Origin of the sequence: Actinokineospora cianjurensis (assembly GCF_003663795.1) — a bacterium.
Classification (GTDB): Bacteria; Actinomycetota; Actinomycetes; order Mycobacteriales; family Pseudonocardiaceae; genus Actinokineospora; species Actinokineospora terrae.
In genome coordinates this window covers 920,495-978,165 of record NZ_RCDD01000002.1, presented here as the reverse complement: position 1 = coordinate 978,165, position 57,671 = coordinate 920,495, and the positions used below count along the sequence as shown (strand labels likewise).

The window sequence follows — 57,671 nt, the reverse complement described above, 5'->3', positions numbered from 1 at the left end:
CTGGCGGTGCCGTCGTTGTTGGTGCTGGTCCTGGTGGCGGGGATCGCGCCGCGCGGGTACGGGACGGTCGTCGTGGTGGTGGCCGTGGTGACGGTGCCCGACGTCGTGCGGGTGGTGCGGGCGGCGGCGTTGGAGGTGGCCAGCCGACCCGCGGTGGAGGCGATGCGGCTCCAGGGCGAGACCCGGCGGCGGCTGGCGTTCGGCTACGTGGTGCCCGCGGTCGCGCCCACACTGGTCGCCGACCTCGGGGTCCGGATCACCACCTCCCTCTACCTCGTCGCCTCGGCCAGCTTCCTCGGCGTCGGAGTGGCCCCGGACGCGGCGGACTGGGCGGTGATGGTGGACCGCAACCAGGCGGGTCTCTTCCTCGTCCCCGCCGCCGTCGTGGTCCCGGCACTGCTGATCATCGCCTGGTCGGTGGGCGTGAACCTCGTGTTCGACCGCGCGGTGCGGCGGTGAGGCTCGTGCGGACGACCCGCTGCCGGACGGCGAGCGGAGGGCGATCCAGCCAGGTCGTCGCTGGTCCTGGGTGTCCTGATTGGCGCGAGTCCGTGGTGGCTTCGTTCTCCCCACCGTGTGCCCAGTCGGGTGAGTCTCGCCTGCGTGCGGGGACGGATGCCAGGTCGGCTCTGTCCACAACGGCCGAGTTGTCCACAGATCGGCGCGACGCGGGTTGGTGGCAACCGTGGGTCGATAGACTGGCTTCGGGGACGCCCCCCGGGAATGGGTGGGGGCTGGGGTCGTTTCGGGGTGGGCCTCCGGAAACGTGCGGGTCGGTGGCGGTCGGTGGTGCGTGTGCGGGGGTGGGGCGGTGAGTGGGTTGGTGGTCGAGGTGGTGGGGCTTCGGGTCGAGGTGGGGCGGGCACTGGTGGACGGGGTGTCGTTCGGGGTGGGTGCGGGGGAGGTGGTGGCGATCGTGGGGGCTTCGGGGAGTGGGAAGACGACTGCGGGATTGGCGTTGTTGGGGGAGTTCCCCGTGGGGGCGGCGGTGTCCGGGGACGTGCGGGTGCGGGGGCGAGTGGGGTACGTGCCGCAGCACCCGGGGGCAGTGTTGAACCCCGTGCGACGGGTGGGGGCGGTGTTGCGGGAGTTGGCGACCGGCGCCGAGGTCGAGCGGGCGGTGGAGGCGGCTCGGTTCCCGCGAGCGCTGCTCGATCGGTACCCGCACCAGCTCTCCGGCGGTCAGCAGCAGCGGCTGGTGCTGGCGCAGGCCCTGCTGGGCGATCCCGCGGTCGTGGTGGCCGATGAGCCGACCACCGGGCTCGACCGGGAGACGCGGGACGAGGTGGTGGCGGAGTTCGCGAGCATCGTTGCGCGTGGGGTGGCGTTGGTGGTGCTCAGCCACGACATGGAGGTTGTACGGGCGCTGGCGGACCACGTTGTCGTGTTGCGGGCCGGGAAAGTCATCGAGTCCGGGCCTGCCGCGGAGTTGCTGACCGCGCCTCGGCATCCCTATACGCGTGCACTGCTGGTTGAGCCGTTGCGTGCGGCCGCGAACGAGGCGATCAGCACCGAGCGGCTGCGCATCGAAGGGCTCACCGCCAAGCACGGGCGCAACGTTGTTCTCCAGGACATCGATCTGCGCGTGTCGGCGGGGGAGTGCGTTGCCGTGATGGGGCCGTCCGGCAGTGGCAAGACGACCCTGGCCCGGTGCGTCGTTGGTCTGCACCCACCGAGTGCGGGCACCGTCGCGCTCGACGGTCGACCCCTTGCCCGCACCCTCAGGTCCCGGTCACGACAAGACCTCGCCGCCGTCCAGTACGTCTTCCAGGACGCCAGGGCCTCGTTCGACCACCGCCGACCCGTGCTCGACCAGGTCGCCCGCACCGCCGCACGACTTCGCGACATGTCCACAGCGGACAGCGAGAGCGCCGCCCTGGCCGCGTTGGCCGAGGTCCGGCTCGCCGAGGACACCGCCCGCCGAAGACCCACCACCCTCTCCGGTGGCGAACTCCACCGCGCCGCCCTCGCCCGCGCGCTCCTCGCCCGACCGCGGGTCCTGGTCTGCGACGAGATCACCACCGGCCTCGACGCCGTCACCCGCACGGGCGTCCTGCGCCTGCTCGCCGCGCTCCGCGCCGCCCACGGCCTCACCCTGGTCCTGATCACCCACGACCACGCCGTCGCCGACCACCTCGCCGACCGCGTCCTGACCCTCCACAACGGACTGGTCCACAACGGACACTCAAGGATCGGGAACCCATGACCTACACCATCCGAGCCGCCACCCCCGCCGACGTCCCCGGCGCGCGCTCGGTCATGCTCGACACCCTCTACCGGGACCTGGGGTACGGCTACAACCCCCGCTGGCACGACGACGTCGTCGACCCGGAAACCGTGTACCTGCGCGACCCCAGGCACGCGCTGTTCGTCGCCACCCTGGACGACGAGGTGGTGGCCACGACAGGTGTCCGGGCCGTCCTCCCGCAGAGCCCGCCGCACCCGCAGTGGCTGGTCGACCGCTACCCACAAGGCCGCACCGCGCAACTGTTCCGCGTCTACGTGCGCGGCGAACACCGGCGACACGGCCTGGCGCGCAAGTTGGTGGCGGAGGCGACCCGGTTCGTGGCCGCGGAAGGCGGCTACGACGTCCTCTACCTCCACACCGACGCCCGCGTCCCCAGCGCCGCGCCGTTCTGGCGGTCAGTGGCCAAGGAAGTCCACGACGGCGGCAACGGTGACCCGGCGACCTTCCAGACCGTGCACTTCGAGATCCCGTTCTAGAAATGCCCGAGGGGCGGACGCGAGATCGCGTCCGCCCCTCGGGTTCTGGCAACTAGCCGCGTGCGCCGATGATGAGCTTCTGGAGGTCGGCGCGGGTGATGTCGTTCGCCGCGATGGACGCCTTGCGCTGCGCCGCACCAGCGGGAACCGGCTGCGGGAGCGGTTCGCACTGGGCGTCGGAGCGGCGGCCCGCGACCCGGGCGGGGAGCTTGCCCGTGGCGAGGTAGTCGGCGATCTTGTCGTCGACGCACGCGATCCCGTTGAGGGAACCGGAGTGCGTGGTGCCGCCGACGCCCTCGACGAGGACGGACTTCGGGAACCGCGAGCGCAGTTCCAGGCTGCCCTCGTACGGGGTCGCCGCGTCGAGGGTCTCGTTGAGCAGCAGGATCGGCGGGGCCTTCGAGCCGTCGACCTTGACCGGCGTGCCGACCTTGCCGCCCCAGTTCAGGCAGGGGGCGTTGAACCAGGCGTTGCCCCACGTCTCGAACGGCGCGCGCAGGTGGGTGATCCAGTTGTCGATCTGCCACCTGGTCCACGAGGTGGGCCACTGCACGTCGGTGCACTGCGTGGCCAGGTACATCGCGAAACCGTTGTCGGTGCCGGGACCCTGGCCGTTGGACGCGTCGTAGAGCGCCTTCAGACCGGCGGAGTCTCCGCCGTTGACCCACGCGGAGAACGCGTTCGCCACGTCCTCCCAGCCGAACACGTAGTACCCGGCCTGCAGGAAGATGTCGGTCCACTCGTCCGGGCCGATGATGCCGCCAGCGGGCTTGCTGATGAACCTCAGCTGCTCGCGGTAGAACAGCGCCTCGACGTCGCGGCCCTTCTTGCCCAGGTGGTACACCGCGTCGTTCTTGGCGATCCAGTCGAAGTAGACCTTGATGTTGCGGTCGAACGCGACGTCCTGGTCCAGGTTGGCCTGGTACCAGACCTTGCGCGCGTCGACGTTGCCGTCGAGGACCATCCGCCGGACCCGCTCCGGGTACAGGGTCGCGTAGACCTGGCCCAGGTAGGTGCCGTAGGAGAAGCCGTAGTAGTTGATCTTCTCCTGCTTGAGCGCCTTGCGCAGGACGTCGACGTCGTTGACCGTGTCGGTGGTCTTGACGTTGTCCAGCAGCTCGCCGCCCGCGGTGTCGCACGCCTTCGCGTAGTTCTTGGACCTGGTCAGCCAGGTCTGCTCGAGCTTCTGCGTCACCGGCACGTAGTAGGGCCGATTGTAGGCGAAGTAGGTGCCGTCGCAGGTCAGCGCGGGCTGGCTGGAGCCGACGCCGCGCGGGTCGAAGCCGATCCAGTCGTAGAACTCGCCCGCGCCGTTGGGCACGTACTCACCGAGCACCGACAGGGTCAGGCCGGAGCCGCCGGGGCCGCCGGGGTTGGTGATCATGACGCCCTGGTACTGCTCCGCAGGCGCCTTGGCCGCGATCCGGGAGACCGCGATCTTGATCTTCGTGCCCTGCGGCTTGCTGTAGTTCAGCGGCACCTCGAGGAAGCCGCACTGCGCGCCGCGCCTGGCGAGGCCCGGGCTGGCGCAGGTGCCCCACGCGATCGGCGCGGGGTCGTAGGCGACCTGGTTGGGTGCGGGCTTGGCCTGTGGGGCCGCGGAGACCACCGGCGCGAGCACCGCCCCGCCCACCACGAAACCTGCCGCGGCGAGCACCGCCACGATTTTCTTCACATTGCCCCTTTTCTCATGCTCCGTCCGCACCCGGGTTGTGGTTCGCGGACCGCCCGATGCTGCCCCAGCGGCGTCCGGTTGGGAATAGCCGAACACCGATTTTTGCTAACGCGAAACCATGGTCGATCGACAATACCGGTCGCCGCGGGGGGAAACGGACTATCCACATCGGACCAAGACCGCCGTCGTGGCCCGAATGCCCCGGTCCGGCCGACCGGGGCCCGCGCGCACCACGCACGCAAGGCAATCGCGAAACCGGCACGACCACCGCGACAACCGTGGGTACCGCACCGGGTGGAGATCGGAATGCGCGTGGGCCAGCGGCTCGACCCGAGCCGGAGATCGGCGGGAACGCCGACGGGGGTGGGCCGGAAAGGCCCACCCCCGTCGCGCGGTGCGTCCGATCAGCCGCGCAGTGTCGCGCCGTGCCGCTCGGTGGCCGCCGCGACCGCCGCGTCCCGCGCCGCCGTCGCCTCCTCCACCGTCAGCGTGCGGTCGGTCGCGCGCAGGCGCAGCGAGTAGGCCAGCGACCGCTTGCCCTCACCCACCTGGCTGCCGCTGAACACGTCGAACAGGCTCAGCTCCTCCAGCAGCTCACCACCGCCGCCGCGCAGCGTCTCGGTCAGCTCCGCCGCCGGGACCTCGTCGTCGACGACCAGCGCGACGTCGAGCAGCACCGGCGGGTACGGCGACACGACCGGCACCACCTTGCGCTCGCGCACCGGCAGCAGGTCGAGGTCGAGTTCCATTGCGCAGGTCCGCTTCGGCAGCCCGAGCGCCTCGACGACCTTCGGGTGCAGCTCGCCCGCGTGCCCCACCGGGAACCCGCCGACGCTCAACCGCGCGCACCGACCGGGGTGCCACGGCGCGAGCGCGTCGGCACTCACCGCCAGCTCCACCCCCGCGGCCTCGGCGACCACGCGAGCGGCCTGCACGGCGTCGGCCCACGAGGCGGCCTCACCGGCACCCCACCAGCCGACCCGCTGGTGGTTGCCCGCCAGCACGACGGCGACGTGGGTCGGCTGCGCGGGCAGTGCGGCGGCCAACTGGGCGAACTGCTCGTCGCTCGGCCGCCCCGCCACCGGCACGTCCGGCATCGGCGCGGCGTCCGCGCGCGGCAGCACGACCTGTCCGATGTGGAACAGCGCCACGTCCTTCGCGCCCCGGGAGACGTTGCGCGCCAGCGTGTCGAGCAGACCGGGCAGCAGCGTCGTGGCCAGCTGGTCGCGGTCGGACTCCAGCGGGTTGCGCACCGCGACCGTGCGGCGGCGCACGTCGTCGGCGTCGAGCCCGAACGCGTCCCACACCTTCGGCGAGACGAACGGGAACGGCAGCACCTCGACGTAGCCCTGCTCGGCCAGCGTCCGCGAGATGTGCCTGCGGCGGCGCTGGGCCAGGGTCAGGCCGTGGCCGGCGGGCGCGGTCGGCAGCACCGACGGGATGGTCTCGTAGCCCTGCAACCGCAGGACCTCCTCGACCAGGTCGGCGGGCTGCGTCAGGTCCGCGCGCCAGCTCGGCGGGTACGCGGTGACCTCCGGCGTGCCGTCCTCGGCGGCACCGACCTCGACCCGGCAGCCGATCTGCTGCAGTCTGGCCGCGGTCACGCCCCGCGCGTAGCGGGTACCGGCGACCCGGTCCGGCAGGTCCATCGCCATGACCACCGGCTCGGCGGCGTGCGGGGTGCCCTCGTCGGTGCGGCCGGGCTGGATGCTGCCCTCGCCGTACTGGCGCAGCAGCCGCGCGGCCCGCTCCAGCGCGACCGGCGGCAGCGCCGGGTCGACGACCCGCTCGTAGCGCCGCGACGCCTCACTGGGCAGCTTGTGCCTGCGCACCGCCCGCGCGATCGACGGCGGGTCCCAGACGGCCGCCTCCAGCAGGATGTCGGTGCTGTCGTCGCGCACCTCGGTGCTCGCGCCGCCCATCACCCCGGCCAGCGACACCGGGCCGGACTCGTCGCTGATGACGATGTCGTCCGGGTCCAGGGTCCGCTCGACCCCGTCGAGGGTCACCAGCTTCTCGCCGGCCACCGCGTGCCGCACGGTCAGCCCGCCGCGCAGCCGCGAGGTGTCGAACGCGTGCATCGGCTGGCCCAGCTCCAGCATCACGAAGTTGGTGATGTCGACCGCCAGCGAGATCGACCGGATCCCGGCGAGCATCAGCGTGCGGCGGATGTGCCACGGCGTCGGCGCGGTCGGGTCCACACCGGTCACCCGGCGCACCGCGAACCGCGAGCACGCGCCCTCGGCGGCCAGGTCCACCGCGATCGCCCGGTTCTCCGCCGCGGGCACGTCGATGGCAGCCGGGTCCGCGAAGCCCAGGTCGAGCGCGCAGGCCAGTTCCCTGGCCAGGCCGCGCATCGACAGGCAGTAGCCGCGGTCGGCGGTCGGCGCCAGCTCGATGACCGTGTCGGTGAGCCCGAGCAGCTCGATCGCGTCGTCACCCGGCGCCACGTCGTCGTCGACGGGCAGCACCAGGATGCCGGAGTGGTCGTCGCCCAGGCCCAGTTCGTCGGCCGCGCAGATCATGCCGCGGCTGACCCTGCCGTAGGTCTTGCGCTCGCTGATCGCGAAGTCGCCCGGCAGCACCGCGCCGGGCAGCGCGACGACGACCACGTCGCCCTCGACGAAGTTGGTGGCACCGCAGACGACCTGGGTGGTCAGCGGCTGCTCGCCGTCCTCCTCGGGTTCGCCGATCTCCACGGTGCAGTACCGGATCGGCTTCTTGAACTCGGTGAGCTCCTCGATCTGGGCGACCCGACCGACCACCACCGGACCGGTGACCGGGCCGAGCGGCAGGACGTCCTCGACCTCGATGCCGACCCGGATGAACGCCTCGGCGATCTCGGTCGCGCCGATGTCGCGGTGGTCCTCGGTGAGTTCGAGCTGCTGGATGAGCCAGCTGACGGGGATCCGCACTACGCCTCCGTGCCGAAGGGAAGGGTGAACCGGACGTCGCCCTCGACCATGTCGCGCATGTCCGGGATGCCGTCGCGGAACTGCAGGGTGCGCTCGATGCCCATGCCGAAGGCGAAGCCGGAGTAGACGTCCGGGTCGACGCCGCAGGCGCGCAGGACGTTCGGGTTCACCATCCCGCAGCCGCCCCACTCGACCCAGCCGGGGCCGCCCTTCTTGGCGGTGAACCACACGTCGAGCTCGGCGGAGGGCTCGGTGAACGGGAAGAACGACGGTCGCAGCCGCACGTGCGCCTCGTCGCCGAAGATGGCCCTGGCGAAGGCGTCCAGCGTGCCCTTGAGGTGGGCCATGGTCAGGCCCTTGTCCACCGCGAGGCCCTCGACCTGGTGGAAGACCGGGGTGTGGGTGGTGTCGAGCTCGTCGGTGCGGAAGGTCCGACCCGGGCACACCACGTACACCGGCAGTTCGCGGTCCACCAGCGAGCGGATCTGCACCGGCGAGGTGTGCGTGCGCAGCACCAGCCCGGAGTCCCGCGCACCGGCGTAGAACGTGTCCTGCATGGTGCGCGCCGGGTGGTCCTTCTTGAAGTTCAGCGCGTCGAAGTTGAACCACTCGCCCTCGAGCTCGGGGCCCTCGGCGATCTCGTAGCCCATGCCGACGAACACGTCGCCGATGCGCTCCGAGAGCGTGGTGATCGGGTGCCGGGCGCCGCGCGGCCGCCGGTCCCACGGGAGGGTGACGTCGACGCCCTCCTCGCGCAGCACCCGCTCGTCGCGTTCCACCTTCAGGCGGGCGAGGCGGTCCTCGTAGGCGGTCTTCACCAGCGCCTGGGCCTCGTTGACCCGCTTGCCCGCCTCCGAGCGCGCCTGCGGGGGCAGCGCGCCGATCTCCCGGCGGGCCTGCAGCAGCGGCGAGCGGTCCCCGAGGTGGGCTGGCTTCACCGAGGCGAGCGCGTCGAGGTCGGCCGCGGAGCCGAACTCCTCGCGGGCCTTCTCCACGGCGGCCTGGAGGACGTCGGGCGAGAGCGCCGCGACCTCCTTGGGGTCGTACGGGTCGTTGGCTCCGGACATGGTTTCTGGACAGCTCCCCGGGGGTCCTCGTGCGGACGGCTGCGCACCCGGCGGGGCGGGTGAGCTGCCTCGATCCTAGGTGATCGCCCTCGGGGTCCGACACCGAGTTGGCGCAGCGCCGCCCGGTGGGGTTGCCCCGGGTAGCGGTACGGGTTCGCGCGGCCGGGTGAAGGCCGGGCCGATGTCATAGGACGCCTGTACTGTGACCTGGGCCGGTCGGTTGCCCAGCCCCTGCCCGCCCTGCCCGTCCGCCCGAGTCCCTACCCCGCAGAGGTCCACCTTGGCCCAGACATTCGGTGTCAACCTTCGCGGTGTCATCGACCTGCTCAGTCACCACCTCTACAGCAGCCCGCGGGTCTACGTGCGCGAGCTGCTGCAGAACGCGGTGGACGCGGTCACCGCGCGGGGGCTGCTCGAGCCGGGGGCGCCGCGCCGGATCACCCTGGAGTGCCCCGAGCACACCGGCGACGGGACGCTGCGGGTGACCGACACCGGCATCGGGTTGGCCGAGGACGAGGTGCACGCGCTGCTGTCCACCCTCGGCGGGACGTCCAAACGCGACGAACTGGGCTTCGCCAGGCGCGACTTCCTCGGCCAGTTCGGCGTCGGGCTGCTCTCGTGCTTCCTGGTCGCCGACGAGGTGCGGCTGGTCAGCCGGTCGGCCAAGGGTGGCCCCGCGGTGCGCTGGACCGGGCGCAACGACGGCACCTACACCGTGCAGGTCGACGACTCCGCGCGCGCCGAGGTCGGCACCACGTTGACGCTGCTGCCCAGGCGGGACTGCGACCACTGGGCCGAGTACGCCACGGTCGCGCCGCTGGCCGCCGAGTTCGGGTCGCTGCTTCCTTACGAGGTGCGCGTCGTGGGCGCCACCGACACCGCGGTGGTCACATCGGGTGGATTCCCGTGGACCCGGGTCGACGGGGAGACCAGCGCCGAGCACCGCGACCGGATGGCCGGGTACTGCAAGGCCGTCTTCGGGTTCGAGCCGTTCGACGCGTTGCCGCTAGAGGTCGGCGCCGCCGGACTCACCGGGGTCGCGTTCGTCCTACCAGAGGGCGCGCACCCCGGAGCTCGACAGGCCCACCGGGTCTACCTGAAGCGGATGCTCGTCGGCACCTCGGTGGAGGGCCTGCTGCCGGACTGGGCCTACTTCGTGCGGTGCGTCGTGGACACTTCCGCGCTCCGCCCGACCGCGAGCCGCGAGGCGCTCTACGAGGACGAGACGCTGCTGGCCGTGCGCGACGCCCTCGGCGGCCGGGTGCGCGACTGGCTGGTGCGGCTCGCGGCCACCGAGCCGGAACGGGCGGGCGCGCTGCTGGCCGCGCACCACATGGGCATCAAGTCCCTCGCCCTGGTCGACGACGAGCTCCTCGGGCTGGCCGAGCGGTGGCTGCCGTACGAGACCACCCGGGGCGCCATGCCGCTGCGCCAGTTCCGCCGCAGCCACCCGACCGTGCTCTACACCCCCGACGTCGACGAGTTCCGCCAGCTCGCCCCGGTCGCGGCCGCCCAGGACATCGGGCTGGTCAACGCCGGGTACGCCTACGACACCGACCTGCTGCGCCGCATCGCCGACCGCGACGGCCCCGACACCGCGCGCCGGGTCGACCCCAGGGAACTGCTGGCCGCGCTCGGCCGCCCCGACGCCGCCACCGAGGCCGCGCTTGCCGACACGGTCCGGGTGGCCACCGCGGTCCTGCACGACCACGACTGCGAGCCGACGCTGCGCGAGTTCGACCCGGTGTCGTTGCCCGCGCTGCTCATCGCCGACGCCGACGGGGAACGCAGACAGGACGCCGAGGACGCCCGCGCCGACGCCGACCCGCTGTGGCAGGACCTGCTCGGGCACCTGGTCGACGCCGGGTCCGGCGCCGCGCAGCGGCTGGTGCTCAACACCCGCAACCCGCTGGTGGCCCGGCTCGCCGAGGTCGCCGACACCGCGCTGCTGGAGTCGGCGGTGCGCGCGCTCTACGTCAACGCCCTGCTGCAGTCGCACCGCCCGCTGCGCCCCAAGGACACCGCCGCGCTCACCGGGTCGTTCCTCGACCTGCTCGACCGCGCCATCGGACACTGACCCGGAGGATCGACGTGCCCGAGCCCGACCCGCGTGAGCGCCTGGCCAGGCAGCTGCACGAGTCCGACGACCTGCCAGCCGGGGCGGCCAAGTGCGAGGCGCTGGAACGGGTCGCGCGCTCCGCCGACGCCGCCGGACTCCCCGACCTCGGCGTCGCCGCGCGGCTCGTGCTGGTCAACGCCTACCGCGAGATCCGCCGCTACGACCTGATGCTCACGCCGTTCGCGTGGCTGCGCGCGACCGAGGCGCGGCACCCGGAGGCGTTCGACGAGTGGGCGGTGCACCAGTTCACCTGGATGCACAAGTGGCTCGCCACCGGCCTGCTCGGCGACCCCCGGTTCACCCTGGCGCAGGTCACCGCCCTGGTCGACCAGCTCGAACAGCGCTACCGGCTGCACGGCTACTCGCTGCACCCGGTGCACGACAAGCGCCGCGCCCTGGCCCACCACGTGGGCGACACCGGCGCCGCCGACGCCCACTTCACCGCGTGGCGCGGCGCCGAGCCCGACGACATGAGCGACTGCCCGGCGTGCGTCGTGGACAGCCAGGTCGGCTACTTCGTGTCCCGCGAGCGGTTCACCGAGGCGATCGCGGTGGCCAGGCCGGTGCTCGACGAGCCGTCGGACTGCGCGGAGCAGCCGCACGGGGTGCTCGCCTCGCTCATCGAGGCGTACCTGGCCACCGGCAGGCTCGACGACGCGGCGCGGGCGCACCTGGTGTCGTACCGGGTGGTGCGGGGGACACCGCAGGGCCGCTCCGCGCTGCACGCGCACCTGCGGTTCTGCGCGATCACCGCCAACGCCGCGCGGGGACTGGAGATCCTCGTCGACAACCTCGACGTCCTCACCGACCCGCCCAGCCCGAAGGTGCTGCAGGAGTTCGCCGCGGCGGCCGCGCTGGTGCTGAGCCGGGTGCCGGACCGGGCGGAGCGGGTGTTCGCCGTCGGCGAGGTCGAGCTCGACGGCGAGGCGCTGCGGGTGTTCTGCGCCGAGGAGGCGTTGGCGACCGCGGCGGCGTTCGACCGGCGCAACGGGACGGACGCGGTGAGCAGGCGGGTCCGCGCGACGCTGGACCTGGCCGACGTGGGGCCGGTGCTGGTCGCGGTGCCGGGGGCGTCGTTCGGCGAGCAGGTCGGGTCGTTCAGCGGCGAGCTCGACACCGGTGTGGTCGTCGAGTCCGGTGTGCCCGGTGATGCTGGAGCGCTCAGTGACGCCGGAGTGGTTGCTGGTTCTGGAGTGCTCGATGATGCCGGTGTGCTCGGTGATGCTGGGGCGCTCGGTGATGCCGGAGTGCTCGGTGGTGCCGGGGTGCTCGGTGATTCGGGGGTGCTCGTTGCCGGGGTGCTGTCCGGCGCCGAGGTGGACCGGGTCGCGGCGGCCGAGGCGGCGTGCGCGGCGATCGAGGCCGGGCAGGTGCTCACCGGGGTCCAGCAACTGGCCGGGGTGCGGTCGGTGGCCGGGCTGCCGGACCGGCTCGCCGCGCGGGTGACCGCGCACCGGCTGCGGTTCCAGCGCGTCGACGACCCCGTGGCGTCGGCGGAGCGGTTGATGGCGTGCCAGGGGCGGTTGGTGGAGGTCGGGGAACTGGTCCTCGCCGCCCGGCTGCACCAGGTGCTCGCCGGGTTCTGGCAGGCGGCGGGGCAGACCGCGCGCGCTCGTGACCACGCGCTGCTGGCCATCGCCGAGGGCACGACCCTGGGGGACCCGCTGGCGGTGGTCTACGGGCACCTCGCGTTGGTGGACTTGGATTTGACGGCGGGTGCGGCCTCGCTGGACACGGCGGAGGAAGTGGCGACCGCCGACGCGCCGGAACTGCTCGGCGCGGTGCGGGACGTCCGGGCCGAGGTGCTGGCCGCGCGCGGTGACGAGGAGGGGGCGCTGGCCGTCGTGGCCGGGCTGCTCGACGAGGACCGCGCCTGGCCCGAGCTGACCACGCTGCGGCTGGTGGAGCACCGGGCGCGGCTGCTGGCGGACATGGGCCGGTTCGAGGAGTCCGCCGGGTGGTTCGAGAAGCTGGTGGCCCGGTGCCGGACCAGCCCGGGGCCGTGGCTCGCGGACTCGCTGATGCAGTACGCCATCCTCATCGACCACGCAGGCCTGGCCGCCGACAACCTGCCGATCCTGCTGGAGACAGCGTCGGCCGCCCGCGCGTACCTGCCGCCGGTGGGCACCGCGCAGGCGTGCCTGCACCTGTCCGCCGGATACCTGGCCACCGGCCGCGCCCTCGAAGCGGCCGAGACCCTCGAAGAAGCCCTCCGCCTCACCCCACCCACCGCGACCGACCTCCTCGGCAAGATCCACTACCGCCTCGCCATGGCCTGCCGCGACCTCGGCGAACACACCTCAGCCGAAACCCACCTCACCGCCGTCATCAACGCGGGCCCCACCGACGACGCCCTCCTCGGCCACCTCCTGCACCAGTTGGGCGACGTCCGCATGCACCTCGGCGCCCTCCCCGAAGCCGCCACCGCCTTCGAACACTCCGCCGCCCACTGGCGCGTCGTCGACAACCCGATCGCCGCCAGCGAGTCGTTGGTGCGCTTGGCCCACGCGCGGGGGATGGGGGACCTGACGGTGGGACTGTCCTATTTGGATGAGGCGGAGTCGTTGGCCGCCTCCACCGAGGACGGGCTGGATCAACTGGCGGAGACGATCGGGTTCCGTGCGGCTTTGCTTGCGCACCATGAGCATTATGACCAGGCTCTCACTGCCAATGCCGCTGCGGAGGAACTGGCGGTCCGGTTGGGCAATCCTGACTGGCAGGCGTTCCTCGCTGGTCGGGCTGCGCATCTGCACTTGGACATCGGCAATCACGGGACGGCGGAGGCTGAGGCTCGGCGTGCTGCTGCATTGTTGGGGGATACGCCTAATCCGCAGACGTTGGGGGTGGTGCTGGGGACTTTGGCGCGGACGTTGGAGGAACAGGGGAAACCAGTGGACTCCGACCCCCTGGTCAAGTCCCTGACGACCCAACTGGACTGATCGCCCCGGCCTTCCGTGATCGTCGGACCTCTACAACGTTGGCCCTCACCCGGCCTTCACAGACGTTGGCCCAACGTGCCCCTCACAGGCGTTGGCCCCAGCCCGGCCTTCACGATCGTTGGTCCCCACGCGCCCCTCTACAACGTTGGTCCTAACCTGGCCTTCACGATCGTTGGCCCCTACGCGCCCCTCTACGACGTTGGCCGACAACCGCTCCTCGGATTCGCTGGTGCCAGGCTGGCTCGATGGGGTGGACTTGTTTTGTGTGGGGTGGCGGCGTCCGTAAGCTCGCTGCGCGGGGGAGGGCCGTCTCTTCAGGCCCCGCCTTTGTGCTCTTCCCAGGAGGTCGTAGGGGCCCCGCGCAAAACAAGTTCGCCCCATCGAGCAAAGCTCGTAAATCGCGTGCTGGCCAATGCCGTAGGCGAGGCGGTTTCGTCGACGCCGCAGGCGAGAACGGGATCAGCTGGGGGAGGGCCAGCTTGGCACCAGCGCCTCCGAGGAGCGGTGTTCGGCCAACGCCTGAGAGGGGCATGTTGGAGCAAACGCCTAAGAGGGGCGCGTGGGGGCCAACGCCTGTGAGGGCCGGGTGAGGACCAATGCTTGTGGGGGGGGGGCGCGTTTGGGCCAACGTTGTTGTCTTCCTTCAAGAGATGTGTTTCAGAGCCTCTCGCCTGGAGAGCCCCGACATGCCTGGGTGGTCATCCACAAAGGTCCGTACCCACTCGGCATCCACCCGCGCATACTGCCGCAACGCCCACCCGATCCCCTTGCGCAGAAAGAAATCCGCATCATCCACATTGGCCTCCACCGCATACGTCAGCAGCGAAAGATCCGTCTCCCCCTTCGCCCCAAGCTGGCAGATCACCGACACCCGGCGCTTCCAACGGTCCGCATCGGTCGCCCACTCACGGATCACCGGTGTCACGACAGGTCGGTGGGCCATCAGGAGCGGACCCACGTGGTGGCTGGCGAGTTCGTCCACATAGTCCCACCACGCGCCCGTGATGATGAAGTCCTCATACAAAGGGAGCAGGTCGGGTTCCTGCCAGCGGGCGTAGCGGCGGAGGAGGTCGAGGGCTACGTAGCGCTCCTCGCGGTAGTCGGCCTCGTGCCAGAGGCGGCGGACGGTGTCCAGCCATTCGGCGCGGGAGGTGAGGGCGGGGAGTTGGCGGACGAGGGTGTCCCTGGCGGGTTTGGGGACGCCGTGGAAGGGCATGTCGGACTTCATGTAGCGCTGCATGTCCGGTGCGCGGGTCGGGTCCGCGGCCGCGGCGAGGCGGGAGCGGGCGAGGGCTGCCATGTCCACAAGGGAACGTTACCGCCGGGTGGGGTGCCCCGGTCACGGGGCACCCCACCCGCGCTCACTCGCCGAGCGGGTTGAGCAGGTCCGCCTTGCCCTCGAAGGCGAACAGCAGCAGGTCGGTCATCCGGAACGTCGACGCGTCCGGGCCCAGGGTCGGTCGCCACCACGGTTCGCGGACCGTCGAGTGCCTGCTGCCCTCGATGGCGCGGTGGAAGACCTCCGCGACGATCCGGCCGCCGACCTGGCCGAGGCGGCCGTCGTTGAGCTCGGCCTCGCGCAGGACGTAGAACCACAGCGGCGTGCTCGCGGCGACCGAGGCGCGTTGCTCGGCGCTCAGGCCCGCGAGGGAGGCGCCGCCGTTGCCGGTCAGGATCTGGTCCCCGCTCAGCGGTGTGACGCCGAACAGCGCCGCCATCTGCTGGCCGGACGCGAGGCGGACCATGTCGGCGCGGGTCAGGTTGCGGAACGCGAGGTTGCGGTGGATGTCCGGGAAAGTGCTGCCCCGACCACCGAACGTGCCCGCGGGCAACTGCGCCAGCGGGTCGACCAGCACCGTGTCGATCCGCTTCGCCACGTTGGCCGTTCCCGCGGGCGGCGCGAGGTCCGGGCGCCCGGACTCGGTGAAGTCGTACAGCCGTCGGAAATCCGCGATCCAGTTGGTCGGCAACCGGTCCACCTCGCCGAAGTCCGGGTCGTCCAACTCGGGCAGCCCGCCGCCGGTGAAGTTGCCGCTGACCCCGCTGAAGGTGAACAGCAGCAACAGCGTCCCGAGCGGACCGGGGCCGCCGGTGGTGAACACCCGGTTCCACTCGTAGGCGTCGCGCACCATGCTGTGGCCCATCCGGTACGCCGCGACGGCGAACTCGACCGGCATCGTCGGCTGCCTGCCGTGCCCGCGCGCCTCGAAGAACCGGCGGCCGTTGGTGAACACGTCGGCCACCACCGCCGGGTCGACGACCCTGGGCAGGAAGTCGGTGCGCAGCATCCACTGGTAGTGCTTGACGACCTGCTCGCGCGCCGCCTCGAACAGCCTGCGCTCGTGGATCCCGGTGAGCGCCAGGTGTTCCACGACCCGGTTGTGGAACCGGATGAACGCCAGGTGGGTCTGCGCGACCACCAGGTTCTCGTCGTTGCGCAGGTCCGGGATCAGCGGCGCGCGCCGGTCGGCCGCCGTGCCCGCGGTGCCGCCCGCCCTGGGCAGGTCGAAGCCCTCCAGGTCGACCCGCACCCGGTCGTCCGGGAACCCGGTCGCCGAGGACGTGCCGACCTTGAGCCGGACCCCGTCCTCGGCGTAGAACCGCCGGTCGAGGCGGTCGTGCGGCCCCCGCCCGTAGACGGAGTCCAGGTCAAGCGCGGGCGAGCGGCCCTGCACCAGGTCGTCCACGGTGACCTCGGACCCCAACTGGGTCGCGGTCCGGTCGAGCGTCAGGTCGTGGTCGACGAACTGACCGAGGTAGGTGAACCCGGCCGGGATCGTGCCGTCCGGTTGCCCGGCCGAGACGTCGGTGATCGCGGCGGCCAGCGCGGCGCGCGTCGACTCGTCGGTCCGCTTCCCCCTCGGGCCGAGCCGGGAGAACCGGAACCGGCGCAACTCCTCCTCCGCCGACGCGGCCCGGGTGACCGGGCCGTCACCCCCCGCGTCCGCTGATCCCTCGCCCAGAATGCCCTCGCCGACGACGAAGAAACTGTCGCGGGCATGACGGTGTGCCATTGGTGAACCCCCACAAGTCCGGCCGGGAGCCACGCGTCGGCGCCCGGGGAAAAGGGGCGGACGTGGCCGCCGTACCGAGTTCCCTCCCCAGAGAACCGGCGTGCCAACGACTTCCCCTCCCGGCCAGGCTACCGGAAAAGGGGATGGCGTCACGTCGGGAATCCGCTGATGGCCTTTTTCCGCAGATGTGCGGAAACCGGGGCGGCTAGGCGGGGAATCAGCCGGTGGTGTCCGCACGGCCGGTCGGCGGCTTGCGGGTGGCGAGGTCGACGCCGATGTCCACCAGGTCGGTCCGGTCCAGTGTGGACACCTCGGTGAGGTCGAACCAGGCCGCCATGTCGGTCGAGCCGTTCTCCTCGTAGCGCAGCTCCCCGCCCAGCACGCTGGCCGCGTAGACCACCCGCAGCCCGTGCCAGTCGGTCGCCTTGCCCGCCTTGGTCAGCGCCCGCCGCACCCCGGTGCGCTCGCGGAACTCCCGGTGCACCGAGTCGATGCCCAGCAGCGCGTCCACCCGCACCGCGTACCCGGTCTCCTCGGCGACCTCCCGCACCGCGGCGTCCAGCGGGTCCTCGCCGTGGTCGATGCCGCCGCCGGGCAGCGTCCACTTCTTCTCCGTGCGACCCACCCACCTGGCCAGGAGGATCTTCCCCGCCTCGACGCACACGGCGTAGGACGCCACCCGCAGAGAGCGCTTCACAGGAGGTCAACCTACCCAAGAGCGGCCAGGAGCGGGGTAGCGTGCGGCCATGGGTACCGATGTCATCGTCGTCGGCGCCGGGGTCATCGGGCTCAGCACCGCGATCCGGTTGGCCGAGTCCGGCGCCACCGTGCGGGTGTGGGCCGCGGAGCCGCCCGCCGAGACGACCTCCGCCGTCGCCGCCGCGCTCTGGGGACCGGACTTCGCCGACCCGGGCCGCGCCTGGGCGTACGCCACCGGCCCCGAGCTGACCAGGCTCGCCGCCGACCCGGCCACCGGCGTCCGGCTCTGCCGGGGCACGCAGTCCTCCGACATCCAGAGCGAGCCGCCGCCGTGGGTCGACCGGCTGCCGGACGTGCGGATGCTCGAACCCGGGGAGCTGGCGCCCGGGATGCTGGTCGGTCTGCGCACCACGGTTCCCATCGTCGACATGCCCCGGTACCTGGACTACCTGACCGCGCGGCTGGACGTCGAGATCGAGATCCGCCGGATCGCGTCGCTGGCCGAACCGGCGGCCGAGGCGCCCGTGGTGGTCAACTGCACCGGTGTCGGCGCGCGCGAACTGACCGGCGACGAGGGGTTGCGGCCGTGGTGGGGGCAGCACGTCGTGGTGGCCAACCCGGGGCTGGACGAGTTCTACATCGAGGCCGTGCGCGGGCACGAGTGGGCCGGGTTCTTCCCGCACGGCGACGTCGTCGTGCTCGGCGGGGTGTCCCGGCCGGACGTGTGGGACCGCACGCCCGACCCGCTGGTCGCCGCGGGCATCGTCGCCCGCTGCGCCGCCATCGACGCCCGGCTGGCCGACGCTCCCGTGGTGGGGCACCGGGTCGGGCTGCGGCCGTGGCGGGCGTCACCCCGGCTGGAGCGCGAGCGGCTGGGCGACGCGGCGGTGGTCCACAACTACGGGCACGGCGGCATGGGGGTCAGCCACTCGTGGGGGAGCGCGGACGCGGTCGTCGCACTGGTCTGATTTAGACTGGTTCCCCGTGTCGACCACGCCGATGATCGCCCCCAGCATCCTGTCCGCCGACTTCGCCAGGCTCGCCGACGAACTGGCCGCTATCGAGGGCTCCGACTGGGTCCACGTCGACGTGATGGACAACCACTTCGTGCCGAACCTGACCCTCGGCCTGCCGGTGGTCCAGTCGCTGCTCAAGGCAACCGACATCCCGGTCGACTGCCACCTGATGATCTCCGACCCGGACCGCTGGGCGGTCGGCTACGCGGAGGCGGGCGCGTACAACGTCACGGTGCACGTCGAGGCCGCCACCGACCCGATCGCCATCGCCCGCGACCTGCGCGCCGCCGGGGCCAGGGCCGGTCTGTCGATCAAGCCGGACACCCCGGTCGAGCCGTACCTCGAGGTGCTGCGCGAGTACGACACCCTGCTGGTCATGTCCGTCGAACCGGGCTTCGGCGGCCAGAGCTTCATCGAGCACGTCCTGGACAAGGTCCGCACCATCCGCGGCCTCGTCGACACCGGCCACCTCAACCTCCTGGTCGAGATCGACGGCGGCATCAACGCCACCACCATCGAACGCGCCGCCGAAGCAGGCGTCGACTGCTTCGTAGCAGGCTCCGCCGTCTACGGCGCCGCAGACCCGACCAAGGCCATCACCGCCCTCCGCGCCCAGGCCCGCGCCGCCAACCACCGCTTCCTGCCCGCCTGACGGGACCGCTCGCGGGGGTGCTCCGCTCTTCGCCGGATGGTCGACCAGCCAACGCAGATGATCGAGCACCGGCCTGCCACACGCCGACCTGCCTGGCTCATGTCGGCCGCCTACCCTCACTCGGCGGCCGAGGGCAGACCCCGTTCGCCCGGCCGAGGCCAGGCACTTGCGCGGCGAGCCCCGAGGATCGGCGACCCACGCCGCCCCTACCGGCCAACGCCGACCGCCTATCCCGATGCGGCGAACGCCAGGCACCCGCCTGCCGAGGTCATGCCTCGTTCGCCCCGGCCGAGGTCAGGTACTCCTGCGGCGAACCTCGCGCACCGGCCTGCCACACGGCCCCCGCCGACCGCCACCCCTTCGCGGCGAACGCCGAGCCCCCGCCCGGCCGACGGCAGACCCCACCCACCCGGGGGGCCACCCACTTCCAGCGTACCGGTTTTCGGTGGCTGTCAAGGGGTTCCGCGTTGCCCTGTGGATGAATCCGACCGTTGGGGACAACTCGGGGCGTGGGGTCCACAGTGGAGTCAGGGGTGGGTGCGGCCCGGTGTGGGGATGTCGTGCCGGGCTGGGAGACTGTCCTGCGTGGAGGACAGGCTGGCCGCGGCGATGCGGTTCGCGGTGGGGCTCGCTGAGGGCGCGCGGGGGGTGACCAGTCCGAACCCGCCGGTGGGGTGTGTGGTGCTCGACGCGGCGGGGGAGCGGGTTGGGGAGGGGGCGACGAGGCCGCCGGGTGGGCCGCACGCGGAGGTGGTGGCGCTAGCCGAGGCAGGCGCGCGTGCCAGGGGCGGTACCGCGGTCGTCACCCTGGAGCCCTGTGCGCACTACGGCCGCACGCCTCCCTGCACCGATGCCCTCATCGCCGCGGGCATCGCGAGAGTCGTCTACGCCGTCGCCGACCCGAACCCCGTCGCGTCCGGAGGTGCCAGGACGCTCGAGGGCGCGGGCGTCAGCACCCGGGGCGGCCTGCTCGCCGACGAGGTCGCCAAGGGGCCGCTGCGGGCCTGGCTGCACGCCGTCCGGCACGGTCGGCCGCACGTGACCTGGAAGTACGCCGCGACCCTCGACGGCAGGGTCGCCGCGGTCGACGGGACCAGCCGGTGGATCAGTTCCGCGGTGTCCAGGGCCGAGGTCCACGAGCTGCGCGGCCGCGTCGACGCCATCGTCGTGGGCACCGGAACGATCAAGGTGGACGATCCCGCGCTGACCGCCCGCGGCAGTGGTGGAACACCTGGGGCCCGGCAGCCGTTGCGGGTTGTCGTGGGACACACAGACCTGCCCGACACCGCCAGGGTCCTCGACGACTCCGCCGAGACGCTGCTGGCGCGCACCCACGACCCGGCCGAGGTGCTGGCCGCGCTGCACGCCCGCGGCGTCGTCGACGTGCTCCTCGAGGGCGGACCCACGCTGGCCGGGGCCTTCACCGGGGCCGGTCTGGTCGACCGGGTGCTGCTCTACCTGGCCCCCGCCCTGCTCGGCGCCGGGCCTGTGGCGTTGGGCGCATCGGGCGTGTCGACCATCACCGAGGCGCACCGGCTGGCCGTCGAAGAGGTCACCATGAGCGGACCGGACGTGCGGGTCTCCGCCGTCCCGGTCCGGGACTGAGGAGGAACACCGGTGTTCACCGGGATCGTCGAGGAACGCGGCGAGGTCGTCGCGGTCGAGCAGTTGGCCGACGCCGCGCGGGTCACCATCGCCGGGCCGCTGGTCACCAGCGACGCCAAGCAGGGGGACTCGATCTCCGTCAACGGCGTCTGCCTGACCGTCGTCGAGCACGGCGGCGGGTCGTTCACCGCGGACGTCATGCGTGAGACGCTGGTGCGCAGCGGTCTCGCCGGGATCGCCGCCGGGGACGCGGTCAACCTGGAGCGCGCCGCCGCGGTCGGGCAGCGCTTCGGCGGCCACATCGTGCAGGGCCACGTCGACGGCACCGGCGAACTGGTGTCGCGCTCACCCTCCGAGCACTGGGACGTGGTGCGGTTCGGCCTCCCCGCGAACCTGGCCAGGTACGTGGTGGAGAAGGGCTCGATCACCGTCGACGGCGTCTCGCTGACCGTGGTCGAGGTGGGGCCGGACTGGTTCACCGTGAGCCTGATCCCGGAGACGCTGCGCGCCACCACCCTCGGGCTGCGCGAGCCGGGGGACCGGGTGAACCTCGAGGTGGACGTCATCGCCAAGTACGTGGAGAAGCTGGCCGGGCCACACCTGGCCGCCGAGGAGGGGGACCGCAGGTGAGCGACTTCGCCGCCATCGAACGCGCCATCGCCGACATCGCCGACGGCAAGGCCGTCGTGGTGGTCGACGACGAGGACAGGGAGAACGAGGGCGACCTCATCTTCGCGGCCGAGAAGTGCACCCCGGAGTTGCTGGCCTTCATGGTCCGCTACACCTCCGGCTACATCTGCGTGCCGCTCACCGAGGCCGACTGCGCCCGGCTCGACCTGCCACCGATGTTCCACACCAACCAGGACGTCCGCGGCACGGCGTACACCGTGACCGTCGACGCCGCCGACGGTGTGTCCACCGGCATCTCCGCCGCCGACCGCGCGCACACGATCCGGCTGCTCGCCGACGAGGCGTCCACGCCCAAGGACTTCAACCGGCCCGGCCACGTGGTGCCGCTGCGCGCCAAGGAGGGCGGGGTGCTGCGCCGCCCCGGCCACACCGAGGCCGCCATCGACCTGGCCAGGATGGCCGGGCTGCGACCGGCTGGCGTGCTCTGCGAGATCGTGTCGCAGAAGGACGAGGGCGAGATGGCCCGCTACGACGAGCTGCGGGTCTTCGCCGACGAGCACGACCTGGCGATCATCACCATCGCCGACCTGATCGCCTACCGCCGCCGCACCGAGAAGCAGGTCGACCGGGTCGCCGAGGCCCGCATCCCGACCGCGCACGGCGCCTTCCGCGCCGTCGGCTACGACAGCCGCCTCGACGGCATCGAGCACGTCGCCCTCGTCTACGGCGACATCGGCGACGGCGAGAGCGTGCTGGTCCGGGTCCACTCGGAATGCCTCACCGGCGACGTGTTCGGCTCGCTGCGCTGCGACTGCGGCCCGCAGCTCGACGCCGCGCTGGAGGCCGTCGCCGCCGAGGGCCGCGGCGTGGTGCTCTACATGCGCGGCCACGAGGGGCGCGGCATCGGCCTGATGCACAAGCTGCAGGCGTACCAGCTCCAGGACGACGGCGCGGACACAGTGGACGCGAACCTCGCCCTCGGCGTCCCCGCCGACGCCCGCGACTACGGCACCGGCGCGCAGATCCTGGTCGACCTCGGGGTCAAGTCGATGCGGCTGCTCACCAACAACCCGGCCAAGCGGGTCGGCCTGGAGGGCTACGGCCTCGCCGTGGTCGACCGGGTGCCGCTGTCGGTGTGGCCGAACCCGGAGAACCTGCGCTACCTGCGCACCAAGCGCGACCGCATGGGCCACGAGCTGGGCAACCTGGAGCAGTACGAGATCGGCGCGGCGGGCGCGTCCGCGGCTGGTACCGGCGTCGGCGTCGGGGACGACGCGTGAGCGGCGAGGGCAGGCCGGAGCACGGCGTCCCCGACTGCACCGGCATCCGGCTCGGCATCGCGGTCACCCGCTGGCACGGTGAGATCACCGAGCAGTTGCTGGTCCGCGCGCTCGCCGCCGCCGAGGAGGCGGGCATCGAGGAGCCGACCGTGGTCCGCGTGCCGGGCGCGGTGGAGCTGCCGGTGGTGTGCCAGGAACTGGCCCGCCACCACGACGCGGTCGTCGCCCTCGGCGCGGTCGTGCGTGGCGGCACCCCGCACTTCGAGTACGTGTGCGACGCGGTGACCTACGGCCTGACCAGGGTGTCGCTGGACGAGTCCACGCCGGTCGGCAACGGGGTGCTCACGGTGAACACCGAGGAACAGGCCCTGGACCGAGCCGGGCTGCCCGGGTCGGCCGAGGACAAGGGCTACGAGGCGTGCGCGGCGGCCCTGGAGACGGCCCTCGTCGTCCGCGGCCTGCGCCAGCCGTGGACCGAGCGGGGCTTCGAGTGACCGCCCGCCCGCGCAAGGTCTGGTTCGTGACCGTGCCCATCGCGGTGGTCTTCATCGCGGTGTTCGCGATCGTGGCCGCCCTGCTGCGCGACAGCGGTACGGGGGTGTACTTCCAGGTGTCCGACCAGGTCGCGATGGTCGGCATCGGCGTACTGCTCGCCGCGGGCGTGCTGTGGCTGACGTGGCCGAAGGTGACCGCGGACGCGGACGGCATCACCGTGCGCAACCTCCTGGGCCGCACCCGCTACCCCTGGTCAGCCATCGTCTCCATCAGCTTCCCGGACGGCGCCGCCTGGGCCCGCCTCGAACTCCCCGACGACGAATATGTCCCCGTCATGGCGATCCAGTCACTCGACGGCGCCCGAGCCGTGACGGCGATCCGCGCACTACGCGGCCTGCACCGCGCGGCAGTGGGATCACCGGACGCCGCCGGGACCACGGGCTAGACCTGGAGGTAGGCGCGCTGGTGGCCAACCTGGTAGCAACCGGAGTAGTATCGGCGGTGTGAAGTTGAGTGTGAGTTTGCCGGAGGTCGACGTTCAGTTCATTGATGAGTACCTGGCGCGGTTCGATGCGGCGACCAGGTCTTCGGTGATCCAGCTCGCCATCGGGTTGTTGCGGGAGTCGTCGATGCGTGAGGAGTACGCCCAGGCGTTCGCCGAGTGGGATGGGTCCGACGATGCCGGGTTGTGGGAGTCGGCGGTCGCTGATGGGTCCTTGGTCGTCGATGCGGCGCGGTGATATCCACCTGGTCGATCTGGACCCCAGCCGGGGGTCGGAGGCGAACAAGGTCCGGCCCGCGGTGATCGTCAGCAATGACGCGGCCAACCAGGCGGCCCAGCGTGCCGGGCGCGGGGTGGTGACGGTCGTTCCGATCACGTCCAACACCGTGCGGGTGTTCCCCTTTCAGGTGCTGCTGCCCGCGGGTGACTGCGGCCTGGTCGCGGACTCGAAAGCCCAGGCCGAACAGGTCCGCTCGGTCGCCACCGCCCGGATCGGCCGCCGCCTCGGGCGGGTTCCGGCCCGGCTGTTGCCGTCGCTCGACGACGCCCTGCGCGTGCACCTCGGCCTCTGACCGCCCCGGATCGCCTGGTCCGGGCCTGTGCGGGTGGCCGCGCTGGTGGTCCACCCGGGTGGGTGGTTCCTGTGCGCGGACTGTGAAAACCCCTGATCGGTGAACCCGCCACCGCGCGGGGGCGTTGGCCTCGGTGTACCACTGGACTGATTTCCCGAGGAGGCCCAGCGTGACTGTCGTCGAACCCACCACCACCGATTCCCGCAGCCCGGCCCAGCCCGTCGAGCGCAACCGCAGGCAGGTGCTGTGCGGGCTGATGGTGGCCCTGGTGGCGCCCGGTGTGCTCGCCGCGTGCGGCACCAGCGATACCCCGGGCGGGACCACCACCCCCGCCCCGGGTACGACTGGCGGTAGCACCCCCACCGGCAGCGGCGCGACGACCGGCGGCGGTGCGACCACCGGCGGCGGGTCGACCGGGGCGCTGAGCACCGTGGCGGCCATCCCCGACGGCGGTGGTGTGCTGGTGAACAGCCCCTCCGGCGGGAAGATCCTGCTCGTCCGCTCCGGCAGCACGGTCGCCGGCTTCGACCCGTCGTGCCCGCACCAGGGCGCGACCGTCGACCCGCCCAAGGACGGCGTGATCACCTGTCCCCGGCACTTCAGCACCTTCAACGCGACCACCGGCGCGCGCGTCAGCGGCCAGGCGCAGACCGGCCTCAAGACCGTCGCGGTGAAGGTCGACGGCGACAGCGTCGTGCTGGCCTGATACCCCGGCTCACCCCTACCGTCGCTCCACAGTGGACGGTAGGGGTAAGCCGGACGGCCCCCGGACCCAGGTCCGTTCGGGTTATGGATTCACCGGATCCGGCGTGGTTGGGTCAGAGCTGACCATCACCTGCTCCGGGGAGGCCCCCATGCCGTCCATCCGTGTACTGGGCCTCGTCGCGGGGGTGCTGGCCGCGGGCCTGTTAGCCGCGCCGCAGGCCGCCGCCGACGAGCGACCCACCGCCGTCGTCTCCCTCGGTGACAGCGCGATCTCCGGGGAGGGCGCGGGCGACTACGAGCCGGGCACCCGCGGCGAGAACGGCAACTGGTGCCACCGCTCGGCCAACGCGCTGATCCACAAGACCCAGGTCGCCCAGCGCACCGTCAACCTGGCCTGCTCCGGCGCCGACGCGGCCAACGTGTCACTGGCCGACACCACGCACTACACCGAGGGCTCCCAGGCCCGCCGCCTGATCGACGTCGCCAAGGCCAACCGGGTCGTCGCCGTCGTGCTCCAGGTCGGCGCGAACGACGAACCGGCCTTCGCCGACACCCTCGTCGGCTGCATCAAGAAGTGGTTCAACCCCTTCGGCTCCGGCTGCGCCAAGGACCTGCGCGTCCAGTGGCCCGCCCGCCTCGCCGCGATGGCACCGAAGGTCGAGCGCGCCGTCGCCGACGTGAAAACCGCCATGCGCCAAGCCGGTTACGCCGACGGCAGCTACAAGTTCGTCATCACCTCTTACGCGTCCCCGGTGACCGAGAAGATGGACGCGATCAACCACGGCCCCCAGGGCTGCCCACTACGCCTCGCCGACGCCGCCTACGGCCGCACCGAGGCCGTCCCGCAGTTCGCTGACACGTACCGGGGTATCGCTGCCCGCAACGGTCTGTCCTACCTGGACATCTCCCGCGCCACCGAGGGCCACGAAGCGTGCAGTGGCGGCGAGAACTCCGCCACCGAGTGGCAGAACCGGGTCCTGGTCGACCCCTACGCCTGGGTCTTCGGCGGCCTCGACTCCGTCGGCATCCACATGGCCCAGCAGTCCTTCCACCCCAACGCCCGCGGCCACGCCCAACTGGGCCGCTGCCTCACCGAGTACCTCGCCACCACCACCCCCGCTGCCCGCTGCCTGACCGGCGCCGACGGCAACCTCCACGCCGTGGCCTGACCCCGCGTGCCCACGGCCCCGGGTCCACGTGGCCCCGGGGCCGCCCGCGTGATCGCCGGGGACGGGTGCGGTGGGTGAGTGTCGGTGGGCGGTCGTAGGGTTGGTGGTGTGCCTGATCCCTCCACCTACCGACCTTCGGCCGGGACCATTCCGGAAGCCCCAGGGGTCTACAAGTTCCGGGATCCCGGCGGCCGGGTCATCTACGTCGGCAAGGCGAAGAGCCTGCGGAGTCGGCTGAACTCCTACTTCGCCGACATCTCCTCGCTGCACCCCAGGACGCGGCAGATGGTGACGACCGCGGGGGGCGTCGAGTGGACCGTGGTGTCCACCGAGGTCGAGGCGCTGCAGCTGGAGTACAACTGGATCAAGGAGTTCGACCCGCGGTTCAACGTCCGCTACCGCGACGACAAGTCCTACCCCGTCCTCGCCGTCACCCTCAACGAGGACTACCCCCGCCTGCACGTCTACCGCGGTCCGCGCAAGAAGGGCGTCCGCTACTTCGGCCCCTACGCCCACGCCTGGGCCATCCGCGAGACCCTGGACCTGCTGCTGCGCGTCTTCCCGGCCCGCACCTGCTCCAAGGGCGTGTTCAAGCGGCACGGCCAGATCGGGCGGCCCTGCCTGCTCGGCTACATCGGCAAGTGCTCGGCGCCCTGCGTCGGGCGGGTCGACGAGGCCGAGCACCGGGGCATCGTCGAGGACTTCTGCGACTTCCTCTCCGGCAAGACCGACGCCATGGTCCGGCGGCTGGAGAAGGAGATGGGCGCCGCCTCCGCCGAGCTGGAGTTCGAGCGGGCCGCCCGGCTGCGCGACGACGTCGGGGCGCTCAAGCGGGCGCTGGAGAAGCAGGCCGTCGTGTTCGGCGACGGGACCGACGCCGATGTGGTCGCCTTCGCCTTCGACGAGCTCGAGGCCGCCGTCCAGGTGTTCCACGTGCGCGGCGGCCGGGTCCGCGGCCAGCGCGGCTGGGTGATCGACCGGCTCGACGACGCCGACGAGTCGCCGGTGGGCGCGCTGGTCGACCGGTTCCTCAGCCAGTTCTACGGCGACCAGGTCGAGCTGGCCGAGGAGGGCAGCCCGGTCCCGAAGGAGATCCTGGTCCCCGAACTGCCCGGCGACGCCGACGCGGTCGCCGACTGGCTCAGCGGCCTGCGCGGGTCCAGGACGGCGTTGCGGGTGCCGCAGCGCGGCGACAAGCGGGCGCTGATGGAGACCGTCGAGCGCAACGCGAAAGAGGCGTTCACCCAGCACAAGCTGCGCCGCGCGGGCGACCTGACCGCCCGCTCGGCCGCGCTGCAGGAGTTGCAGGACAACCTCGGGCTCGACACCGCGCCGCTGCGCATCGAGTGCGTCGACATCTCCCACATCCAGGGCAGCGACGTGGTGGCCTCGCTGGTGGTGTTCGAGGACGGCCTGGCCCGCAAGTCCGAGTACCGCCGGTTCGCGCTGCGCGAGGCCGCCACCGAGGGCGACGTCGCCTCGATCGCCGAGGTGGTGCGCCGCCGGTTCGCCAAGTACCGCGGCGAGACCGGCGGGCAGGACCCCACCCCGGGCGTCGACCCCGAGACCGGCAAGCCCAAGCGCTTCGCCTACCCGCCCAACCTGCTGGTCGTCGACGGCGCCGGACCGCAGGCCAACGCCGCCGCCGACGTGCTCGCCGACCTCGGCGTCACCGATGTCGCGGTGATCGGGCTGGCCAAGCGGCTGGAGGAGGTCTGGCTGCCCGGCGACCCCGACCCGGCGATCCTGCCGCGCACCAGCGAGGCGCTCTACCTGCTGCAACGCGTGCGCGACGAGGCGCACCGCTTCGCCATCGCCTACCACCGGCAGAAGCGGTCCACGAAGCTCACCGCCTCCGCCCTCGACGAGATCCCCGGACTCGGCCAGGGCCGCAAGGCGGTGCTGATCAAGCACTTCGGCTCGCTGAAACGACTGCGAGCGGCCAGCATCGACGAGATCAGCGGGGTACCCGGCATCGGGGTGGCCACCGCGAGGGCAGTGCACAGCGCGCTGGCGGGGGAGCCCGCCGCGCACCCGAGAGCAGGGGAACAACAGCAGTGAGCACCGATACGGGTGGCCCCGGCATCGAGGTCGCCGTCGTCACCGGACTGTCCGGAGCGGGCCGCAGCACCGCGGCCAAGTGCCTCGAGGACCTCGGCTGGTTCGTGGTGGACAACCTGCCACCCGAGTTGATCTCCACCATGGTCGAGCTCGGCGCGCAGGCGCGGGGGGTGATCACCAAGGTCGCGGTCGTGATGGACGTGCGCAGCCGCGCCTTCACCGAGGACCTCTCCTCGATCATCAAGGACCTCGACGCCAAGGGCTACCGGCCGCGCGTGCTGTTCCTGGAGGCCACCACCGACGTGCTGGTGCGCCGCTTCGAGCACGTCCGCCGCGGCCACCCCATGCAGGGCGAGGGCAGGCTCATCGACGGCATCGGCGCCGAGCGGGAACTGCTGCGCCCGCTGCGCGAGGAGGCCGACCTGGTCCTCGACACCTCGACGCTGTCGGTGCACCAGCTGCGCGCCAAGATCGAGGACGCCTTCGGCTCCGACGCCGCGGCCACCACCCGGGTCACCGTGCTGTCCTTCGGCTACAAGTACGGCCTGCCGATGGACGCCGACCTGGTGATGGACGTCCGCTTCCTGCCCAACCCGTTCTGGATCCCCGAGCTCAAGGACCAGACCGGCCGCGACTCCGACGTGCGCAACTACGTGCTGAGCCAGGAGGGCGCCGACGAGTTCCTCGACCGCTACCACGAACTCCTCCGCCTCATCGGCGCCGGGTACCGCCGCGAGGGCAAGCGCTACCTGACCCTGGCCATCGGCTGCACCGGCGGCAAGCACCGCAGCGTCGCCATCTCCGAGGAACTCGCCAGGCGCCTGGCCGACGAGGACGGCATGGCGGTCAAGGTCGTCCACCGCGACCTGGGGCGCGAGTGACCAACCCCGACCCGACACCCCCAGCCATAACCCCACCGGGCACCACCGCGCCGCAGTCGCGACCGGGCAGCACCGCGCCGTCGAACGGCGCTGTGTCGAACGGTGCTGTGTCGAACGCTGCCGCCGCGCCGTCGAACCGTGCCGCCGCGTCGAGTGGCGATGCGTCACCGGAGCGGCCGTTGCGGGCGGTGGCGCTCGGGGGTGGGCGGGGGTTGCACGTGACGCTCAGTGCGTTGCGGTTGATCACCGATGACGTGACGGCCGTGGTCACCGTTGCCGACGACGGGGGGTCGTCGGGGCGGTTGCGGCGGGAGTTGGGGTTGTTGCCGCCGGGGGACTTGCGGAAGGCGTTGACCGCGTTGGCGGGGGCCGGGGGGCCGTGGCCGGAGGTGTTCGAGCACCGGTTCGGGGGGACCGGGGCGCTGGCGGGGCACGCGGTGGGGAACCTGCTCCTCGCGGGGCTGCTGGAGGTCACGAAGGACCCGGTCCAGGCCCTCGCGGAAGCGGCCGCGCTGATGGGGGTCACCGGGCGGGTGCTGCCGATGTCGACCGGTCCGCTCGACATCGAGGCCGAGGTCACCGGGCTGGAGGAGGACCCGGACACGGTGCGGCGCATCAGGGGGCAGGTCGCGGTGGCCACCACGCCGGGGCGGGTCCGGCGGATCCGGCTGCACAACGCCAACCGCAAGGACGAGGCGCCCGCGGCGTGCCCGGAGGCGGTCGAGGCGGTGCTCGACGCCGACGTGGTGCTGCTCGGGCCGGGCTCGTGGTTCACCAGCGTGCTGCCGCACCTGCTCGTGCCGGAACTGCACGAGGCGCTCGTGCGGACCGCCGCGGCGCGGGTCGTGGTGCTGAACCTCGTCCCCCAACCGGGGGAAACCGCCGGGTTCTCCCCGGAGCGCCACCTCGACGTACTCTGCGAGCACGCGCCCCGGCTCCGGGTCGACGCCGTCATCGCCGACGCCGACTCCGTGCCCACCCCGGACCGGCTCCGACGTGCGGCCTCGGTGCTGGGCGCGGACATGTGGCTGGCGTCGGTGGCCGCCCCCGCGCGGCCGGACCGGCACGACCCGGCGGCGCTGGCGACCAGCCTGCGCCGGGCGATCACCTCGGTGAGGGCGCGCTGAACCCACCCGGCGCTCGTGGTGGGATGTACCGGCGCCCGAACCGGGGCTGGGAAAGGAGGACCCTGTGGCGATGACCGCCGCTGTCAAGGACGAGCTGAGCAGGCTGGCCGTTGCCAAGACCTGTTGCCGCCGCGCCGAGGTGTCCTCGCTGCTGCGCTTCGCGGGCGGCCTGCACATCGTCGCGGGCCGGGTCGTGGTCGAGGCCGAGTTGGACACCGGCGCCACCGCGCGGCGGCTGCGCAAGGAGATCCACGAGCTCTACGGCCACCACGCCGACGTGCACGTGATCACCTCGGGTGGCCTGCGCAAGGGCACGCGGTACGTGGTGCGGGTGGTCAAGGACGGCGACGGCCTCGCCCGCCAGACCGGGCTGCTCGACCCGCGCGGCCGACCGGTGCGCGGACTGCCCGCCCCCGTGGTCTCCGGCGGGGTGTGCGACGCCGAGGCGGCCTGGCGCGGCGCGTTCCTCGCGCACGGCTCGCTCACCGAGCCCGGCCGCTCGTCCGCGCTGGAGATCACCTGCCCCGGCCCCGAGGCCGCGCTGGCCATCGTCGGCGCCGCCCGCCGGATGGGCATCGCCGCCAAGTCCCGCGAGGTCCGCGGCGCCGACCGGGTGGTCGTGCGCGACGGCGACGCCATCGGCGCGCTGCTGACCAGGCTCGGCGCGCACTCCAGCGTGCTCGCCTGGGAGGAACGCCGGATGCGCCGCGAGGTCAGGGCCACCGCCAACCGGCTGGCCAACTTCGACGACGCCAACCTGCGCCGCTCCGCCAGGGCCGCCGTCGCCGCCGCGGCCAGGGTCCAGCGGGCGATGGAGATCCTCGGCCCCGACGCCCCGGAGCACCTGACCGCGGCGGGGGAGTTGCGGCTGCAGAACAAGCAGGCGTCCCTGGAGGAACTCGGCCAGCTCTCCGACCCGCCGATGACCAAGGACGCCGTCGCGGGCCGCATCCGCCGCCTGCTCGCCATGGCCGACAAGCGCGCCAAGGACCTCGGCCTCCCCGACACCGAGTCAGCCGTCACCCCCGACATGCTCGAAGCCGACGCGTAGTCCGTCACCTGGCCGTGTGATCTGGCTCTCGCCGGGTATCTGGTGCTGGATCCCCCTCCTCCTGACTTCCGGGAGCGCGGGTGCCGCTTGGGGGAGGGGCACCCGTGGGGGGAGAAGTGGAGTGGAGTCCGCCCGGCGTGGGGGCTGGCGGACTCCACTCCACTGTTATCCGGGGACTGCACCGGTTCCGATGTGGGCGATTCGGTCACAGCGTTGAGGTGCTTGCCCCTCCGACTACGCGCTCGTCGAACAGTTGTCCCTGGCCGCGCGGTCTGATTCGATAAAGAGAGACCGCTGACCTCGTGACCTGCGCGCGGACTGGTGAACGCTAGGGTTCCTGGGAGGGCGGATGCTTCCGCCGGGCCCGTTCGGCCCGGCCAACCAGTCGCAGAAACGAGGAGACCCAGGTGACGGTTCGCGTAGGTGTCAACGGTTTCGGTCGGATCGGTCGCAACTTCTGGCGAGCCGTGCAGGCGAGCGACCACGACATCGAGATCGTGGCCTTCAACGACCTCGGTGACGTCGCGACCATGGCGCACCTGCTCAAGTACGACAGCATCCTGGGCAGGCTGCCGCAGGACGTGTCGGTGGTGGCCGAGGGCATCAAGGTCGGCGACACCACCATCAAGGCGCTCGCCGAGCGCGACCCGGGCAAGCTGCCCTGGAAGGACCTGGGTGTCGACGTCGTCGTCGAGTCCACCGGGTTCTTCACCAAGGCCGCCGACGCCCGCAAGCACGTCGACGAGGGTGGCGCCAAGAAGGTCATCATCTCCGCGCCTGCCAAGGGCGAGGACCTGACCGTGGTGCTCGGCGCGAACGAGGGCCAGTACGACGGTTCGCAGACGGTGATCTCCAACGCCTCCTGCACCACCAACTGCCTGGCGCCGCTGGCGAAGGTCCTGCACGACGCGTTCACCATCGAGCGCGGCCTGATGACCACGATCCACGCCTACACCCAGGACCAGAACCTGCAGGACGCCCCGCACAGCGACCTGCGCAGGGCCAGGGCGGCCGCGCTCAACATCGTGCCCACCTCGACCGGCGCCGCGAAGGCGATCGGCCTGGTGCTGCCCGACCTCAACGGCAAGCTCGACGGCTACGCGCTGCGCGTCCCGGTGCCGACCGGCTCGGCGACCGACCTGACCGTCACCCTGGGCCGCGACGTGACCCTCGACGAGGTCCAGGCCGCCTACCAGGCCGCCGCCGACGGCCCGCTCAAGGGCATCCTGCGCTACAACACCGACCCGATCGTCTCCGCCGACATCGTCACCGACCCGGCGTCGTGCATCTACGACGCGCCGCTGACCAAGGTCAGCGGGAACCTGGTCAAGGTCGTCGGCTGGTACGACAACGAGTGGGGCTACTCCAACCGCCTCGCCGACCTGACCGCGCTCGTCGCCTCGAAGCTGTAGAGGGGTCCCGGGGTGAAGACTCTCGACGACCTGCTCGCCGAGGGCGTGTCCGGTCGGCGCGTGCTCGTGCGCGCCGACCTCAACGTCCCGCTCGACGGTGACGTGATCACCGACGACGGCCGGATCCGCGCGTCGCTGCCCACCATCACCCGCCTCGCCGAGGCCGGTGCCCGGGTGATCGTCGCCGCGCACCTGGGCCGCCCCAAGGGCGCGCCCGAGGCCAGGTACTCGCTCGCCCCGGTCGCCGAGCGGCTCGGTGAGCTGCTCGGCCGCCCGGTCGCCCTGGCCACCGACGTGGCAGGCGAGTCGGCGGCGGCCACCACCGCGAGCCTCGCCGACGGTGATGTCGCCCTGCTGGAGAACGTGCGGTTCGACCCGCGCGAGACCAGCAAGGACGCCGCGGAGCGGGACGCGCTCGCCGACGAGCTCGCCGCGCTGGCCGACGCGTTCGTCTCCGACGGGTTCGGCGTGGTGCACCGCAAGCAGGCATCGGTCTACGACGTGGCCACCAAGCTCCCGGCCTACGCCGGTGGCCTGGTGCTCGCCGAGGTCGAGGTGCTGCGCAAGCTCACCGGCGACGCGGCCCGCCCGTACGTGGTGGTGCTCGGCGGCTCGAAGGTCTCCGACAAGCTCGCCGTCATCGAGTCGCTGCTGCCCAAGGTGGACGCGATCCTGGTCGGCGGCGGCATGTGCTTCACCTTCCTCGCCGCCGAGGGGCTCGGGGTGGGTGACTCGCTGCTCGAGGCCGAGATGATCGACACCTGCAAGCGGCTGCTCGCCGAGCACCCGGAGAAGATCCTGCTCCCGGCCGACGTGGTGATCGCCGACGCGTTCGCCGCCGACGCCAACACCCACACCGTGCTCGCGGCCAACATCCGCGAGGGCTGGAAGGGCCTCGACATCGGGCCGATCACCGTCGAGCGCTACAGCGAGGTCATCGCGGGCGCGGGCACGGTGTTCTGGAACGGCCCGATGGGCGTGTTCGAGCTCGCCCCGTTCGCCGAGGGCACCAGGGGCGTCGCCGCGGCGATCGTCGCCGCGGACGCCTTCTCGGTGGTCGGCGGCGGCGACTCGGCCGCCGCGGTCCGGCTGCTCGGGCTGCCGGAGGACGGGTTCTCGCACATCTCCACCGGTGGGGGAGCGTCGCTGGAGTTCCTCGAGGGCAAGGACCTGCCCGGCGTCCAGGTCATCGAGACCGGGGTGGGTGGCTGATGGCCAGGCAGGTGCTCGTCGCGGGCAACTGGAAGATGAACCTCAACCACCTCGAGGCCATCTCCCTGGTGCAGAAGATCGCCTTCTCGCTGCCGGAGAAGTACTACGCCAAGGTCGAGGTGGCGGTGCTGCCGCCGTTCACCGACATCCGGTCGATCCAGACCATGGTCGACGGCGACAAGCTGCTCCTGCGCTACGGCGCCCAGGACATCTCGCGCCACGACTCCGGTGCCTACACCGGTGAGGTGTCCGGCCTGATGCTGGCCAAGCTCGGCTGCTCCTACGTCACCGTGGGGCACTCGGAGCGGCGCGAGTACCACGCCGAGACCGACGAACTGGTGAACTCCAAGGTCAAGGCCGCCCTCAAGCACGGTGTCGCGCCGATCCTGTGCCTGGGTGAGCGGCTGGAGGTCCGCGAGTCGGGCGAGCACGTGGCGCACTGCGTCGCGCAGCTCGTCGCCGGTCTCAAGGGGCTCAAGGCCGAGCAGGTCGCCAAGGTCGTCGTGGCCTACGAGCCGGTCTGGGCGATCGGCACCGGCAAGGTCGCCACCGCGGCCGACGCGCAGGAGGTCTGCGGCGCGCTGCGGGCCGCGCTGGCCGAGAAGTACGGCGACGAGGTCGCCGGTACCGTCCGCGTGCTCTACGGCGGGTCGGTGAAATCGGGCAACATCGGCGAGTTGGTGGCCCAGGACGACATCGATGGCGCGTTGGTCGGCGGCGCGAGCCTGCAGGCCGACGAGTTCACGAAACTGTGCGCGATGGCCGCGGGCGGACCGCTGCCGTAACGCTGTTCTCGCAGGTCAGGGCGTCGGGAATGAGTCATCCCGGCGCCCTGTCGCATTTCTGCGTACATGCAGGTGCACGTGCGGACGCCTCGGTCGATGCCGGTCGCGGGGAAACTGGTAACGGGCTGGGCACGCCACGTCGGGGCGGTGGTCGAACACGGGCGGGTCACCGGGTAATCTGAGGTCTCAACCACACGACCGCGAGGACCCGATGATTCTGACGCTGCAGATCGCTCTGATCGCCTCCAGCCTTCTGCTGATCCTGCTGGTGCTGCTGCACCGCGGCCGCGGTGGCGGTCTGTCCTCGCTGTTCGGCGGCGGCATGCAGTCGAGCCTGTCCGGGTCCAGCGTCGTGGAGAAGAACCTGGACCGGGTCACCCTGTTCGTCGGCGCGGTGTGGATCATCTGCGTCGTCGGCCTCGGCCTGCTGGTCAAGATCAGCTGAACCCCGCGCAGGCGGTTCGGCGGTCCATGAAGAGAGCGACGGACGCGGCACAGCCCCGCGTCCGACCACGTGGTGGGGGTGTGAACGTCAATGGCCGGTGGTAACGCGATCCGGGGTACCCGGGTCGGTGCTGGTCCCATGGGTGAGTCCGAGCGCGGGGAGTCCGCGCCTCGGCAGCGGGTGTCCTACTGGTGCGCCAACGGCCACGAGTCGCGGCCGTCCTTCGCGCTGGAGGCCGAGAAGCCGGAATCCTGGGACTGCCCGCGCTGCGGCCTCCCAGCGGGCCTGGACGAGCAGGCGCCACCGAAGGCGCCCCGCAACGAGCCCTACAAGACCCATCTCGCCTACGTCAAGGAGCGCCGCTCCGACGCTGACGGTGAGGCGATCCTGGCGGAGGCGCTGGCGAAGCTGCGCGCGAGGCGCGAGGGCTGAGCTTGACGCCCTCCGGGGCGAGACGGTGTGGTGGGTAGTGCCGATGGCCCCGTGTCCTGGTGGACGCGGGGCTGTTTGCTGTGGTGGGGCTGCTCGAGGGGTGGAGTCAACTTGCGCCTTATGTGCGTGACGTGGGTCACGATCTAGCGCTCGGGTGGTTATACCCGTCGTAACCATGCAGGTGCTGGTAGTGCAAGATGTGGGCGGCGCCAGTCGACTTCGAAGGGTACCCAGTGAGCATCGCTCAACCGATTGGCTTCGAACCCAATCCCGTCTTTGACGTGCGGGTTAACCCGCACGCGGACGTCCTGGATCGAGTCGAGCGGACGCTCGACGTCGTTCTCGACAGAGCTTCCGTCGTTTACGGGATCTACGGCGCAACTGAGGGCTTCCGCACGACGGGGGGTACTTGGGTCCGCGTGGAGCGCCGTGGGCGGCTGCGGATCAACAGTGCGGTGTGGGTCGGTCTCGAGGCCGCCGCGACCATCCGTGGGGTGAAGAAGCCCGAGTGGTTCCAAGGCGCCACTTGGGTCGATCATGATCGGGACGTCGTCTGGCGCGCTGACGAGGTCGAACTGGTCACTTCGCCGATTGTCGCCACCAGCGAGGAAGCGGGGGCGCTGCCGGACTCATGGTGGACGAGCCTGCGGGAATCATTGGACGCGTTGGGAGCGCACACCACCGAACGCGTCGGGATGAGCCAGAAACACCTCACCCACCGTATCACTGAAGTCTTCGGCGATGTCGACACCCATGTCGATGAATGGGCGACCGCGCACACCGACGTCCACTGGGGGAACCTCACCACCGATGGTCACCTGCTCGACTGGGAGGATTGGGGTGCGGGTCCAAGGGGGCTCGACGCGTCGTGCCTGTGGCAGGCTTCTCTGCCGAACAGGGCCGTTGCGGATCGGGTTCGTCGTGAGTTCGCTGACGACATGACGACCCGATCGGGAAAACTCGCGCAACTGCTCCAGTGCGCGAATGCGGTCCGCGTCGCCGCCCGGCGCGGGGAATCGACTCCGCTGTCGGAGGCCGCGCAGGCGGCGGCGGACGATCTGCTGGTCGAGCTTCGTTCAACCTGATCTCGGGTGCGGGGTCAGGCCCTGGTACCCGCTCGCCAACTCCGCGGTGAGTTCGCCGCACAGTCCGGCGTTCAGGAAGACCTCAGCCAGCTTTCCGACCTCCGGTCCTATCGTGTGGTTCGCCTCAGCGAGGTTCACGGGGTTACCTGACAGCAGAAGGCGGATCGCTACTTCGGCGGTCTTGGCCAGTTCCATCTCCTTGCCTGCCGCGCGCACCACGATCCGGTCGTCGGCCACCTGGATGCTCGGCGGGAACTCGGTGACGCACACGATGTCCTCGGCGGGACCGAATGTGCCGAACGTGCGCACGTGACGGTGTGGAGGTCGGTTCGCCAGGCGACGCCAGAGAAACTCTCGCGGCTCGAACTTCGCGAGCATGTCAGGGATGGCCGACGCAAGGGAGGCGGCCTGCTCCGCCTTCGCGACTCCGTCTCCCCACTTAGCCAGATCGGTGCGGAAAAGCGGGTTCTCTCGGGACTGGTCCGCGAGCCAGCTGATTCAGTCGACACCTGTGCGGTTAACGAAACCGAACGTGATGTGGAGGCTGTGTCCCGCGCCCCGGTCGGTTCGGGTGGCCTGGTGCCAGTACCCACGAGGGATGTGCATGACGTCGCCTGGGCTCATGGTGCCCGACCAGACCAGCTCCTCACTCGGCGTGCGGTTGGCCTCGGAGTCGCGATACATCGGGACCTCGCGAGACGCGCCACGCACCTCCCATGACTTGTCGCCGCTGAGCTGCAAGATCAGTACATCGTGGTCGTCCCAGTGGAGATTGAATCCCGCCGCGTCGTGGGTAGTGAGGTAGGTGTTGACCTGTACCAGTTCGTGCGCCCACCACTGCAAGGCTCGGCAAGCCGCCTCCATCGTGGGGTCGAACGTGTCGAACGAGTCGAGCACGATGGTGCAGCCGTCCTTGATCAGCCGCCCGACGCGGTCCATGTTCGCCATCGAGGTGCTTTGCCCGCGGCGGGTCACAGCGTCGGTCAGGAAGGCGTCGGGGTGGAGCTCCTTGCCTGCCTTGAAGAAGCGGAGTTGAGGGATGGCGAGGCTGCGCCGCATCATGGTGTCGAGCAGGTTGGTCGGGGTCAGAAGGCGCAAACACAGGTCCGTGTCCGGGATCGTTCCCCGTGCGAACTCCTTTCCCAGTAGCTGGGCTCCGTTCCAGCCCAGGGCCTTCTCTATCGCTGATACCAGGCGATGGTCCATAGGGTGTCTCCCTGTCGTTGGACGCAGGGGCAGGCCAGCACGACGTTGGGCCAGCCTGCCCCTGCGATAGAACTAGTCGGCCTCGGGCATGTTCAGGCCGTCGCCGCCCGCGTCGCCGTGACCGTCACCGCCGCCGTCCTTGGACGGGTCGCCCTGTGCGGCGTCGAACCGCCCCTGCACTGCGGGCAGGTCGGCAACGCGGATGACCAATTGCTCCTCCATGTTTCTTCACCTCCTCTCGTCATCGTTGACTAGGCTTGTGGCGAAATAGTGGGAGGTCTACCGCTTTTCGGGTGGTCGCGCCGTGACCATACGTGTGACACAGTCGAACGCGTCAGACAGCACGCAGAACCCCGGCAAAGCGAGAATCGGTTGCTTCTAAGTTGGCAGGATGGAAGCTCTCGATCGCCGTCACCACCTTTTCGAATTTGCCGCTAAGGTGCCATATGGGCGAGCTGACATCAAATGGGTCTTTGCGGTTCAAGCGATTGCGCACGCGAGATGCAACCGGCACCAACTGACCGGGTTCGCGCGGTAGGGGACTCCGCGCGAACCCGGCTTGAGCGCGATCGGCAATACCCGGCGCTTGCCGGGATCAAGCCGTCCCGCCACCCGCATGCAGCCAGGGGATGCTGCCGCGGGGCGGTCCGAGCGAGACCTAGTTGTGTGCAGGTCATCTAGGTCAAGCCCTGCTCGTGGATGCCCGACGACTAGCAGACTCGACCTTGCTAGCCGCCGGGCGGGCTCGAAGTTGCGTCTTGCCAGGTGCCCCATCCGGCCGAACAATCAGAAGCCACTAGGAGGCAAGCGATGGGCCATTTGGACGATCCCGGATTGGATGCCCTACCGACCGAAGGTGTCAGCGCGGCAGTCGCGCTGAGACGGAAGGCGCTCAACTGGGCACAGCGCAAGCTGGCGGCAGTGTCAGCCGTCTCACTCAGCCTCTTGAAGAAGGTGAGACTGGAGCGGCGCCACCGTCGCCCGCGTTCATTGCCGCCGTGTCCCGCGCTCTCGGTACGGGTGCTGCCGAGTTGATGAGTCTTCCTTTGCGCCCTGACGGCAAAACGGGATACCAGTCTCACAGCGGGATCGGCCCGCTTCGACGTGAATTGTCGGCCTACAAGCAGGACGCGGGCAATATCCACGAGCTTGACTCGTTCGCAGACTTGGCGGCCCGGGTCTCGCACGTTTCTGAGCTACGACACGCCGTTGCATTCGACCAATTGGGTTCCCGCCTACCCAGTCTTCTCTATGCGCTGCGCCTAAGATGGCAGCGCAGCGCAGGCGCCGAGCGCGAGCGGGTATTCAGCTTGTTGGCTGAGGCTTACTACGCCTCGTCTCAGTATGCCTATAAACTCGGGTACGTTGATCTGTCGTCTCTCGCGGTCGATCGGTACGAGTGGGCAGCTGCGCAGTCCGGCGACCAGTTGGCTGTTCTTGTTGGGGACTACCAGCGAGCAGGTGGACTGATCGGCACGGCCGACTGGGACACCGCCCTCGTGCTGCTGGACAAGAGCCGCGCAAGCCTTGAGGCGCAGGTAGGAGGCTCCGATCCGGCAACCCTCGCCATGTGGGGGAATCTTCACCTCAAGTCCGGGTTGGCTGCCGCACGTGCTGGCAACCAGGAGTTGGCAGATGCACACCTGACGGAGGCGCGCGAGACGACGCAGCGCATCGGCACTGATCGAGACGATTACCGCCTGTGCTTTGGTCCAACCAACGTGGACATCTGGAGCGTGGGACTCGCCGTGGAGTTGTGCAACGGCGCTGAGGCAGTGCGGCGATCAGCCAACATCCGAATTCCCGAAGGACTCCCCGAGAGCGCGCTGGGCACTACTTCATCGACCTCGCCCGCGGCTACCTCTACAACGGCGATCGCAACAAGTCGCTGACGGCCCTTGATCGCGCTAGAAGGATCGCACCGGAACAGACGCGACATCATGCGATGGTTCACGAGACGGTGCGCACCCTGCTTGGCCAGCAGATGCGCAGCATCGACACAGTGGCTGGGTTTGCGGCTTGGGCTGGCGTCCGACACTGACTGTTGAACGCCGCAGGTGTGGGCAGGGCAGCGCAACGAGTCTCACCCAGCGTGTCGACGACCGGACGCACAACGCGTGCCAACGACACCAGTCTACCCGAGAAACCGCACGTCAACCCTGACACGGGGGGCCGTTCTGGTCCACAAAAGGTGATCATGGACTAGCACCATAAGACCAAAAGTAGGTGGACTTGTTTTGTGGGGGGACGGCACACGTAGCGTCGTTCGCGGCAGGGCCTGCTTTTCGGCCCCTGCTTTGCGGTTCTGCCCGGGTGTCGTAGGGCACCGAGAGCCACCGACAGACCGCTCCCAGCGAACCACAGGCTGTGGATAACCCACCCACCCACACCAGGCAAGACAGACAGCTGCCCCGCGTTCACGAGGAACGCGGGGCAGCCTTCGAGCGGGGATCAGTAGCGGAACGCGCTGATCAGGGTGCGGAGGTCGGCGGAAGCCTCGCTCAGGGTCTCCGCGGTGCGCTTGGCGGCGCTGGCGGCGGAGCTGGTGTCCTCGGTGGCGGTGGCGAGGCCGCCGATGCCGTTGCCGATCTGGACGACGGCGTTGGCGGTTTCGTGGACGTTGCGGCTCATCTCGGCGGTGGTGGCGGTCTGCTCCTCGACGGCGGCGGCGATGACGGTCTGGGTGTCGCAGATGGAGCTGACGACCTGGCCGATCTGGTGGATGGCCGAGGTGGCCTCCGCGCTGCCCTGCTCGATGGCCTTGATCCGGCGGATGATGTCCTCGGTGGCCGTGGCGGTCTGCTGGGCCAGTTCCTTGACCTCACCGGCGACCACGGCGAAGCCCTTGCCGGACTCGCCTGCGCGGGCCGCCTCGATGGTGGCGTTGAGGGCCAGCAGGTTGGTCTGCTCGGCGATGGAGCTGATCAGCTTCACCACGGCGCCGATCTCGGCGGTGGCCTCACCCAGGGCGGCGACGGCCAGGTTGGCGGTCTCGGTGTCGCGGACACCGTCGGTGGCGACGTCGGCGGCGCGGCTGGCGTTCTGGGTGATCTCGTCGATCGCGGCGCGCATCTGCTCCGAGGCGCTGGCCATGGCGGTGACCATGTTGGACACGTCGGTGGCGGTCTCGTTGATCGAGTTGGCCTCCAGGCTGGTCTCGCCCGCGGTCTCGGCGAGCTTGCCGCTGACGGTGGTCAGCTCGCTGGACGCCCCGGCGACCTCCTCGGCGCGGGCGGCGACCCGACCGATGAGCTCCTGGGTGCGCTCGGCGAGCAGGTTGAAGCCGTTGGCGACCTCGCCGAGCTCGTCGGCGCGGCCCTGCTCGATGCGCTGGGTCAGGTCGCCACCGGCGATCCCGGCCAGCCCGGCGCGCAGCCTGCTCAGCGGCTTGGTGATCGAGCGCACCAGCAGCACGGTCAGCCCGGCACCGGTGAGGAACGCGGCGATGGCCAGCAGGATGGTGGTGAGCACGCCCTCGTTGGCGCGGGTACCTGCCGTCGCGATGGCCGCGGCCGACTCGGCCTCCACGTCCTGGACCAGCACGTCGATCCGCGCGGCGATCTTGTTGAAGATCTCGATCTCGTCGACCGCGACCAGTTCGTTGGCCTTGAGGTAGTCGGCCCACGCGCCGGAGCGGTAGTCGCCGACGATCTCCTCGTCGAGCTTCATGAAGTCGCCGAACAGCCCGGAGATGGCGGTGATGTCGGCGGTCTGGTCGGCGTCGAGGCCGAAGGACTGCAGCGCCGCGAGCTCCTTGCGGAACGACTCGGCGGAGGCCAGGAAGGTGGCGCGCGCGCCGGTCGTGTCACCGGTGGCGTTGGGCACCGCCCGCATCACGTCGAAGGCGTAGGCGGTCTGCCAGCCGTTGAAGTCACCGGACCGGAACTTGACCTGCATCGCCAACTGGGTCAGCTGCCTGGCCCTGGCGATCTCGTTCGCGGACTCGCGTTCGCGCTCCATGCCCGACACCGCGACCGTCGCCAGTGCCGCCAGCAGCACCAGCAGCACGGCCATCGCCGCGCCTACCCTGACACCGACCCGCAGGTCCGAGATTCGCTTCAGCATGTGCCACCGTTCCACTCGCGCGGATTCACCGCGGGTCTTGGCTCCGATCGCCAGGCCCTTCGGCGGGTGGTGGTGGAAGTTGAGGCGAACGCACCGACATGCCCCGATTGCGCTATCGGGCCGGTCAGTCCGCCAGCGGGTACCTGGCCCTGACCTCGAAACCCCCGTTGTCGGTGGGCCCTGCGTGGAAGCTGCCGCCGAGCAACCCGGCCCGTTCACGCAGCCCCAGCAGGCCGTGGCCGCCCGAGGGCAGGGTGCCCACGTGCCGCCGCCGCGGCGGGTCGTTGCGGATCTCCACGACCAGGGCGTCCGCGTCGGCGACCACCCGGACCGAGGTCCACGAGCCGGCCGCGTGCTTGCGCACGTTGGTCAGCGCCTCCTGGACCGTCCGGTAGGCCGCGCGCGACACCGGGCCGGGCGTGTCGGCCGGGCAGGCGTCCATGGACAGCCGGATGTCGGCGCCCTGGGTCAGGTCGGCGATGTCCTCCAGGCCGGGCTGGGCCTCGTCGTCGTCCACCCCGGAGCGCAGCACCCCGACCAGTTCGCGCAGCTCCTCCAGGGTCTTGGTGCTCAGCGACCGGATGGTCTCCGCGGCCTCCCTGGTGGCCGGGTCGCGCACGTCGACCTGCATGGCGCCCGCCTGCATCGCGATCAGCGTCACCTGGTGGGAGACCACGTCGTGCATCTCCCTGGCCAGCTTCGCCCGCTCCGCCGAGCGCACCGTCGCCGCGTGCAGCCGTTTCTCCCGCTCCCGGCTGCGGGCCAGTTCCTTGAGCCGGGTGGACAGCTCCTGGCGCACCGCGAACAGCAGCCCGATGGCCACCGGCATGCCCGCCACCAGCACCCCGTAGACCACGTCGCGCAGGTGCTCGCGCCAGGTCAGGTCCAGGAACGCCGACCACGGCCACAGCATGAACCTGCTGATCCCGACCAGCGCCGCGCCCACCGCGGTCTGCCAGCTGATCAGGTGCCGCCTGGCCAGCGTGCCCAGCGCGATCATCGCCGAGAGCTGGGCCCAGCCCGCGAGGAAGCCGGGGATGGTGATCAGCAGCGCCACCAGCGGCACGTGCCTGCGCAGCAGCATCGCGGGCAGCGTCAGCCAGGACAGCCAGTGCGAGTACCACGCGGCGTCCCCGCTCATCCCCGCGTACACGTCGAGCGCGGCGACGATCAGGGCCAGCGCGTCCGAACCCAGGTCGCGAACCGCCTTGCGTTCGCGTAAGCGGGCCAACGCGAGCGGTAAGCGCAACCGGGGCAGGGTGCCCGCGGTGAGCCGGGACCGGCGCTGGGGCGGCTCGGTGCTCTCGGGGCGGGCCTCCGGGCCGACGCTGTCGGGGGTCAGCATGGGCGTCCGCACGTCCGCGCCCCCTCCCGCGCCCGGACCGGGATCCGCGGCGACGACGTCACCCGGGTCGGGGTTCGCCGCCACCCGGGACCGGTCGTGCCCGCCCGCGCGCTGGGAGGGGACGCCACCGCGGGCGCTACCATTCTCCCGGTCCTGGGCCGGGCCGCTCCGGCGCTGTGGCATGGAACGCCCTTCCTGCGACGACCTGCCGCACGGTGCTTCGCCAGCGGAGCCGGGTCGCGGCGTCGCGGGGGTGGGTCGGTGTGTGGTGTGTCGTCACCCATCAAGACAGACAACACCGGCTCCGGGACGGCGCCCGCCCAACAACTGTGCGGGAGCAAACGCACGGTGCCCGATCGGAGCAGAGGGGAGGCGGCACGCCAGGTGCGCACGCTCATCGTCGACAACCACGACTCCTTCACCTACAACCTCTACCAGGCACTCGCCCGCCTCGACGGTGCCAGGCCAACGGTGGTGCGCAACGACGAGGACTGGGACCTCGGCGGTCTGGTCGACTTCGACAACGTGGTCATCTCCCCCGGTCCCGGTCATCCTGGCGTGCCCGGTGACTTCGGTCTCAGCCGGGCCGTGCTCGCGGCCGCGCGGCAGCCGCTGCTGGGGGTGTGCCTCGGTCACCAAGGGCTCTGCCTCCTCGCGGGCGCGCGCGTCGAGCACGCCCCGCAGGTGCGACACGGGCGGCTGTCAGAGGTACACCACGACGGGCGGGATCTGTTCCACGGTTTGCCCTCTCCGATGCGAGTCGTGCGATACCACTCTCTTGCCGCGGTAGACCTGCCGGACGCTCTAGAGGCAACGGCGTGGAGCGACGACGGTGTGCTGATGGGGGTCCGGCACCGGGGACGCCCGGCCTGGGGCGTGCAGTTCCACCCCGAGTCGGTCGCGACCGAGCACGGCGTCGACCTGCTGGCCAACTTCGAGGCGATGACCAGGCAGTGGTGGACCCGTCACCCCCGGGAGTCGGTCGCGGTCCGGTCGGCCCCCGTGCCCGCGCCGCCGGTAGTGGCGCCCGAGCCGGTGGCCGGGGTGGTGGTCACGCGGACCACGGTCGCGGTCACCGCCGAGGAGGTCTTCGCCGAGCTGTACGGGGACTCGGCGCACGCGTTCTGGCTGGACAGCGCCGCGGACGGGCGATTCTCCTTCCTCGGCGACGCGAGCGGCCCACTGGCCAGGGTCGCCACCGCCGACCTGGCCGCGGGCACGGTGACGATCACCAGCGCCGGGGGAGTGGCGGTGGTCGAGAGCGGGTTCCTCGACTGGCTCGACGCCGACCTCGCCGCGCACCCGGTGACCGCGCCGCCGCTGCCGTTCGACTTCGCCCTCGGCTGGGTCGGCTACCTCGGCTACGAGCTGAAGGCCGAGTGCGGCGGCGACCGGGCGCACCGCGCGCCCGACCCGGACGCCCAGGTGGTCTTCGCCGACCGGGCGCTCGCTTTCGACCACGAGACGGGTGAGGTCTACCTCCTCGCACTTGCCGGTGATGAGGAATGGCTTAGCGCTACCGCTGCTCGTTTGGAGCGGGTGCCCGCGTTGGCGCTACCGGTGTCCCCGGCAATAGAGGTCGAGTTGACCGCGCGGCACGACCGGCCCGAGTACCTCGCGATGATCGCCGAGTGCCAACGCGCGATCGGCGACGGCGAGACCTACGAGGTGTGCCTGACCAACGAGCTGACCGGGTCCGCCGACATCGACCCGTGGGACACCTACCGGGTCCTGCGCCGCGCCAACCCGGCCCGCTACGGCGCGCTGCTGCGCCTGGGCGGCCTGTCGGTGCTGAGCACCTCACCCGAGCGGTTCCTGGCCATCACCGCCGACGGCACCGTGGAGTCCCAGCCGATCAAGGGCACCCGCCCGCGCGGCGCGACCCCCGCCGAGGACGAGCGGCTGCGCCACGACCTGGCGACCGGGGAGAAGGACCACGCCGAGAACCTGATGATCGTCGACCTCGTCCGCAACGACCTCGGCGTCTACGCCGAGATCGGCTCCGTCGAGGTCCCCGGCCTGTTCGAGGTCGAGACCTACCCCACGGTCCACCAACTGGTCAGCACCGTCCGCGCCCGCCTCGCCGAGGGCGTGTCGGCGGTGCGCTGCGTCCGCGCCGCCTTCCCCGGCGGCTCCATGACCGGCGCCCCGAAGGAGCGCACGATGCAGATCATCGACCGCCTCGAACAAGGCCCCCGCGGCATCTACTCCGGCGCCATCGGCTACTTCTCCCTCACCGGCGCCGCCGACCTCAGCGTCGTGATCAGGACCATGGTGCTGCGCGACGGCCAGGTGTCGTTCGGCGTGGGCGGCGCGATCATCGCCCTGTCGGACCCGGCGGCGGAGTTCGAGGAGACGGCGGTGAAGGCGACGACGATGGTGGACGTGCTGGGGGCTCGCTTTCCGGGACGGGTTCCGTTGGGTGGCGGCCGGTCGCTGGGCTGAGGTGCGCCTGGGTTGAGGGGTGCCGGGCGGGTTCTGCGGGGGATCGCAGGTCGGTGGGGTGATCGCGGGTGGTGGCGGTCGGGCGTTCGGCTGGGGGTCATCCGGGGGTCATGGGGTGTCTCCTTTGGGTTGTCAGGATCCGGCCATGACGACCCCTTCTCTGTTCGTGCGCGCCGGTGTGGTGGCGGTGGCGGTGTTGGCCGTCGCGGCCGCGGTGCCCGGTGTGGCCGCCGCGCACCCGCACCAGCGTGAGTTCGACCTGCAGGCGCACCGCGGTGGGCTCGGGTTGCGGGTGGAGAGCAGCCTGAGCTCCTTCGGCAACGCGCTGCGCCTGGGTGTCAGCACCCTGGAGCTCGATGTGCAGATCACCGAGGACGACCAGGCGGTGGTCACCCACGACCGCCGCGTCGACGGCCGCAAGTGCCGCGACACCGCCCCCGCCACCGCGGGCGACCCGGAGTTCCCCTACGTCGGCAAGTACGTCAACACCCTCACCCTCGCCCAGGTCAAGACCCTGGACTGCGGCTCGACCCCGCTCGCCGGGTTCCCGCGCCAGGAGCTGACCCCCGGGTCGCGGATCCCGCTGCTGAGCGAGGTCTTCGCGCTGGTCGAGCGCTACGGCGCCGACGACGTGCGGTTCAACATCGAGACCAAGGTCGAGGCGGGCGCCCCGCAGGAGACCGCGCCGCGGGAGAAGTTCGTCCAGATCACCGCGCGGGAGGTCCAGGCCGCCGGGGTGTCGCGCCGGGTGAGCATCCAGAGCTTCGACTGGGGTTCGCTGATCCGCATGCGCCAGGTCGCGCCCCGGCTGCCCGTCGTCGCGCTGACCAACTACGACTTCCTGCAGACCGGTCAGCCAGGCAAGTCCCCGTGGCTCGGCGGTCTGGACATCGACGACTTCGGCGGCGACCCGATCAAGGCCATCAAGACCTTCGGCGCCACCGCGTTCTCCCCGGTGCACGGCTTCCCCCAGGGCGGCACCGTCAACGACCCCGGCTACCGCCCGTACGTCACCGCCGACCTCGTGCGCCACGCCCACCGCAACGGCGTCAAGGTCATCCCGTGGACCGTCGACGACGTCCCCACCATGGCCAAGCTGATCGACGACGGCGTGGACGGTCTCATCACCGACTACCCCGACCTGCTGCGCGGCCTGCTCGCCCAGCGCGGCTACCGCCTGCCCAAGGCGTACGCCTCCCCGTTCGACGTCCAGGGCCACCGCGGCGCGCGCGCCGTCCGCCCGGAGAACACCCTCGCCGCCTTCCGCTACGCACTGGCGAACCCCGCCGTGTCCACTTTGGAGCTTGACACCGGCATCACCGAGGACGGCGCCGTCGTCGTCATCCACGACCGCACCATCAACGGCTCGCACTGCGTCGACACCGCCCCGGTCCGCCCCGGCGACCCGGAGTTCCCGTACGTGGGCAAGCGGGTGCGCGACCTGACCCTCGCGCAGGTCAAGACCCTCGACTGCGGCTCCAAGACGCTCGCCGAGTTCCCGCGCCAGGTCGCCGTGCCCGGTGAGCGGATCCCGACGCTGGCCGAGGTGTTCGCCGCGGCCAGGGTCCGCTCCGACATCCGGTTCAACATCGAGACCAAGATCAGCCCCACCGCCGACGACACCGCGCCGTACGAGGTGTTCACCCGCAAGGTGGTCGGCGAGATCAGCCGCGCCACCGTGATCGGCCGCACCACCCTGCAGTCGTTCGACTGGCGCACCATCGAGCTGTCCAAGCGGATCCAGCCCCGCCTGGAGACCGTCGCCCTGGTGTGGCAGTACGGCCCAGCCGAGTGCGCCACCGTCGCCGACGAGTGCTCCCTGCAGGCCGCTTACGGCAACCCCGCGGTCAAGTCCCCGTGGACCGGCGGCCTCGACTGGTGGAAGTCGCGCGACCTGGCCAAGCTGGTCCGCCAGTCCGGCGCCTCGACCGTCTCGGCCAACTGGCAGGTCCACGACCCCGCCCAGGGCACCGTGGTCAGCCCTGACTGGTACCTGCGCCAGGACCCGTCCTACTTCCACGGCCCCGACATCGCGGGCCTGCACCGCAAGGGCCTCAAGGTGGTCCCCTACACCGTCAACGACGAGCCCACCATCCAGCACGTCATCGACCTCGGCGTCGACGGCCTCATCTCCGACGACCCCGACCTGCTGATCTCCGTAGCCAAGCGCAACGGGCTCCGTTAACTCCTCCCGCCACCCACCCCCTCATCCCCGCCCGGCATCGTCCCCGACCTGGCGAGTTCGCCACCGCTTGGGCGACACGACCGTCGCGGGAGCCTGTGAGCGGCTTGTGGGCGCTCGCTCCGCAACGACAGTGGCCGCACCTCGAAGTGAGGTGCGGCCACTGTCGTGTGTGGACTGTCAGCGCCCCGCGGCTGCCTTGTCCAGCAGCCAGAGGGTCAGCTCGCGGCCCTGCGCGCCCGCCGCCGGGAGGTCCACTTCGGACGCCCCGGACAGCGCGGTGGTGACCGCCTCGGCCTTGCTGGTGCCCGTGGTCATCAGCCACACCTGCGACGCCTGGCGGGCGGCCGGGAGGGTGAGGGAGATGCGGACCGGCGGCGGCTTCGGGCAGTCGCGGACCGCGACGACCGTGGCCTCGGTCTCGTGGACGGCGGGGGAGTCCGGGAACACCGAGAGCGTGTGCCCCTCCTCGCCGACCCCGGCCAGCAGGATGTCCAGCGTGACGCCGTCGAGTTCCTTGGCGTAGGCGGCCGCGGCCAGTTCGGCGTCGTCGCCGTACGGGCCGTCGGACGGGGCCACCGCGTGGATGCGGCCCTTGGGGATCTTGATGTGGTCCAGCAGCGCGGCCCTGGCCTGGGTCTCGTTGCGGTCCGGGTGCTTGCCGGGCAGGAACCGCTCGTCACCCCAGAAGATGTCCACAGTGGACCAGTCGATCGCGGTCGCCGCCGTGTTCACCCGCAGGTGCTCCAACACCGCCGTGCCGGTGCGGCCGCCGGTCAGCGCGATCGCGACCGAGGGCTGGGTGGCCTGCAGGTCGGTGATGGCCGTGACCAGCCGGGCCGCCGTGGCGCTGGCCAGCAGCGGTGGGTCGGTGTAGACGATCACGCGGTTCATGACTTCCCCTTGCCCGCCCTGGCGGGCGCCCTGGTGGAACCCGCGGCGCGCGGCTTCTTCGCCGCGCTCGTCTTCCCGGCCCCGTTCTTCGCGGCCGCGCCGCCGGAGTCCTTGGCCGTCAGCGCGGCCTCGGCGTCGGCCGCCGTCACCACCGGGGTGTCGTCCGGGGCGGCCGGGGCCTTCGTCGGCGTCTTCACCGGCGTGCGCCCGCGCACGACCTTCGCCAGCCCCTTGAGGGTCTCCTCGTAGGGCTCGTCCGGGTCGAGCCTGCGCAGCTCCTCCGACAGGCAGTCGCGGACCTCGCGCCGCTGCAACGCCACCCGGCGGGCGGGCTGGCCGGGCTGGGTCAGCGTGCCCACCTTGCCGTCGGGCCGCAGCAGCTCCACCGGACCGGACTTGCGCTCCAGCGCCACCGACACGATGCCCTGCCCGTTGGCCGCCTTCACCCGGCGCACCGGCACGTTCAGCCGCGCCGCCAGCCACCCGGCCAGCAGGTCGGTCGACGGCGAGTCGGCCTCACCGGTCACCGTCGCGTCGGTGACCTTCTCGTACGGCGGCAGGTCCAGCGAGGCGGCCAGCACCGCGCGCCACAGCGTCAACCTGGTCCACGCCAGGTCGGTGTCACCCTCGGCGTAGTGCTTCTGCCGGACCTCCAACGCCTTGATCGGGTTGCGCTCGGCGGCCGAGTCGGTGATCCGGCGCTGCGCCAGCCGCCCGATCGGGTCGTCGGCAGGCCGGGCGGGCGCCTCGAACGGCCACCACGCCACGACCGGCGCGTCCGGCAGCAGCAGCGGGATCACACAACTGGCACCGGCGTCGGCGAGCGCGCCGTAGAGCCGCAGCACCAGCACCTCGCTGGCACCGGCGTCCCCGCCGACCCGGATCTGCGCGTCCAGCCGGGCCGCCGCCTTGCGCGCGCCCCTGGCGACCACGATCACCCGGCACGGGTGCTCCCGGCTGGCGTCGTTGGCCGCGTCGATCGCGTCCTCGGTCTTGGCGCCGTCGTCGGTGACGATCACCAGGGTCAGCACCCGGCCCAGGGTGGTCGCGCCGCCCTGCTCGCGCAGGTGCACCAGCTTCGAGTTGACCTGCGAGGTGGTGGTCGAGGGCAGGTCGATGATCACGGTCGCCTCCTGTGCGATCGCGGGACACCCGCACCCGGTCGGCAGCCGGGGTGCGGGACTCGGGCGGCGCTCACGGGCGCCTCCAATGACGGCCGGTACGGGAAAGCATCTTCTCAGCGGACTCCGGACCCCACGTGCCCGACGGATAACCCTCGGGCTTGCCGGTGGTCTTCCAGTGCTTGAGCACCGGCTCCAGGATCTCCCAGGACAGCTCGACCTCCTGGTTGACCGGGAACAGCGACGGCTCGCCGAGCAGCACGTCGAGCAGCAGCCGCTCGTACGCCTCCGGGGACGACTCGGTGAACGAGTGCCCGTAGCTGAAGTCCATGGACACGTCCCGGACCTCCATCGCGTTGCCCGGCACCTTCGAGCCGAACCGCATGGTCACGCCCTCGTCCGGCTGCACCCGCACCACCAGGGCGTTCTGCCCCAGTTCCTCGGTGGCGGTGTCGTCGAAGGGCAGGTGCGGGGCGCGCTTGAACACGACCGCGATCTCGGTGACCCTGCGGCCCAACCGCTTGCCGGTGCGCAGGTAGAACGGCACCCCGGCCCAGCGGCGGGTGTTCACCTCCAAGGTGATCGCCGCGTAGGTCTCGGTGGTGGAGTTCTTGTCGAACCCCTCCTCCTCCAGCAGACCGGGCACCTTCTGCCCGCCCTGCCAGCCGCCGAGGTACTGCCCGCGCGCGGAGGTCTCGCCGAACGGACCCACCGCCTTGGTCGCCTCGAGCACCTTGGACTTCTCGGTGCGCAACGCCTTGGGGCGGAAGGAGACCGGCTCCTCCATCGCGGTCAGCGCCAGCAGTTGCAGCAGGTGGTTCTGGATCACGTCCCGCGCGGCGCCGATGCCGTCGTAGTACCCGGCGCGACCGCCGAGGCCGATGTCCTCGGCCATGGTGATCTGCACGTGGTCGACGTAGTTGGCGTTCCAGATCGGCTCGAACAGCTGGTTGGCGAAGCGCAGCGCCAGCAGGTTCTGCACCGTCTCCTTGCCGAGGTAGTGGTCGATGCGGAACACCGAGTCCTCGGGGAACACGTCGTTGACGATCTTGTTGAGCTGCCGGGCGCTGGCCAGGTCGTGGCCGAACGGCTTCTCGATCACCACCCGCCGCCACTGGTCGGCGCGCTGCGGCTTGGCCAGGCCGGAGCGGGCCAGCTGCTGGGTCACCACCGGGAACGCGCCGGGCGGGATCGACAGGTAGAACGCGTGGTTGCCGCTGGTGCCGCGCAGCTCGTCGAGCTCGGCGACGGTCTCGGCCAGCTTGTCGAACGCGGCGTCGTCGTCGAAGGTGCCCTGCACGAACCGGAACCCCTCGGCGAGGCGGTCCCACACCTGCTCCCGGAACGGGGTGCGGGCGTGCTGCTTGACCGCCTCGTACACCACCTGCCCGAAGTCCTGGTCCTCCCACTCCCGGCGGGCGAACCCGACCAGCGAGAAGCCGGGCGGCAGCAGGCCGCGGTTGGCCAGGTCGTAGATCGCGGGCATCAGCTTCTTGCGCGACAGGTCCCCGGTCACGCCGAAGATCACCAGCCCGCACGGCCCCGCGATGCGCGGCAGCCGCTTGTCCCGCTCGTCGCGCAGCGGGTTCACCCAGGCGCGGGTCACCGGCCGACCTCCGCCAGCGCCTCGACCAGGCGCGCCAGCCCGGCCGCGCGGTCGGTGAAGTGCAGCCGCAGCACCGGCCTGCCGTGGTCGGCGAGCACCTGCCCGTCGCCCAACGCCTGCGCCAGCTGGAGACCGCCGAGGGTGTACGGGCGCTCCGGCACCGCGATGTCCTGCTCCACCGCGCCGGTGATCTGCAGGAACACGCCGTTCTGGTGCCCGCCCTTGTGGTACTGCCCGGTCGAGTGCAGGAACCGCGGCCCCCACCCGAAGGTGGTCTGCAGCCCGGACGAGCGGGCCAGTTGCGTGCGCAGCAGCACCGCGGAGGCGTCGTCGAGCCGGTCGAGGTAGACCTGCACCGACACGTACCCGGCGGCCGGGGCGGCGGCGAGCAGCGCGTGCACCGCGCCTGCCAGCGAGTCCGTCCCCTCCGGCAACAAACCCCCGGACGGGTGAACCTCGACCGGGCCGGAGACGAACGCGGGCGCCGGGGCGGCGGAGTCCGACGAGTCCAGCAGCGCGCGCGCCGCCTTCTTCGCCGCTTCCACGTCCGGCTGGTCGAACGGGTTGATGGCCAGCAGCCTGCCGACCACCGCCGTGGCGTACTCCCACAGCAGGATCAGCCCGCCGAGCGTGCCGGTGGTGCCGAGCACGGCACCGTCGGCAGGCGAGCCGATCGACACCGCGGTCGCGTCGTCGCCCGCGTTCGAGAACCCGGGCGACTGCGGGGTTTCCACGACGACCGGCAGCAGACCGGTGCCGCCCTTGCCGGTCGACTCGGCCACCAGCTGCTCGGCCCAGTCGCCGAAGCCCTTGATGCCGGACCCGGTGTCGGCGAGCACGACCTTCTCCGCACCGCGCGCGTGCGCCGCGCCCAACGCCGAGGCCAGCACGAGCGCCGGGTTGTCGTCGCTGTCGGCCGACAGGACGCCCACCGCGGCCTCGGCATCGTCGAGCAGGCCGGCCACGTCCGCGCCCGCGAGCCCGGCAGGCACCAAGCCGAACGCGGTCAGCGCCGAGTAGCGGCCACCCACGTCCGGGTCGGCCTGGAACACCCTGCGGTACCCGGCCTCCACCGACGTCTTCTCCAACGGGGAGCCGGGGTCGGTGACCACGACGATGTGCCGCGCCGGGTCGAGGCCCTCTTCGGCGAAGGCCGCCGCGAAGACCCGCCGGTGGCTGTCGGTCTCCACAGTGGACCCGGACTTGGACGACACCACCAGCACGGTACGGGCAAGCTCGCCCGCGAGCGCGTCGGCGACCTGGCCGGGGTCGGTCGTGTCCAGCACGACCAGCGGTACGCCTGCGGTGGCGGTGATGACCTCGGGGGCGAGCGACGAGCCGCCCATGCCCGCCAGCACCACCCGGTCGATGCCCTCGGCGGCCAACTCCGCGCGCAGGGCGTCGATCTCGGCGAGCAACGGGCGCGAACTGGTCGCCAAGGAGGTCCAGGAGAGGCGGACGCGCGCCTCCGACTCGGCGTCAGGGCCCCACAGCGTGGGGTCCTGCGCGGTGAGCCGGGACGCCACCCGGTCCTCGACCAGTTGACGCACGAGCGGGGCCGCCTCCTCGGCGAGCCGCTCGTCAACGATGGAAATTGCGACTTCTCCGGGGTGCGCTGCCATCTGCGGCGTCAGCCTCTCCTGGGTCCCTAGCTCTTGGCTGTGTCTAGCTGGCCCTGGACCGTCTCGAGCAACTCGGCCCACGACTTGTCGAACTTCTCCACACCCTCGGTCTCGAGGACGCGGTAGACGTCGGCGACATCGATCCCGACCGCGCTGAGCCGGTCGTAGACCGCCTGGGCAGCGTCGGCGGTGCCCGTGACGGTGTCACCCGTGATCTTGCCGTGTTCGGCCACCGCGTGCAGCGTCTTCTCCGGCATGGTGTTGACCGTGTCGGCCACCACCAGCTGGTCGACGTACAGCGTGGGGGAGTAGTCCGGGTTCTTCACCCCGGTCGACGCCCACAGTGGACGCTGCCGGTTCGCGCCGTCCGCGGCCAGGGCGTCCCAGCGCGGGCCCGCGAAGACCTCCAGGAACGCGGCGTACGCCAGGCGGGCGTTGGCCACGGCTGCCTGTCCGCGCAGCGCCTTGGCCTCGTCGGTGCCGATCTCGTCCAACCGCTTGTCCACCTCGGAGTCCACACGGGACACGAAGAAGGACGCGACGGAGTGGATCGAGCGCAGGTCGTGCCCGTTGGCCTTGGCCTGCTCCAGACCGGCCAGGTAGGCGTCCATGACCGCCCGGTACCGCTCGACGGAGAAGATCAGCGTCACGTTCACGCTGACCCCCTCGGCGAGGGTCCTGGTGATCGCGGGCAGGCCCTCCTCGGTCGCCGGGATCTTCACCAGCAGGTTGGGCCGGTCCACGGTCTTCCACAGGTCGAGCGCCTCGGCCGCGGTGGCGTCGGTGTCGCGCGCCAGGCCCGGGTCCACCTCGATGGAGACCCGGCCGTCGACGCCGCCGCTGCGCTGGTGCACGTCGCGGAACAGGTCGCAGGCGTTGCGCACGTCGGTGGTGGTCAGCTCGCGGACCACCTCCGCCAGCGCCGCGCCGCGCGCGGCCAGCTCGCGGACCTGCGCGTCGTACGCCTCACCGTCGGACAGCGCACCGGCGAAGATCGTCGGGTTGGTGGTGACGCCCACCACGTGCTTGTCCCGGATCAGCTCGGCGAGGTTGCCGGAGGTCAGCCGCTCGCGGGACAGGTCGTCCAGCCAGACGGAGACCCCGGCGTCGGAGAGCTGCTTGAGGATGTCGGTCACTTGTCGCCTCCAGTCTTGTCGATGGAGCGCTTGGCCGCCGCGACGACGGCCTCGGTGGTGATGCCGAACTCGCGGTAGAGGGTCTGGTAGTCCGCGGACGCGCCGAAGTGCTCGATGGACACGATCTCGCCCGCGTCGCCGGTGAACCGGTGCCACGGCTGGGCGATCCCGGCCTCGACCACCACGCGCGCCTTGACCGACGGCGGCAGGACCGACTCGCGGTATGCCTGGTCCTGGGCGTCGAACAGCTCGATCGAGGGAACCGAGACGACCCGGGCGGCCACGCCGTCCTTGGCCAGCACGTCAGCGGCCTCGACGGCGATCTGCAGCTCGGAACCGGTGCCGAGCAGCACGATGTCCGGCGTGCCCTCGGTGTCGCGCAGGACGTAGGCGCCCTTGGCGACACCCTCGCGGGCCTTCTCCTTGGTGCCCTCGAGCACCGGCAGGTTCTGCCTGGTGAGCGCGAGTCCGACCGGGGCGTCGTGCTGCGAGAGGGTCGCGCGCCACGCGGCGGCGGTCTCGTTCGCGTCACCCGGGCGCAACACGATCAGGCCGGGGATGGCGCGCAGGGCGGCCAGGTGCTCCACCGGCTGGTGGGTCGGACCGTCCTCGCCGAGCCCGATCGAGTCGTGCGTCCACACGTAGGTGACCGGGAGCTTGCTCAGCGCGGCGAGCCGGACCGCGGGCCGCATGTAGTCGCTGAACACCAGGAACGTGCCGCCGTACGGGCGGGTCGGGCCGTGCAGCACGATGCCGTTGAGGATCGAGCCCATGGCGTGCTCGCGGACGCCGAAGTGCAGCGTGCGGCCGTACGGGGTGGTGTTCCAGTGCGCGGTCTTCGCCGAGGGCGGGCCGAACGAGTCGGCGCCCTTGATGGTGGTGTTGTTGCTCTCGGCCAGGTCGGCCGAACCACCCCACAGCTCGGGCAGCAGCCCACCGATGGCGTTGAGCACCTCGCCGGACGCCTTGCGGGTGGCCAGGCCCTTCGAGTCGGGCTCCCAGCTGGGCAGGGCCTCGTCGAAGCCATCGGGCAGCTCGTACGCCTGCGCCCGGACCAGCAGCGCGTGCCGCTCCGGGTTGGCGGCCTTCCACGCGTCGAACGACTTCTGCCACTCGGCGTGCGCCGCCTCGCCGCGCTTGACGACCTCGCGGGCGTGCGCGAGCACCTCGGGCGCGACCTCGAAGGTCTGCTCCGGGTCGAAGCCGAGGATCTTCTTGACCGCCGCGACCTCGTCGGTGCCCAGCGCCGCGCCGTGCGCCTTGCCGGTGTTCTGCAGCGTCGGCGCGGGGAAGCCGATCACGGTGCGCAGCAGGATGAACGACGGGCGCCCGGTCTCCGCCTTCGCGGCCTCGAGCGCCGCCAGGATCCCGGTGACGTTCTCGCCGCCGAGGACGACCTGCACGTGCCAGCCGTAGGACTCGTACCGCTTGGCGGTGTCCTCCGACAGGGCGACGGCGGTGTCGTCCTCGATGGAGATCTTGTTGTCGTCGTAGATGACGGTGAGGTTGCCGAGCTCCTGGCGGCCCGCGAGCGACGACGCCTCGCTGGTCACGCCCTCCTCGATGTCACCGTCGGAGGCGATCACGAACACGTGGTGGTCGAAGGCGCTCGCACCCGGCGCGGCCTCGGGGTCGAACAGGCCCCGCTCGCGGCGCGCGGCCATCGCCATGCCGACCGCGGAGGCCAGGCCCTGGCCCAGCGGGCCGGTGGTGATCTCGACACCCTTGGTGTGGTTCACCTCCGGGTGACCCGGGGTCTTGGAGCCCCAGGTGCGCAGCGCCTTGAGGTCGTCGAGCTCGAGGCCGTAGCCGGAGAGGAACAGCTGGATGTACTGGGTGAGGCTGGAGTGACCGGCGGACAGCACGAACCGGTCGCGGCCGATCCAGTGCGGGTCGGTCGGGTCGTGCCGCATCACGCGCTGGTAGAGCGCGTACGCGACCGGGGCCAGGCTCATCGCCGTGCCGGGATGGCCGTTGCCGACCTTCTGGACCGCGTCCGCGGCCAGCACCCGCGCCGTGTCGACCGCCCTGCGGTCGAGGTCGGTCCAGTCCTGCGGCAGCGTCGCTCGGGTGAGTTCGGTCAGGTCGGCGGGCAGTTCACTACTGACGGACACGGACTTCGGCTCCTACTTCCACGTCTGGCGGAATCGTCGCGCACAGTCTCCCGCACCCGGGCTGGATCGATCCCGGTAACCGGCGACTCGGCGGATCCGCGTGTCATCCCTGGTCCGGTGGCCAGCCTAGTCGCCAGGCGGTCGCGGTGTGATCTCCGACCGTCCCCTGGCGACACCCGGCCACCCGATACGGGTACCCGGATACCGCGCGGTTAACATTTCCCTCGGTGCCGCGGCCCTCCCCGCGGTGTGGAATCGATCGCGGTGACCGGGGTTACACCAGGTCGCGAGCGGATCCCTGAGGACCAACGAGGAGCGAGATGTCGTCGGTGACCCCCGTGCCCGTCGACACGAAGGCAACCCCGGGTCGCTCCGACATCCGAACCGTGCTGCGCGCCTACGTCGCGCTCACCAAGCCGCGCATCATCGAGCTGCTGCTGGTCACCACGGTCCCGGCGATGCTGCTCGCCGCGCGCGGGATCCCGTCGCCGTGGCTGGTGCTCAACACCCTCATCGGCGGCACGATGGCCGCGGGCAGCGCCAACGCGCTCAACTGCGTGGTCGACGCCGACATCGACGCGGTGATGAAGCGCACGTCCGCCCGCCCGCTGGCCAGGCACGCGGTGCCGACCCGCAACGCGCTGGTGTTCGGCCTTGTCCTCGGCGTCCTGTCCTTCGGCTGGCTCTACGCCACCACCAACCTGCTCGCCGCCGCGATGGCCGTCGGCGCGATCCTGTTCTACGTCCTCGTCTACACGATGCTCCTCAAGCGACGGACGTCGCAGAACATCGTCTGGGGCGGCGCCGCGGGCTGCATGCCGGTGGTCATCGGCTGGTCCGCGGTCACCGGCGACGTCGGCTGGCAGGCCCTGGTCATGTTCGGCGTCATCTTCTTCTGGACCCCGCCGCACTTCTGGGCCCTGGCGATGAAGTTCCGCGACGACTACGCCAAGGCGGGCGTGCCGATGCTGCCGGTGGTCGCGACCCCGCAGCACGTCGCGAAGCAGATCGTTGTCTACTCGTGGGTGATGGTGGCTTGGACGCTGTTGCTGGTGCCTGCCACCGGGTGGGTGTACACGGTGTTCACGGTGGCGGCGGGGGCTTGGTTCCTGGTGTTCGCGCATCGGTTGTACAGCGCGGTGCGGCGGGACAAGCCGACCAATCCGATGAAGTTGTTCCACCTGTCGAATACGTACTTGACGGCGGTGTTCGTGGCGTTGGCGGTGGACTCGGCGTTGTCGTTGCCGGTCACCGGGTGGCCGTTCTGACCGGCTGGCGGGTGGAGTTGTCCACAGGGTGATGGCTCGCTCTGCCCGGGTTGTCGGTGTGCGGCGGTAAGCTGTATATCGGGGGCTGCTGTGGCGGGTTTGATCTTGAGCTGAGGGGTGTCCGGCTCTCTTGCTCGCCTGCGGCGTCGACGATTGACGCCTCGCCTGCGGCATTGGCCGGGGCGCGAGTTTCGAGCAAGCTCGATGCGGCGAACTTGTTTTGCGCGGGGCCCCTACAACAACCGTGGCAGAACCGCAAAGCAGGGGCCGAAAAGCAGGCCCTGCCGCGTGAACGACGCTACGGCTGCTGTCCCCCCACGCAAAACAAGTCCGCCCCATCGAGCTGGCTTGGCACCAGCGGATCCGAGGAGCGGTGTTCGGCCAACGCCTGAGAGGGG

47 protein-coding genes and 1 pseudogene (1 of these 48 cut by a window edge) are annotated in these 57,671 nt (G+C 71.2%); 31 read left to right on the top strand and 17 right to left on the bottom strand.

Annotation, left to right across the window (positions count from 1 at the left end):
• From CLV68_RS18860 to CLV68_RS18850, 3 genes are all read left to right on the top strand, one after another.
• A protein-coding gene (locus CLV68_RS18860) for an ABC transporter permease subunit (RefSeq protein ID WP_246009965.1) crosses the window boundary here: on the top strand, positions 1-459 show its 3' portion. The gene continues 279 nt to the left of window position 1, outside the view; only the last 459 of its 738 coding nucleotides appear in the window; the start codon falls outside the window, past its left edge; it ends in the stop codon at positions 457-459.
• Between the two features lie 352 nt (positions 460-811).
• Positions 812-2,206 (top strand): ABC transporter ATP-binding protein, encoded by a 1,395-nt coding sequence (locus CLV68_RS18855; protein WP_281274674.1) that lies wholly within the window; start codon positions 812-814, stop codon positions 2,204-2,206.
• Positions 2,203-2,724 carry a GNAT family N-acetyltransferase gene (locus CLV68_RS18850; RefSeq protein ID WP_121392125.1) on the top strand — a complete coding sequence of 174 codons (522 nt, stop codon included), beginning with the start codon at positions 2,203-2,205 and terminating at the stop codon, positions 2,722-2,724. Before CLV68_RS18855 ends, CLV68_RS18850 begins: the two co-directional genes overlap by 4 nt.
• Before the next feature lie 52 nt (positions 2,725-2,776).
• Here CLV68_RS18850 and CLV68_RS18845 read toward each other — a convergent pair whose 3' ends face one another.
• The 3 genes from CLV68_RS18845 to pheS form a co-directional block, all read right to left on the bottom strand.
• The gene (locus CLV68_RS18845; protein ID WP_121392124.1) at positions 2,777-4,399 is read right to left on the bottom strand and encodes an alpha/beta hydrolase; all 1,623 of its coding nucleotides are present in this window, start codon (positions 4,397-4,399) and stop codon (positions 2,777-2,779) included.
• A gap of 404 nt (positions 4,400-4,803) precedes the next feature.
• Complete coding sequence (gene pheT / locus CLV68_RS18840; RefSeq protein ID WP_121392123.1) at positions 4,804-7,314, bottom strand: phenylalanine--tRNA ligase subunit beta; 2,511 nt, start codon at positions 7,312-7,314, stop codon at positions 4,804-4,806.
• Positions 7,314-8,381, bottom strand: a complete 1,068-nt coding sequence (pheS, locus tag CLV68_RS18835) for a phenylalanine--tRNA ligase subunit alpha (RefSeq protein WP_121392122.1) — start codon at positions 8,379-8,381, stop codon at positions 7,314-7,316. The genes pheT and pheS overlap by 1 nt, the downstream gene beginning before the upstream one ends.
• A gap of 280 nt (positions 8,382-8,661) precedes the next feature.
• Between pheS and CLV68_RS18830 the strand changes: the two genes are divergently transcribed.
• Together CLV68_RS18830 and CLV68_RS18825 are read left to right on the top strand one after the other, a co-directional pair.
• Positions 8,662-10,458 carry an HSP90 family protein gene (locus tag CLV68_RS18830; protein ID WP_121392121.1) on the top strand — a complete coding sequence of 599 codons (1,797 nt, stop codon included), beginning with the start codon at positions 8,662-8,664 and terminating at the stop codon, positions 10,456-10,458.
• A gap of 14 nt (positions 10,459-10,472) precedes the next feature.
• Positions 10,473-13,439 (top strand): tetratricopeptide repeat protein, encoded by a 2,967-nt coding sequence (locus tag CLV68_RS18825; RefSeq protein WP_121392120.1) that lies wholly within the window; start codon positions 10,473-10,475, stop codon positions 13,437-13,439.
• Positions 13,440-14,082: 643 nt separating this feature from the next.
• Here CLV68_RS18825 and CLV68_RS18820 read toward each other — a convergent pair.
• From CLV68_RS18820 to CLV68_RS18810, 3 genes are all read right to left on the bottom strand, one after another.
• A complete protein-coding gene (locus CLV68_RS18820) occupies positions 14,083-14,739 on the bottom strand; it encodes a DNA alkylation repair protein (RefSeq protein ID WP_121392119.1) in 657 nt (218 codons plus the stop codon).
• 61 nt (positions 14,740-14,800) lie between these two features.
• Positions 14,801-16,453: a peroxidase family protein gene (locus CLV68_RS18815; protein ID WP_121392118.1), complete on the bottom strand. Its 1,653-nt coding sequence runs from the start codon at positions 16,451-16,453 to the stop codon at positions 14,801-14,803.
• 217 nt (positions 16,454-16,670) lie between these two features.
• The gene (locus CLV68_RS18810; protein WP_121392117.1) at positions 16,671-17,150 is read right to left on the bottom strand and encodes an NUDIX hydrolase; all 480 of its coding nucleotides are present in this window, start codon (positions 17,148-17,150) and stop codon (positions 16,671-16,673) included.
• Between the two features lie 49 nt (positions 17,151-17,199).
• Between CLV68_RS18810 and CLV68_RS18805 the strand changes: the two genes are divergently transcribed.
• The 21 genes from CLV68_RS18805 (at position 17,200) to CLV68_RS18705 (ending at position 36,269) form a co-directional block, all read left to right on the top strand.
• Complete coding sequence (locus tag CLV68_RS18805) at positions 17,200-18,120, top strand: FAD-dependent oxidoreductase (protein WP_121392116.1); 921 nt, start codon at positions 17,200-17,202, stop codon at positions 18,118-18,120.
• Between the two features lie 31 nt (positions 18,121-18,151).
• Positions 18,152-18,820, top strand: coding sequence for a ribulose-phosphate 3-epimerase (gene rpe, locus CLV68_RS18800; protein ID WP_121392401.1), 669 nt, complete (start codon positions 18,152-18,154; stop codon positions 18,818-18,820).
• Positions 18,821-19,375: 555 nt separating this feature from the next.
• Entirely contained in the window at positions 19,376-20,425 is a 1,050-nt protein-coding gene (gene ribD, locus CLV68_RS18795; protein WP_121392115.1) for a bifunctional diaminohydroxyphosphoribosylaminopyrimidine deaminase/5-amino-6-(5-phosphoribosylamino)uracil reductase RibD, read from the top strand.
• 12 nt (positions 20,426-20,437) lie between these two features.
• Positions 20,438-21,055, top strand: a complete 618-nt coding sequence (locus CLV68_RS18790) for a riboflavin synthase (RefSeq protein ID WP_121392114.1) — start codon at positions 20,438-20,440, stop codon at positions 21,053-21,055.
• Positions 21,052-22,335 carry a bifunctional 3,4-dihydroxy-2-butanone-4-phosphate synthase/GTP cyclohydrolase II gene (locus tag CLV68_RS18785; RefSeq protein ID WP_121392113.1) on the top strand — a complete coding sequence of 428 codons (1,284 nt, stop codon included), beginning with the start codon at positions 21,052-21,054 and terminating at the stop codon, positions 22,333-22,335. The genes CLV68_RS18790 and CLV68_RS18785 overlap by 4 nt, the downstream gene beginning before the upstream one ends.
• Positions 22,332-22,829, top strand: a complete 498-nt coding sequence (ribH, locus tag CLV68_RS18780) for a 6,7-dimethyl-8-ribityllumazine synthase (RefSeq protein WP_121392112.1) — start codon at positions 22,332-22,334, stop codon at positions 22,827-22,829. The genes CLV68_RS18785 and ribH overlap by 4 nt, the downstream gene beginning before the upstream one ends.
• Positions 22,830-22,855: 26 nt before the next feature.
• On the top strand, positions 22,856-23,275 hold the full coding sequence (locus CLV68_RS18775; RefSeq protein WP_246009964.1) for a PH domain-containing protein: 420 nt from the start codon (positions 22,856-22,858) through the stop codon (positions 23,273-23,275).
• A gap of 58 nt (positions 23,276-23,333) precedes the next feature.
• A complete protein-coding gene (locus CLV68_RS18770) occupies positions 23,334-23,570 on the top strand; it encodes an antitoxin (RefSeq protein ID WP_121392110.1) in 237 nt (78 codons plus the stop codon).
• Entirely contained in the window at positions 23,557-23,904 is a 348-nt protein-coding gene (locus CLV68_RS18765) for a type II toxin-antitoxin system PemK/MazF family toxin (protein WP_121392109.1), read from the top strand. The genes CLV68_RS18770 and CLV68_RS18765 overlap by 14 nt, the downstream gene beginning before the upstream one ends.
• A 169-nt stretch (positions 23,905-24,073) precedes the next feature.
• On the top strand, positions 24,074-24,610 hold the full coding sequence (locus CLV68_RS18760) for a Rieske (2Fe-2S) protein (protein ID WP_246009963.1): 537 nt from the start codon (positions 24,074-24,076) through the stop codon (positions 24,608-24,610).
• Between the two features lie 148 nt (positions 24,611-24,758).
• Positions 24,759-25,778, top strand: coding sequence for a GDSL-type esterase/lipase family protein (locus CLV68_RS18755; RefSeq protein WP_246009962.1), 1,020 nt, complete (start codon positions 24,759-24,761; stop codon positions 25,776-25,778).
• A gap of 108 nt (positions 25,779-25,886) precedes the next feature.
• Complete coding sequence (gene uvrC / locus CLV68_RS18750) at positions 25,887-27,839, top strand: excinuclease ABC subunit UvrC (RefSeq protein WP_121392108.1); 1,953 nt, start codon at positions 25,887-25,889, stop codon at positions 27,837-27,839.
• Complete coding sequence (rapZ, locus tag CLV68_RS18745) at positions 27,836-28,720, top strand: RNase adapter RapZ (RefSeq protein WP_092780365.1); 885 nt, start codon at positions 27,836-27,838, stop codon at positions 28,718-28,720. The genes uvrC and rapZ overlap by 4 nt, the downstream gene beginning before the upstream one ends.
• Positions 28,721-28,899: 179 nt before the next feature.
• Positions 28,900-29,847 (top strand): gluconeogenesis factor YvcK family protein, encoded by a 948-nt coding sequence (locus CLV68_RS18740; protein ID WP_121392398.1) that lies wholly within the window; start codon positions 28,900-28,902, stop codon positions 29,845-29,847.
• Positions 29,848-29,911: 64 nt separating this feature from the next.
• Positions 29,912-30,898, top strand: a complete 987-nt coding sequence (whiA, locus tag CLV68_RS18735) for a DNA-binding protein WhiA (RefSeq protein ID WP_092780362.1) — start codon at positions 29,912-29,914, stop codon at positions 30,896-30,898.
• Between the two features lie 407 nt (positions 30,899-31,305).
• Positions 31,306-32,310, top strand: a complete 1,005-nt coding sequence (gene gap / locus CLV68_RS18730; RefSeq protein WP_121392107.1) for a type I glyceraldehyde-3-phosphate dehydrogenase — start codon at positions 31,306-31,308, stop codon at positions 32,308-32,310.
• 12 nt (positions 32,311-32,322) lie between these two features.
• The gene (locus CLV68_RS18725; RefSeq protein WP_121392106.1) at positions 32,323-33,522 is read left to right on the top strand and encodes a phosphoglycerate kinase; all 1,200 of its coding nucleotides are present in this window, start codon (positions 32,323-32,325) and stop codon (positions 33,520-33,522) included.
• The gene (tpiA, locus tag CLV68_RS18720; RefSeq protein WP_121392105.1) at positions 33,522-34,307 is read left to right on the top strand and encodes a triose-phosphate isomerase; all 786 of its coding nucleotides are present in this window, start codon (positions 33,522-33,524) and stop codon (positions 34,305-34,307) included. Before CLV68_RS18725 ends, tpiA begins: the two co-directional genes overlap by 1 nt.
• A 211-nt stretch (positions 34,308-34,518) precedes the next feature.
• Positions 34,519-34,752 (top strand): preprotein translocase subunit SecG, encoded by a 234-nt coding sequence (gene secG / locus CLV68_RS18715; protein ID WP_121392104.1) that lies wholly within the window; start codon positions 34,519-34,521, stop codon positions 34,750-34,752.
• Positions 34,753-34,842: 90 nt separating this feature from the next.
• A complete protein-coding gene (locus tag CLV68_RS18710; protein ID WP_092780347.1) occupies positions 34,843-35,184 on the top strand; it encodes an RNA polymerase-binding protein RbpA in 342 nt (113 codons plus the stop codon).
• 233 nt (positions 35,185-35,417) lie between these two features.
• Entirely contained in the window at positions 35,418-36,269 is an 852-nt protein-coding gene (locus CLV68_RS18705) for a hypothetical protein (protein ID WP_121392397.1), read from the top strand.
• Here the strand turns inward: CLV68_RS18705 and CLV68_RS35260 are convergent.
• From CLV68_RS35260 to CLV68_RS34035, 3 genes are all read right to left on the bottom strand, one after another.
• Entirely contained in the window at positions 36,261-36,578 is a 318-nt protein-coding gene (locus CLV68_RS35260) for a hypothetical protein (RefSeq protein ID WP_246009961.1), read from the bottom strand. The genes CLV68_RS18705 and CLV68_RS35260 overlap by 9 nt on opposite strands.
• A 189-nt stretch (positions 36,579-36,767) precedes the next feature.
• Positions 36,768-37,475 carry a JmjC domain-containing protein gene (locus CLV68_RS35255; RefSeq protein WP_246009960.1) on the bottom strand — a complete coding sequence of 236 codons (708 nt, stop codon included), beginning with the start codon at positions 37,473-37,475 and terminating at the stop codon, positions 36,768-36,770.
• A gap of 72 nt (positions 37,476-37,547) precedes the next feature.
• The gene (locus tag CLV68_RS34035; protein ID WP_170224438.1) at positions 37,548-37,697 is read right to left on the bottom strand and encodes a hypothetical protein; all 150 of its coding nucleotides are present in this window, start codon (positions 37,695-37,697) and stop codon (positions 37,548-37,550) included.
• A gap of 776 nt (positions 37,698-38,473) precedes the next feature.
• Here CLV68_RS34035 and CLV68_RS33425 point away from each other — a divergent pair.
• A complete protein-coding gene (locus CLV68_RS33425; RefSeq protein WP_147460062.1) occupies positions 38,474-39,367 on the top strand; it encodes a transcriptional regulator in 894 nt (297 codons plus the stop codon).
• Between the two features lie 559 nt (positions 39,368-39,926).
• On the opposite strand, the gene CLV68_RS18695 is transcribed toward CLV68_RS33425, so the two are convergent.
• Together CLV68_RS18695 and CLV68_RS18690 are read right to left on the bottom strand one after the other, a co-directional pair.
• Positions 39,927-41,540: a methyl-accepting chemotaxis protein gene (locus CLV68_RS18695; protein WP_147460061.1), complete on the bottom strand. Its 1,614-nt coding sequence runs from the start codon at positions 41,538-41,540 to the stop codon at positions 39,927-39,929.
• Between the two features lie 124 nt (positions 41,541-41,664).
• Positions 41,665-43,068, bottom strand: a complete 1,404-nt coding sequence (locus CLV68_RS18690) for a histidine kinase (protein WP_246009959.1) — start codon at positions 43,066-43,068, stop codon at positions 41,665-41,667.
• Between the two features lie 201 nt (positions 43,069-43,269).
• Here CLV68_RS18690 and pabB point away from each other — a divergent pair, with 201 nt between their 5' ends.
• From pabB to CLV68_RS35245, 3 genes and pseudogenes are all read left to right on the top strand, one after another.
• On the top strand, positions 43,270-45,330 hold the full coding sequence (gene pabB / locus CLV68_RS18685) for an aminodeoxychorismate synthase component I (protein ID WP_121392101.1): 2,061 nt from the start codon (positions 43,270-43,272) through the stop codon (positions 45,328-45,330).
• A gap of 145 nt (positions 45,331-45,475) precedes the next feature.
• Positions 45,476-46,522: pseudogene (locus CLV68_RS35250) on the top strand (glycerophosphodiester phosphodiesterase family protein); the annotation flags it as partial.
• Entirely contained in the window at positions 46,508-47,515 is a 1,008-nt protein-coding gene (locus CLV68_RS35245; RefSeq protein WP_246010001.1) for a glycerophosphodiester phosphodiesterase family protein, read from the top strand. The pseudogene CLV68_RS35250 and the gene CLV68_RS35245, both read left to right, overlap by 15 nt.
• 177 nt (positions 47,516-47,692) lie before the next feature.
• Here CLV68_RS35245 and pgl read toward each other — a convergent pair whose 3' ends face one another.
• From pgl to tkt, 6 genes are all read right to left on the bottom strand, one after another.
• On the bottom strand, positions 47,693-48,406 hold the full coding sequence (gene pgl / locus CLV68_RS18675) for a 6-phosphogluconolactonase (protein WP_121392099.1): 714 nt from the start codon (positions 48,404-48,406) through the stop codon (positions 47,693-47,695).
• Entirely contained in the window at positions 48,403-49,530 is a 1,128-nt protein-coding gene (gene opcA / locus CLV68_RS18670) for a glucose-6-phosphate dehydrogenase assembly protein OpcA (protein ID WP_121392098.1), read from the bottom strand. Before opcA ends, pgl begins: the two co-directional genes overlap by 4 nt.
• 70 nt (positions 49,531-49,600) lie before the next feature.
• Positions 49,601-51,133: a glucose-6-phosphate dehydrogenase gene (zwf, locus tag CLV68_RS18665; RefSeq protein WP_121392097.1), complete on the bottom strand. Its 1,533-nt coding sequence runs from the start codon at positions 51,131-51,133 to the stop codon at positions 49,601-49,603.
• Positions 51,130-52,755 carry a glucose-6-phosphate isomerase gene (locus tag CLV68_RS18660; protein ID WP_121392096.1) on the bottom strand — a complete coding sequence of 542 codons (1,626 nt, stop codon included), beginning with the start codon at positions 52,753-52,755 and terminating at the stop codon, positions 51,130-51,132. Before CLV68_RS18660 ends, zwf begins: the two co-directional genes overlap by 4 nt.
• 26 nt (positions 52,756-52,781) lie before the next feature.
• Positions 52,782-53,891: a transaldolase gene (gene tal / locus CLV68_RS18655; protein WP_121392095.1), complete on the bottom strand. Its 1,110-nt coding sequence runs from the start codon at positions 53,889-53,891 to the stop codon at positions 52,782-52,784.
• Positions 53,888-56,005: a transketolase gene (gene tkt / locus CLV68_RS18650; RefSeq protein WP_425454863.1), complete on the bottom strand. Its 2,118-nt coding sequence runs from the start codon at positions 56,003-56,005 to the stop codon at positions 53,888-53,890. The genes tal and tkt overlap by 4 nt, the downstream gene beginning before the upstream one ends.
• 320 nt (positions 56,006-56,325) lie before the next feature.
• Here tkt and CLV68_RS18645 point away from each other — a divergent pair, with 320 nt between their 5' ends.
• A complete protein-coding gene (locus CLV68_RS18645; protein ID WP_121392094.1) occupies positions 56,326-57,273 on the top strand; it encodes a heme o synthase in 948 nt (315 codons plus the stop codon).
• Positions 57,274-57,671: the final 398 nt, after the last annotated feature.

Coding starts and splice junctions, on each gene's coding strand:
- pgl (WP_121392099.1), bottom strand. CDS start 48,406: ATGAACCGCGTGATCGTCTACACCGACCCACCGCTGCTGGCCAGCGCC.
- CLV68_RS35255 (WP_246009960.1), bottom strand. CDS start 37,475: ATGGACCATCGCCTGGTATCAGCGATAGAGAAGGCCCTGGGCTGGAAC.
- CLV68_RS18765 (WP_121392109.1), top strand. CDS start 23,557: ATGCGGCGCGGTGATATCCACCTGGTCGATCTGGACCCCAGCCGGGGG.
- CLV68_RS18805 (WP_121392116.1), top strand. CDS start 17,200: ATGGGTACCGATGTCATCGTCGTCGGCGCCGGGGTCATCGGGCTCAGC.
- CLV68_RS18660 (WP_121392096.1), bottom strand. CDS start 52,755: ATGGCAGCGCACCCCGGAGAAGTCGCAATTTCCATCGTTGACGAGCGG.
- pheS (WP_121392122.1), bottom strand. CDS start 8,381: ATGTCCGGAGCCAACGACCCGTACGACCCCAAGGAGGTCGCGGCGCTC.
- CLV68_RS18690 (WP_246009959.1), bottom strand. CDS start 43,068: ATGCCACAGCGCCGGAGCGGCCCGGCCCAGGACCGGGAGAATGGTAGC.
- CLV68_RS18695 (WP_147460061.1), bottom strand. CDS start 41,540: ATGCTGAAGCGAATCTCGGACCTGCGGGTCGGTGTCAGGGTAGGCGCG.
- tpiA (WP_121392105.1), top strand. CDS start 33,522: ATGGCCAGGCAGGTGCTCGTCGCGGGCAACTGGAAGATGAACCTCAAC.
- CLV68_RS18820 (WP_121392119.1), bottom strand. CDS start 14,739: ATGGCAGCCCTCGCCCGCTCCCGCCTCGCCGCGGCCGCGGACCCGACC.
- CLV68_RS18755 (WP_246009962.1), top strand. CDS start 24,759: ATGCCGTCCATCCGTGTACTGGGCCTCGTCGCGGGGGTGCTGGCCGCG.
- rpe (WP_121392401.1), top strand. CDS start 18,152: ATGATCGCCCCCAGCATCCTGTCCGCCGACTTCGCCAGGCTCGCCGAC.
- CLV68_RS18645 (WP_121392094.1), top strand. CDS start 56,326: ATGTCGTCGGTGACCCCCGTGCCCGTCGACACGAAGGCAACCCCGGGT.
- CLV68_RS18850 (WP_121392125.1), top strand. CDS start 2,203: ATGACCTACACCATCCGAGCCGCCACCCCCGCCGACGTCCCCGGCGCG.
- ribD (WP_121392115.1), top strand. CDS start 19,376: ATGTCGTGCCGGGCTGGGAGACTGTCCTGCGTGGAGGACAGGCTGGCC.
- CLV68_RS34035 (WP_170224438.1), bottom strand. CDS start 37,697: ATGGAGGAGCAATTGGTCATCCGCGTTGCCGACCTGCCCGCAGTGCAG.
- CLV68_RS18710 (WP_092780347.1), top strand. CDS start 34,843: ATGGCCGGTGGTAACGCGATCCGGGGTACCCGGGTCGGTGCTGGTCCC.
- CLV68_RS18815 (WP_121392118.1), bottom strand. CDS start 16,453: ATGGCACACCGTCATGCCCGCGACAGTTTCTTCGTCGTCGGCGAGGGC.
- secG (WP_121392104.1), top strand. CDS start 34,519: ATGATTCTGACGCTGCAGATCGCTCTGATCGCCTCCAGCCTTCTGCTG.